The sequence below is a fragment of the Pseudaestuariivita sp. genome (assembly GCF_052825805.1).
The window spans coordinates 394,301-451,351 of the sequence record NZ_JBRBVB010000002.1 but is presented as its reverse complement, the minus strand read 5'-3'; the positions used below and the strand labels follow the sequence as shown (position 1 = coordinate 451,351).

Genomic DNA, 57,051 nt, shown 5'->3' with positions numbered 1-57,051 from the left:
GAGGAGCGCGCGCTCAAGGCGAAGGCGGACGAGGTGCTGGAGTTTCTGACGATCTCGCACTTGGCGGACCACAAGGCGGGCCAGGTTTCGGGCGGGCAGAAAAAGCTTTTGGAGCTGGGGCGGACGATGATGGTCGATGCCAAGATCGTCTTTCTCGATGAAGTGGGCGCGGGCGTAAACCGTACGCTTCTCAATACGATAGCGGACGCAATTCAGAGATTGAATGAAGAGCGCGGCTACACGTTTGTCGTGATCGAGCACGACATGGATTTCATCGGGCGGCTCTGTGATCCGGTCATTTGCATGGCCGAGGGCAAGGTTCTGGCGGAGGGCACGCTGGCGGAGATCAAGGCCAACCCGGAAGTGATCGAGGCGTATCTGGGCACGGGTCTCAAGAACAAGGTGGCGAGCTGACACCTGCCGAGCCGTTGCCATAACCCTGCCGCGATTTTGTGCGAAGCGCTCACCTCGAAGCAATTAGTCGAGGGTACTTTCATGCGTTTTCTGTCACACGGCATCCGCCGCATCACTGGGCTGGCCATCTTTGCAGCTTGTGTTGGCGCGTTGACGGCCACCGCCGCGCCTGTTGCGCTTGAAGCGGAGCAGACGGGCGGCACGTGCATCGAGCTCGATCAGACGTTGTCGATGTGCCAGGGCGGCTTTGCGCTGAAGCTCGATCGGGCGGTGCGCGAGGAGCGGCACAACAAGTTCTTTATCCGCGGGGAGCCGAACGTCTTTGCCAATGCGGTGACACTGGACGCGGGCCGTGCGGACGGGTTTGGCGTGCAGAACGCGCGCAACGTCTTCGAGGCGGATCTGAACGGCAATGGCCGCACCTACGGCGAGCGGCTCTGGCAGGAGATGGACTATGACGGCCTGCCCATTGCGGTCGCCATCCATGACCAGACCGAGGGAGACATTCTGCTCTCCAAAGTGAGCGTCTTGATGTTCGGCGAGCATAGCACGGCATGGATCTCGGTGGGGATGACGGCGGATATTCCGAACGACCGGCTGTTCCAGATCATTGGCTATATGCTCAAGCACTTCGAAGTGCGGATGGACCCGGCGGGCACCTGACGCGCCCTTCATCGCCGTCACGACCCTACGCAGCCTTTTGGGGCTGCGTTTTTCGTTTGGGGCGCTTGGCGATAGCGCGGCGCGCCAAGATGCGCTAGACCGCTGGGTGACACCGGATCCGGGGCGGGAGAACCACGAGGGCATGTCGAACGAGACCGAGACGCGCGTGCGCGCGGCAGCGGCGGAGGCGCGCGCCGAGCCTTTCCTGATCGGGGACACGATGACGGGCGGTTACGGCGCCGGGCCGGACATCCTGCACGACTGCACCGTGGCGGTGGAGCGCGGGGAGATCGCGGTGATCGTCGGTCCCAACGGCGCGGGCAAGTCGACGGCGATGAAGGCGATATTTGGCATGCTGGACGTGCGCCAGGGCGCGGTGCGTCTGGATGGCGAGGACATCACGGCGCTGAGCCCGCAGGACCGGGTGCTCAAGGGCATGGGCTTCGTGCCGCAGACTTCGAACATCTTTACCTCGATGACGGTAGAAGAGAACCTGGAGATGGGCGCCTTTATCCGGCGCGACGATTTTTCGGGCACGATGGAGCAGGTCTATGACCTGTTTCCGATCCTGCGCGAAAAGCGGCACCAGCCGGCGGGTGAGCTTTCGGGGGGTCAGCGTCAACAGGTCGCCGTGGGCCGCGCCTTGATGACGGAGCCGAAGGTGCTGATGCTCGACGAGCCGACGGCGGGGGTCTCGCCCATAGTGATGGACGAGCTTTTCGACAGGATCATCGAGGTCGCGCGCACGGGCATCCCGATCCTCATGGTCGAGCAGAACGCCCGACAAGCGCTTGAAATCGCAGACAAAGGCTATGTTCTGGTGCAGGGGCGCAATGCGCATACCGGGACGGGCAAGGAGCTGCTGGCGGACCCGGAGGTTAGGGCGTCTTTTCTGGGGGGATAGCGGTGGATTTGAGTTTATTTTGGAAGATGAAGGGGCTTTGCGCCGCGCTTGTGCTGGCAAGCGCTGGGACAGCTTTGGCTGAAGAGGTCTGCACCTTTACCGTGGAGTGCTACGAGACCGAGGGCTGCGCGGAGAGCGCGTTCGAGATCACCATTTCCGGCGATACTTTGGTGACGGAGTTCGGGACAATCGAGGTGAACTCGGGTGGCGGCGAGACGGGGGCCTTTGTCGGGCATGGGCTTGGGGCGATGCACATGCTGACGCGCACCAAGGGCGGCGCGGCGCGGTATACGACGCATATCTTTTCGGATGTGCAGATGGTGAGTTATGCGGGGACGTGTGAGTGAGGCTGAGGCGCGCGTTGCATGGTGTGTTTGAGACGGCGCGGGCAGCGCCCGTTTTGTGGATGACGGGTGCGCTGCGGTCGGGCTTTACGCGGCGGCTTTGCCTTGCGGCGGCAGTTCTGTGTCCCTCGGGGCCTGCGCTTGCTGAGACCCGGCAGTACGTCTGCACAGCGGTCGAGCAATGCACCAGCGCCGTGTGGTGCGATGCGCATGACACGTCGGTACCGCTTTACGTCGATACGCGCGCCGGGCAAATGCCGTATCGCGCGAGGGAAGATGCACCGCGCTACGACATGCAGGAGACGACGTCGATCACGCATCTGGTCGGTATCGGTGGCCCGCGCGATCAGGTCGGCGCCGAGAGCCTGGTGGTGTTTCGCGACATGAGTTTCGTGCTCACCTCGACGGTGCAGATCTCGGCGGGCAGCGGGCCTTTGGCCGTGGGGATCATCGTGCGTGGAACGTGTGAAAGGGTGCAATCATGATAGACTTTCTCAACGCCCTTGTCGCGCTTCTGAACTTTGTCGTCGTGCCGGCCACGGCCTATGGCGCGCAGCTGGCGCTGGGGGCGCTTGGTGTGACGTTGATCTATGGGATCCTGCGGTTCTCGAACTTTGCGCATGGGGACACCATGGCGTTTGGCGCGATGTTCGCGATCCTGATCACCTGGTGGTTTCAGTCGATGGGCGTTTCGCTCGGGCCGCTTCCGACGGCGCTGCTGGCGCTTCCCTTTGCGATTGTCATCACGGGGGCGTTCCTCCTTGCGACGGACAGGGTCGTGTACCGCTTTTACCGGGCGCAGAAGGCGAAGCCGGTGATCTTTGTGATCGTCTCGCTTGGTGTGATGTTCATCATGAATGGCCTCGTGCGCTTCATCATCGGGCCAAATGACCAGCGGTTCGCGGATGGGGAGCGCTTCATCATTTCGGCACGCGAGTTCAAGGCGATGACGGGGCTGCGCGAGGGGCTGGCGATCAAGACCACTCAAGGGATCACGCTGGTGACCGCGGTGATCGTGGTGGCGCTGCTCTTTTGGTTTTTGAACCGCACGCGCACGGGCAAGTCGATGCGCGCCTATTCGGACAACGAAGACCTGGCGCTGCTCTCGGGCATCAACCCTGAGAAGGTGGTGATGGTGACCTGGCTGATCGTGGCAGCGCTCGCCACGGTGGCAGGCACGCTTTACGGGCTCGACAAGACGTTTAAGCCGTTTGTCTTCCTTCAGCTGCTGCTGCCGATCTTTGCAGCGGCCATCGTCGGGGGGCTGGGCAACCCGGTGGGCGCCATCGCGGGCGGGTTTGTGGTCGCCTTTTCCGAGGTCACGATCACCTACGCATGGAAGAAGATCGCCAATTACATCCTGCCCGAAGCCATTGCGCCCGACGGGCTCGCGCAGCTTTTGACCACCGACTACAAGTTCGCGGTGAGCTTTGCGATCCTGGTGGTGGTGCTGCTGTTCAAACCCACCGGATTGTTTGCGGGGAAATCGGTATGAGCGACACTCAACGCGTTCCGCTGCTCTTTGGCCTGGTCGCCGTCCTCATCATCGGGACGGGGTTTGTGCAGTCCTGGAACTCGGCGCTGCTGATCCTGAACATGGGGCTGGTGAGCGCGATCATGGCGCTTGGCGTGAACCTGCAATGGGGGTTTGCGGGGCTCTTCAACGTCGGGATCATGGGGTTCGTGGCGCTGGGAGGCTTGGGCGCCGTGCTCGTCGGCATGCCGCCGGTCGAGGATGCCTGGGCCGCTGGTGGCGTGCGCCTCCTGTCGGCGCTTGTGCTGGGTGCGGCGACGGTCACGGCGGCGGTGCTCGCCTATGCGGCAGTGCCTGCGGGGCGCCGGCGGACGCTGGTGGTGCTGGGCATCCTGATCGTCGGATTTGTGCTCTACCGCTTGGTGCTCGACCCGGCCAAGGCGGCCGTTGAGGGCGTGAACCCGGCGACGACGGGCTATCTTGGCGGGATCAACCACTTTGCCAGCGACCGCGATCCAGGCGCCCTGCCCCGCGCGGACCTCTTTGTCCTGCTGGCCTGGCCTGTGGGCGGGCTGCTTGCGGCGGGTGCGGCGTGGCTCATTGGCAAGACGGCGCTGGGACTGCGCTCGGATTACCTCGCAATTGCGACGCTGGGGATTTCCGAGATCGTCATCGCCGTGCTCAAGAACGAGGATTGGCTTGCGCGCGGGGTCAAGAATGTCAGCCCCATTCCGCGCCCGGTGCCTTACGAGATCACGTTGCAGAACGATCCGGCCTTTGTGGATCAGGTCGCGGCGCTTGGCGCGGACCCGGTCACGGCCTCGGCGATCACGGTCAAGCTGTCCTATACGGTGCTGTTCGCGGTGGTGCTGCTGGTGCTCTTGTGGCTCTCGCAGCGTGCGCGCAATTCGCCCTGGGGGCGGATGATGCGCGCGATCCGCGACAACGAGGTCGCGGCAGAGGCGATGGGCAAGGACGTCACCCGCCGGCATCTGCAGGTCTTTGTGCTGGGCTCGGCCATCGTGGGCGTGGGCGGCGCGATGATGACGACGCTCGACGGGCAGCTGACGCCGGGCAGTTACCAGCCGCTGCGGTTCACCTTTCTCATTTGGGTGATGGTGATCGTGGGCGGGTCGGGCAACAACCTTGGCGCGGTTCTGGGCGGGTTCCTGATCTGGTTCCTCTGGGTCCAGGTGGAGCCGATGGGGGCGCAGCTGATGGGTCTGATCACCGCCGGCATGGCCGAGGACAACGCGTTGCGCCTGCACCTATTGGACAGCGTTGCGCATATGCGACTTTTGACGATGGGGATCATCCTGCTGGTGGTGCTGCGGTTCTCCCCGCGCGGGCTCATCCCGGAGCGGTAGGTGAGCTGGCTGGCGCGCAATGCCAAATCTGTGGAGGCGGTGGCGGCCGCGGTAACAGCTTGCGTTGCGGTTGCGGCGTTGGTCGGGGTCAAGCTGCAACTGGACGCGGCTGACGCTTTGGCGCGTGCGCAGGATGCCCGGACTGCCTTTCGCGCGCACCTGTCGCTGGCCGTCGCGCACCCCCAATACGCTGCGCCTGACACTTGCGCCCTGCTCGCGGGGCCCGAGGCCGGTGCATACACGGCCTTTGTCGAGCATTTGCTCTATTCCGCCGAGCAGATGCTGGTGGCCGAGGACGGTTGGGAGGAGACCTTCCTGACGCATCTCGCGCCTCACGCGGGGTATCTCTGCAGCAGTCCCGGGCTTGTCGTGACGCCGGCCACCGCCGCTTTGCTCGACCGGTTCGAGGCGCGTAGGTGTGCGGCGGTCACCCTCTGTTCGGCGGACGGTTAAAACCTTAGCCAAAAGGCGGCCACGCTTTCATCCGGCCTTAAGCACAGCGCGGGTACCTCCCTTGCAAGGAGGCGCGTGATGACCCGATTTCTTGTTTGTTTGGCCGCGTTCTGGAGCCTGCTCGCAGGCCCTGCGCTGGCCGAGCCAAATCCCGTTGCCGCAACGATCAACGCGGCGATTGCCAGCGGGTGCGGAGCGGCGCCGGGCCATTTCATGGACGGGGTCTACAACACCGACCTCGACGGTGATGGGCGCGCGGACCTGATCATCGACCATTCCGGCCTGCGCTGCGCTGGAGCCGCGCCCTACAGCGCGCTCTGCGGGAGATCGGTGTGCCGGACGACGTTGTTCCTGCGCCGGGATGCCGAGCTCGTCCCGCGCATGGTGCAATACGGCGTGGTGCTCGACGTGCCCGGCACGCCGCGTGCGCGAATCACGCTTGAGCGGGCCAGTGGATACCCGAGCTACGTCGAGTGGAACGGTCGGGGCCTTGAGGCGTTTGAGATGCCGTAGAGTAGGGTGTTGGCTGAAGGCCAAACCTAGCGGAAGGTTGGTCAATGTTCAGTTTGCTGTTGTTTTGCCTAAATCAAAGCGCCTGCCTGACGGTCACGTCAGGCCGCGCCGCCCCTCGGGCCGGCGCGTGAACGGACGCATGGCCATTGCTTATGATTGGACGGTAGTCACGATTGGCACTCAATGGGCCAAAGCTGTTTCTTAGCCAGCAAGTTCGCCTTGGCCCGAAGACTTACCGCCCTTTGAACAGCCCACCCAGGATCCCGCGCACAAGGCGCCGTCCGGTGGTGCCGGTCAGCTCCTTCATCACCATCTTGCCGACGGCCTCGCCAAAGCCCTGCCCTTTGCGGCTGCTCCGCGATGACGAGCGCGGCACCCTTGTCCCCGAGTACCGTCGTCCGGCGTTGAACTCGCGTTCGGCAACCTCCATCTCCTCTTCACGCGCTTCTTGCGCCTCGGCTTCGGCGGCGGCCTTGGCGGCGCGGTCCTTGAGCACTTCGTAGGCCGACCGGCGGTCGACCGGGTCATCGTATTTACCCGACATGGGCGAGGCGAGCATGAGCGCCGCCCGCTCGGCGTCTGTGATCGGACCAAGCTGCGAGGATGGCGGGCGGATCAACGTGCGTTCGACGACACCCGGCACGCCCTTTTTCTGCAGCATCGAGGTCACCGCCTCGCCCACGCCGACCTCGCGGATCGCGTCTTCGGTCGAAAAGCGCGGGTTCTCGCGGTAGGTCTCAGCCGCCATGCGTAGGTTCTTGCGATCCCGCGCCGTAAAAGCGCGCAGTGCGTGTTGGATGCGGTTGCCGAGCTGGCCGAGGATGTCCTCGGGAATGTCCGCCGGGTTCTGGGTGATGAAGTACACCCCGACCCCCTTGGACCGGATCAGCCGCGCGACCTGCTCGACCTTGTCCACGAGCGCTTTGGGAGCATCGTCAAACAAGAGATGCGCCTCGTCGAAGAAAAACACCAGCTTGGGCTTGTCCGGGTCACCCACCTCCGGCAGCTCCTCGAAGAGCTCGGAGAGGAGCCACAAAAGGAACGTCGCATAGAGCCGGGGTGAGGACATCAGCGTGTTGGCGGCCAGGATGTTGATCCGCCCCCGCCCGTCTGTGTCCCGCGCCATGATATCGCTCAGCGCCAACGCCGGTTCGCCAAAGAACTCCGCCGCGCCCTGGTTTTCCAGCACCAAGAGCCGCCGCTGGATCGCCCCGATCGAGGCGACCGAGATGTTGCCGTACCGCAGGCTCAGATCGCCGCGGCTCTCCCCGATCCACACCAAACGCGCCTGCAGGTCCTTGAGATCGAGGAGCGGCCAGCCCTCCTCGTCGGCGATGCGAAAGGCGATGTTGACGATCCCCTCCTGCGCCTCGGTCAACTCGAGCAGGCGCGAAACCAGCAAGGGCCCCATCTCGGCCACCGTGGTGCGGACCGGGTGGCCCTTTTGGCCAAAGAGATCCCAAAACGTGACAGGAAACGCAGTGTAATTGTAATCCGTGAACCCGATCTTTGCCGCCCGGGACATGAAGGCGTCGTGCAGCTTGTGCTCGGGCGTGCCGGACTTGGCGAGCCCCGACAGGTCCCCTTTGACATCCGCGAGGAACACCGGAACGCCGTTTTGCGAAAAACTCTCCGCCAGGATCTGCAGCGTGACCGTCTTGCCCGTGCCCGTCGCGCCGGCGATCAGCCCGTGACGGTTGGCGTATTTCAGCGTCATCTCCTGCGGATCGGCATAGTCCTCTCCGCCGCCACCGATAAAGATCTTGTCCGCCATCGCCTCTTCCCTTGCCGTCACCACCGAACGCGCGCGCAACCTACCATTAACCAGCCAAACGTATAGCTCAAACCGCCTGACGGGCGTGCCATTGGCATGTGTCAGGTTGACGTCCTCCCTGTCAGACTGGCCGCACCTTCGGGTGCGGCTTTTTTTGTGATCGCCATGCCCGGGATTAGCTGTTGACCGGTGTGGGTAAGTTGCGTAGCGTCTCGAACATACTAAGTCGGCCAGTCCGACAGGGAGAGAAATACGTTTGAAAGGGGCCGGCTTCGGCCCCTTTTTTCGTGCCGTTTTCGGGGCGTCCGAGCTGGCGTTGTCAGCCCTCCGGCGCCCATCGGCGACCGGTTGCCGCTGACGCCAAATCGGGCCTGACAGTGCGGAACACCCATGCTACGCCGTGGGCAGATTCTGAACGAGCTGACGAGAGCATTTCCATGATTAACCGCACCCTTCCGCTGGCATTGATCGCGGCCCTGACGCTTGGCGGCGCGGCCTTCGCCCAGGAGGCAACAGATGGCGCGGCGACCGAAGGCGCAGCCGAGCCGAGCGTCGGCACCGAATTCAGCACCGGTGAGGAGGTCACCGAAGGCAATCGCATCGGCGAGACCTATGTGACCGAGACCGTCGGTGACTGGACGATCCAGTGCCTGCGCGCGCCCGAGGGGCAGGAAGACCCCTGCCAGCTCTACCAGCTGCTCACCGATTCCACCGGCAACGCGGTGGCCGAGGTCAGCGTCTTCCGCCTGCCCGAAGGGGGCGACGTACGCGCCGGCGCGACCTTTATCGTGCCGCTCGAAACGCTGCTCACCTCGCAGCTGACCGTGTCGGTCGACGGCGGCAAGGCCAAGCGCTACCCCTATTCGTTCTGCAACCAAATCGGCTGCTATGCGCGCGTCGGTCTGCTGGCCGAGGACGTCTCGCAATACCAGCGCGGGGCCAAGGCTGTCGTCACGCTGGTGCCGTTCGCCGCGCCTGACCAGACCGTATCGCTGGAGATGTCGCTCACAGGCTTTACCGCCGGGCTTGAAAAGGCGTCGGTGATCGCGTCGCGATAAAGAAGGCCACCTTTAGCCTGATACGTTCGGAACAGATGTGCACGCGCCGTCCCGCGGGGTGGCGCAATCGCGCCGCCCCATGGGGGCGGGTCGGCGCGGCCTGACGGTGCCCGTCAGGCGGGCGCTTCGAAATACGCCAATGCGTATCTGTTTTAAGGTCGCCTGTTACAAGTGGTGAAACACGTTCCAAGCTCAAAGCCGGGCCGTTGCGCCTGGCTTTTTCCATGCGCCGAACCTTGCCAAAACCGCGTCCGCGGCACGCAAGCCGGGGTCTGCGCCACCCGCGCCAAGGCGCTCCATCGTCAGGCGCATCGCATCCTGCTGCGCGCCGGGGTCAGCCATCACACTTAGCGTCGCTTCGGCCAGCGCCTCAGCCGTGCAGTCCGTGCCGATCCGCTCTGGCACGGTGCGGGTGTCGCTGACGAGGTTCACGAGGTTCACCGTGTCGGTCAGCAAGAGTCGCCCGATCACCTGCCGCGAGAGCCAGCCCATCGTGTAGCCGATAACCATCGGCGTGCCGGCGGCGGCGAGCTCCAGCGCGACCGTGCCGGAGGTGGCGAGCGCGGTATCAGCAGCCTTGAACGCGGCGCGTTTGCGGGCAAGCGCCTCCGCGTTGTCGGTGCCGGGATCGAGGCACACCGGTTCGCCGGGCCAGCTTTGCACCGCAGTGCGTACGGTTTCGGCAACTGGTCCTGCAAGCGGCACCACAAGCCGCAAGTCCGGCCGCGCCTCTGCGACGCGCGTCACCGCTCCTTCGAGGATCGGCAGCATATGCGCCACCTCGCTCCGCCGCGAGCCGGGCAGAACCATCAGGAGGGGCGCGTCGCCGATCCCCGTCTCTGCCCGAAACGCGCCCGCCTCGGCTTCTGTCGCCACGGGTTCGGTCACGACGGGATGCCCGACAAAGTCGCAGGCCATGCCGGCGGCGGTCATGTAGGGCGGCTCGAACGGCAAGAGCGCGAGCACGTGGTCGACGTGCGCCGCCATGCGCGTCGCCCGGCCGGGCCGCCACGCCCAGACCGTCGGCGCCACGTAATGCACGCAGCGCAGATCGGAGCGCGCCTTGATCTCCTTGGCCACGCGCAGCGAGAATTCGGGCAAGTCGATGGTGATCACCACGTCCGGCTGCGCCGCAATGGCCGCGTCGGCGGTCTGCCGGATCCGCGCCTTGAGCGTCCGGTACTGCCGCAGAATCGCACCCAGCCCCATGATCGAGATGTCGTCCATCGGGAAGATCGAGCTGAGGCCGCGCGCGGTCATCAAAGGCCCGCCTACGCCGCTGAACTGCACAGTGTCCCCGAGCCGCGCGCGCATCCCGTCCATCAGCGCCGCGCCCAGCTTGTCGCCCGATGGCTCGCCCGCGACCACAAAGACGTGCCGCGCCGTCACGGGGCAAATCCGGTGACGAAAAGACCCGTCTCCGCCAGCGCCGCTTCGACCTCGACACGGTTCAGAACCAGCACGCCGTCCGCAGCCACGGCAATGCCGGCAAGGCCCGCCTTTGCCGCGCGCCGCACGGTGTCCGGGCCAATCGCCGGCATGTCGACACGCAGGTCCTGACCGGGTTTCGGCGCCTTGATCAGCACCCCCGAGCGCTCGGTGAGCGCGCCGCGATGCGTCGCCACGAACCCGAGCAGCGCATCCGTGCCTTGCGCCGTCTCGACCCCGAGGCACCGCCCGCCGGCAACCACACACGCTTGCCCGATGTCGAGCGGGCCAAGGGTGCCAAGGATATGCCGACCTCGCGTGATGTCGGCGGCCGCCTCAGCCGTCAGCGGACCAACGGTCCCTTCGCGCGCGATCAGCGCCGGCGCCACATCATGCGCACCGACAACCGTAAAACCCTGCCGCTCGAAAAGGTCGATCACCGCGCGCAGCACGGCGTCGTCCCCCGCCTGAAAGGCTGCAAGCAGCTTGGCCGCTTCACCCTGCATCAACGTATCGAGCCGCGTTGGATCAAACCGGGGCGGCGCCACGCCACCCGCCATCACCACGCGCGTCACGCCCCGCGCGCGCAGGTCCTCGAAGAACGCGCCAAGCTGGTGCAGATCGACGTGCGGGAGGTCCACGGCCAGGCCATGATCAGGGTCCACCGCAAAGCACACAGCGTCCGGCGCGGCAGCATGCAGCAAGCCCGGCAGCGCCCCTCGCCCGGCCAGGATCGCTAGCGCACCAGCCACGCTCAACGCTCGGGAGTGAGAAAGGACCGGTCCGACGTCGCCAGCACAAAATCGACGATCTGGCGCACGTAATCGCTCTCCGTCTCGCCGCCGAGACGCCGCGCGCGCTCCTGAAACGCGCCCTCCCCCTGCGCCAGCATCTGGAACGCCGCGCGCAGCGCCGTGATGTCCGACCGCGACACGCCGCGCCGCTTGAGACCGACGAGGTTGAGCCCGTCGAGCCGTCCGCGCGGTCCCTGCACCAGGCCATAGGGGATCACGTCGTTCGTCACCATCGTAACTGCACCGATGATCGCGCCGCGCCCGACGCGCACCCATTGGTGCACACCCGAGAGCCCGCCGACGATCACGTCGTCCTCGATCACGCAATGTCCCGCCAGCGCCGCATTGTTCACCAGGATCACCCGGTCGCCCACCTGCGCATCATGCGCAACGTGGCAGCCGGCCATAAACAGCCCGTCGTCACCCACCCGCGTCAGCCCGCCACCGCCCGTCGTGCCGATGTTCATCGTCACATGCTCGCGGATCCGGTTGCGCGCGCCGATCTCGAGCCGGGCCGCCTCCCCCTTGAACTTGAGGTCCTGCGGGATCTCGCCGATCACCGCAAAGGGGAAGATCACCGTGTCCGCGCCCACTTCCGTGTCGCCGCCTACCACCACATGGCTTTTGAGCGTGACGCCGGCGTGCAGCCGGACCTGCGCGCCCACATGGCAGAACGGACCGACGGTCACGCCCTCGGCCAGCTCCGCGCCGGGCTCGATCACGGCGGAGGGGTGGATGGTGGCGCCCACGGCCTAGGCCTCCAGGTCCATCATCGCGGTGAATTGCGCCTCGGCGGCCATCTCCCCGTCGACGGTGGCCTTGCCCTCGAACTTCCAGATCTTGCCGCCGGGCTTTCCGCGCAGCGTCCTGACGTCCATCTGCAGCACGTCACCCGGCACAACCTTGCGGCGGAATTTGCAGCCGTCGATCGCCATGAAGTAGATGAGCAGGTCCTTGTCCGCGAGGTCCATCGCAACGCCCACCATCACGGCGGCGGTCTGCGCCATCGCCTCGACGATCGTCACACCCGGCATGATCGGCGTGCCGGGGAAATGCCCCTGAAAGTGCGGCTCGTTCATGGTCACGTTCTTGATCCCGAGCGCGCGCGCGGTGCCGTCGATCTCTTCGACGCGGTCGACGAGCAGGAACGGGTACCGGTGCGGCAGGATGCGCTGGATCAGCTGGATGTCCGCGCGTTGCAGGGTGTCAGTCATGCCTGTCCTCAAGTTCGTGGCGTGGTGCGCGGTGGGTAGCAAGCCCATCAGGCCGCCGCAAGTCGGGGCCCGCCACGGTTTGAACTCAGGGCGAGCGCGGCGCGAGCTCCGCGTCGATCCGCTGGATTGCAAGGTCGGTGACCAGCACGCTCTCCTCGACCATCAGCACCGTGCCACGCTCGACGAGGATTTGCGCGCCGGCCTCTGCCAACAGCGCCTGAAGCACCGGCTGCACGGTCTGCAGGAACGCCTGCCGCTGCCGCTCGGCCTCTTGCGTGAGCGCGCGCGCCTTGTTGTCCTGCGCGCTGCGCAGGGCCGAGACCTTGGTGTCGAACGCTTCGGCCAGCGCCCGGAACTCGTCGGGCGGCAGGCTTGCGCGGCGGCTCGTCAGGTCTTGCTCCTCGGCGGTCAGCTCCGCCTCGATCTGCGCGTTTTCCTGCACGAGGTTGCGCCGGGCGGCTTCCAGCTCTGTCTCGATCTGGCGGCCAAGACGGGATTCAGACAAAAGCCGGTCGACCTCGATCACCAGCACCTGCGCGCGGCGCGCGTCGGCCTGCTGCGCGACAAGCGGCGCCGCAAACGTGGCGCTCGCCACGATCAATGCAAAGGACAGTGCCCGCAGCACGGATCAGAAATCTGTGCGGATGGTCAGCTCGAAATTGCGCTCCTTGTCGAAGGATTCCTTGACCAGCGCCTCGGAGAAGTTGAACCGCAGCGGCCCGATCGGCGTGTCCCAAAAGATCGACGCCCCGACCACGTGGCGTAAATCAAACTCGTCGCCGACGACAAAGTCGCCGCCGTTGGTCCCCCAGACCGAACCCACGTCATAAAAGAGACCGCCCGTGATCCCGTATTCCTCTGGCAAACCCAGCGGGAATTCGGCCTCGAAACTCGCGACGGCAAAGTAGTGCCCGCCAAGCGCGTCGTTGGTGCTCTCGCCGGCGCGGTTGCTGGGGTTGATTTCGCGCGGGCCGATGCCGCCGAATTCAAAGCCCCGCATGATGGACGAGCCGAGCAGGTAACGGTCCGTGACGTTGCTCTGGCCCTCGCGGAAATTGATCGCACCGCCCTGGAAGGAGGCGCGCAGGGTGACTTCCTCGTTGAACGCCGTCGTCTGCGCCACGGCCCGCGCCGTGGAGCGCACGAACGAGATGTCGCCGCCGAGCCCGGCAAAGTCCTGACCGAACTCCAAGAGCACGCCCGCGTTTGGGTTCAGGCCCCGGTTGCGCGTGTCGTAAGAGTAGGTGTAGCCGATCGCGCTCGACGTCCGCGCGCCGACCTGCGACTCGTTAAAGATGATGTCGCCGAGATCGTCGCTCACATCCGAAATCTCGGAATATTCCGCAGTGTAGCGCAGTTGCAGCCGGCCGTATTCGCTGACCGGAAATGTCAGGCTGGGACGGAAGACGCCGACGGCGGTGTTGTAAGCTGTCTCCGCGCGCGAGGTCTCGGCATAGCTGAGGCTCAGGCCGAAAGCGACGTCGCGGCCGAGGAACGCCGGCTCGACAAAGTTGAAAGAGTAGTTCTGCGCGCTTGCTCCGGTTGACACACCCAGCGACAGGCGCTGACCGCGGCCAAGGAAGTTGTCCTCCCGGAAGGTCACGTTAAAGCCGAAGCCGCTTTCCGTCGAATAGGTGCCGCCAAACCCGAGGGAGCCTGTCGGCTGCTCCTCCACGTCGACGTCCACGACAACCTGCTCGGGCGAGGAGCCCTCGCGCGCGTTCACCTCGGCGTTGGCAAAGAAGCCAAGCGCGCGGATGCGCTCGGCGCTTTCCCGGATCTCGCGCGGGTTGAACGGATCGCCCTCGACCGTGTCGAACTGGCGGCGCACGACGCGGTCGAGCGTGGTCGTGTTGCCCTCGATGTCGATGCGCTCGACAAAGACGCGCGGCCCGCGCGTGATCACGAACTCCACATCGAGCTCCAACGCACGGTCGTCGCGGCTGATGCGCGGCTCGACCCGGACGAAATCCAGCCCCTCCTTGATCGACAGCCGCTCGAGGCGCGCGATCGAATTCTCCACCACGCTCGGCGAATAGACGACCCCCTGCCGCACGCGCAGCGCATCGAGGAAAAGGTCGGTGTCCACGTCCGGCAGGTCGGACGTCACCGTGATCTCGCCAAACCGGAATTGCTGTCCCTCGACCACGTTAAAGGTCACGAAATAGCCGTCGCGCTCTTCGGAGAGCTCGGCGTTCACGCTGTTCACGCGGAAATCGACATAGCCACGCGAGGCATAAAAATCCGACAGCACTTGCCGGTCGAACTCGATCCGGTCCTCGATCAGCGTGTCGCTGCGCACCAGCGCGCGGAAGATGCCGGCCTGTTTGGTGCCAAGCGCGCGGCGCAGGCGCCCGTCCGAGTATTCGGAGTTGCCGACAAAGCCGATGCGTTCGATCTCGACCACGTCGCCTTCGAAAATCTCGAACACCAGGTCGATGCGGTTGTCGCTGCGGCGGATCAGGCGCGGGGTGACGCGGGCTGCGATCCGGCCCTGTTGGGCGTAGGCTTCGGTGATGCGGGCGGCGTCGAGTTCGGCCTGTGCGGGGTTGAACACCCGGCGCGGCGTGCTTTCGACGATGGGCGACAGGTCCTCGTCGTCGATGCGGCGGTTGCCCTCGAAACTGATGCGGTTGATCGTCGGGCGCTCGACCACCTGGATCACCAGGGTCGACCCGCGCGGCACCACATCCACCGATTCAAAAAGCCCGCTGTCACGGATGCGCCGCGCCGCCGCGTTCAGCTCACCAGCCGTCACCGGCTGGCCGCGCGCGATCCCTGCGTAGGTCAGGATGGTCGCCGTCTCGATCCGGGCGTTGCCCTCGACCTGCACCGACTGAAAGGCAAAGCTTTGCGCCAGGACCGGCGTGGCCATCACGCCCACGCTCGCCGTCGACAACATCAATGCAAAGAGCGCCGCGCCGGCTTTGCGTTTTCTGGTGATCTGCCCTGCCGCGTCAGTCCCTGCTCTGGTCCCGCTCATGCCGCCCCCGCGCAACGTTGTGTGCCTCGTTTGCGATTGTGAGTATCGGGAAATCCGGCCCATGTCAAAAGCGCGTTTGGCCTTTGAAATCAGGTCCAAAGGGCGAATCTCGAGCTGTGGATAGAATTTAGCCGCCGCTGAGCCAGAACGCGCCGGTGAGCGCCGCAACCAGCGTGCCGGTGACCAGCAGCCGGTCCGCATTGAGTCGCGCAATCAGATGCAGCGCGCGCGTGCCGTTTTCGATGTGACGCATGACATGCCTCCGCTCGAAGCCCCGCCCGAGGGGTAGCCGCGAATTGAGGCGCATTTGAGGCGGGAGCCTGCGTCAAATCCCGCGCATTCGATCGAAATCAGCAGTTTTGCCCGAAAGCCCTACGGGCAAAAGATGTCGTTGAACACCGCGAAGAGCATCAGCATCAGGATCAGCGTCATCCCGATCGACATCAGCACGCGCACCGCCTTGTCGTTCGGCGGCCGCTTGGCCACCGCCTCAAAGGCGTAAAATGTCAGGTGCCCGCCATCGAGCATCGGGATGGGAAAGAGGTTGAGCAAGCCGACCGCCGTCGACAGAACCGCGATAAACCAGATGAAGCTTTGCGCCCCCTGGCTCGCCATCGCGCCCGAGGTCTGTGCAATGCCGATGGGGCCCGACAGGTTGCACGACGAGATCGCGCCCGTGATCATGTGGCTGAGGCCCGAGATCGACCCGGTGATGATCCGCCAGGTTTGCTGGACCCCGCCGCTCAGCGCCTCGCCTACACCCGGAAAGGTCGTCGCCGGCTCGAAAAAGAGCCCGCCGGCAATGCCGATCCGCCATTGCGTCACAAACGAATTGTCGCGCTGCGGCTCGTCAATGCGCTTGGCCGTCAGCGTCGTCTGGATCACCTCGCCATCTCGCCAGACATCCAGCGCGAGCGGCGTCCCGTTCGAGGCTTCCACGATCACCTTGAGCTCGGAAAAGGCAACGATCGGCGTGCCGTTCACGGCGACGATCACGTCCCCACGCTCGAGACCCGCGTCGAGCGCCGCCGACTGCGGCGACAGCTGCAGGACGATGGGCGGCAGCGGATGCGGACCCACCGCGCGCCGCGTCTCGCCGTCCCGCAAAACGGTATAGTCAAGCTGCTCAGCGACAGGCAGCGCGTCGTAGAACGGCGCGCCCTGCTCGGACGGCAGCGGCAGTCCGGCAATGGCCCGTATCTCGTCCCCCGGCTGCAACGTGGTCTCGACCGGCGTCGGGCGCAGCTCCCCAATCGTGAGCGGCTCCTTGGCCGTCCCACTAAAGGCAATCACACCCGCAAACACCGCAATCGACAGGATAAAATTGAACACTGGCCCCGCCGCAACCGTGGCCGTGCGCGCCCAGAGCGGCGCGCCGTGCATCGTGTGCCGTGCCTCCTCGGCGCTGAGACCAGCCATGGCCGCCTCATCCTTGCCGCTGGCCGCGTTTGCGTCGCCCGCAAACTTGACATAGCCGCCAAATGGCAGCGCCGCGACTTGCCAGACCGTGCCGTGCTTGTCGGGACGGCTAAAGAGCACCGGACCAAACCCCAGCGAGAACACGTCCGCCTTGATCCCGCACCAGCGGCCCACGATGTAATGGCCGTATTCGTGCACCGCGACGATGACCGACAGCGCCACGATGAACGCCAGGATCGTCCAAAAGAGCGAGCCAAATTGCGACAGCGATGCCAATAGGTCCAAAATGCGCTCCTCAGCTGATCCGGGCGGCGGTCTCCCGCGCGACGTGACGTGCCAGATGGTCCGCCGCCAGCACGTTATCAAGGCTGAATGCGGCATCAATGCAGCCGCCCCGCCGCGAAATCTCTAAAAGTGTCGCTTCCACGACCTCGGCCATCTGCAAAAACCCGATCTGCCGCGAGAGAAAGGCGTCGAGCGCCGTTTCCTTGGCCGCGTTGAACACCGCCCCGCTCAGCCCGCCCGTCTGCATGACCTCGCGCGCGAGCCTGAGCGCCGGGTAGCGCGTCTCGTCGGCGGCGCGAAACGTGAACTGCCCCAGCTTGACCAGGTCGAGCCGCTCGACCGGCAGCGCCTTGCGATGCGGATGGTGCAGCGCAAACCCGATCGCGTGCCGCATGTCAGGCGGTCCCACATGCGCCATGAGCGCCCCGTCGTTGAAGCCCACCAGCGCGTGGATCATGGATTCGGGATGCACGACTGCCTCGATCTTGGCAGGGTCGATGCGGAAGAACTCACGTGTTTCAATGAGTTCCATCGCCTTGTTAAACAAGCTTGCGCTGTCGATGGTGATGCGCTGACCCATGTCCCAATTCGGGTGTGTCGCGGCCTGCTCCGGGGTCGCGCGCGCCATCTCTTCCAGCGACCAGTCCCGAAACGCGCCACCTGAGGCGGTGATGATAACCCGCTCGACGGCACTTAAATCCTCGCCGATTAGCGCTTGAAATACGGCGGAATGTTCGCTGTCCACGGGTAGGATCTTGCCGCCGCCGTCCCTTTCGGCGTCGAACATCAGCTGTCCGGCGCAGACCATGCTTTCCTTGTTGGCGAGTGCCAGCGTGGCGCCTTGACCAAGCGCTTCGAGCCCCGGCACGAGACCGGCCGCTCCGACGATCGCCGACATGACCCAATCCGCCGGCCGGCCCGCGGCCTCCTTGATCGCGGCATCACCTGCGGCTGCCTCAACACCCGATCCTGCAAGCAGAGCGCGTAGCTCGGGCAGCAGGTCTTCTTCAGACGTTACTGCAAGATCGGCCTGCAAACGCTTGGCATCCTTTGCCAATTGCGTCACGTTGGTCGCGCCGGTCAAGGCGACGACATCGTAATCGTCCGGTGCGCGGGCGATCAGGTCGATGGTATTTTGGCCGATGGATCCCGTCGCGCCAAAGATCGAAACACGGCGCATCAAAAGACCGCCGGATATTTGGTCAACAGCATCGACAGCATCACGAACAGCGCCGCACCGATGAGCCCGTCGAACCTATCGAGCACGCCCCCGTGACCAGGGATAAGCGAAGAGCTGTCCTTGACGCCGACCCTGCGTTTGACGGCGCTTTCCGCGATGTCGCCAAGTTGCGAGGCAAAGCTGACAACCACCGAATACACGATGAATTTGCCGTCCAGCGCCGCGATTGGCGTGAAAAGCCATCCGACGCCAGCCGCGCCGATCCAACCTGACACGATGCCGGCCCACGTCTTTTTCGGGCTGAACTTTGGCCAGAACTTCGGCCCGCCGATGGTCTTGCCGCCGAAATATCCAGCGACATCAGTCACAACGACCAGACAAATGATCCAAAGCGCGAACTCGAGGCCAAGCTGGTCTCGCAGGTGCACCATGCCCCCGCCGGCGAGCATGACCGCAAGGGTGCCAACACCAAAGACCCGGCGGTCGCGTTTGATAAAGAAGACGCCAATGACTGCCGGCAGTACGAGCACCGGAACTGACATGAGCTTTGGCAGGTAACCGGCTGCCACGACACAGAAACCGGCGAGAATGCTCACGGGGATGAGGGACGGCATGACGCCTTTGCCGCGCTCGGCCATGCGCGCGAGCTCCCATGTCCCGATCCCGCAGACCGCACCGATGAGAAGCTGGAACCAGATGCCGCCGAGCCAGACTTCGAGTGCACAAAGCGCGATCAGGATGGCGGCGGAAACAACACGCGGCGCCAGGTCCTCCCATCGCGCCTTCCCACTCATGCAGGCACTGCCCCGAAACGGCGATCGCGTTTGCCGTAAGACTTCACGAGACGCGCCAACTCTTCGGCAGAGAAGTCGGGCCAGAGCGTGTCGATGAATTCGTATTCCGAATAGGCCGATTGCCAGAGAAGAAAGTTCGAGATTCGCGCCTCGCCGCTTGTGCGGATGACAAGGTCCGGGTCTGGCAAAACCCTTGTGTCCAAGTACCTTGGCAGCGTTTCTTCATCCACCGTCTCAGGTTTCAGGATGCCTTTCGCAACATCTTCGGCCAGCCGTTTCGTCGCGCGGGCCACCTCGTCGCGTCCGCCGTAGTTGAGCGCGATGGTGAGGTTCACCTTGGTGCAATCCTTGGTCAGCTCCTCGAGCTCGTCCATGAGGTCGATCAGCTTTTTGTCGAGCCGCACGCGGTCGCCGATGAAACGGACGCGCACATTTTCGTCGTGCAGCGCCTTGGCTTCCTTGGTGATGTAGCGGCGGAAGAGGCTCATCAGGCCGGCCACTTCGACCTGCGTGCGCTTCCAGTTTTCCGTCGAGAAGGCAAAGATCGTGATGTATTTGACGCCGAGGTCGGGACAGGCGCGGACCACTTCGCGCACGCGGCGTGCGCCGGCGTGGTGGCCGAAAAGGCGGGGCCTTCCGCGCTGCGTCGCCCAACGGCCATTGCCGTCCATGATGATCGCCACGTGGCGCGGGCCTTTGGAGGTATCCTTTGCCACGTATGTGATCCTTTTCAAGGTGTTGGAGGTAGAAGGTGAAGTGATAGGTGCGGCTTCAGAAGGCGGCGGGTCTTAAGACGGGGCTCCGCCCTTTGACGCCCCAAACACTCCACTGGAGCGTTTGCCTGCGCCGTTGCCGCAGGTCCGGGCGTCAAACCTGCATGATCTCACCTTGTTTGGTCTCGAGCTGGCTGTCGACCTGCTTGATGAACTTGTTGGTCAGGTCCTGGACTTCCGTTTCCCAGAACTTTTGATCGTCCTCGGACATGCCGTCGGCCTTGGCCTTCTTGATCTGGTCCATCCCGTCGCGGCGCACATTGCGGACGGCGACGCGGGCGTTTTCGGCGTATTGCGCGGCCACGCGGGTCAGCTCGCGCCGGCGTTCCTCGTTAAGCTCGGGGATCGGCAGCATGATGATCGTGCCGTTGAGTTGAGGATTGATCCCCAAGCCACTCTCGCGAATGGCTTTTTCGGCCGGACCTACCAAGGACTTGTCCCACACGTTGAGCGTGACCATACGCGGCTCGGGCACGTTCACGGTGCCGATCTGGTTGACGGGCGTGCGGGCGCCATACGCCTCTACCATGATCGGCTCGAGCATGGAGGCCGAGGCGCGTCCCGTGCGCAGCGAGGCAAATTCCGTGCGGAGGCTGGCCATGGCGCCGTCCATGCGGCGCTCGAGGTCATCGGTGTCGATCATAAAGTCGTCAGACATACTCTTGTCCTGCTCTTGTCCTGCTCGTTTCGGCGTTGGCGCAAACTGTAACGTCACGCGTGCACGGTTGTATAGGTGCCTTCCCCGGCGAGGATCCCGCGAAACCCGCCCGGCTCGTCGAGGGAGAAGACCACAAGCGGCATCTTGTTGTCCCGGGCAAGCGCGATGGCGGAGGCGTCCATCACCTTGAGGTTCTTGCGCAGGACCTCGTCGTAGCTGATCCGGTCGAACCGCTTGGCGTCGGGGTTCGTCTTGGGGTCGCTGTCGTAGATGCCGTCGACCTGCTTGCCCATGAAGATCGCCTCGCATGCCATCTCGGAGGCGCGCAGGGCGGAGGCGGTGTCGGTGGTGAAATACGGGTTGCCGGTGCCGGCGGCAAAGATGCAGACGCGGCGTTTCTCGAGGTGGCGCACGGCGCGGCGACGGATGTAGGGCTCGCAGACCTGGTCCATGGGGATGGCCGAGATGACGCGGGTGTAGACGCCCATCGCCTCTAGCGCGGCCTGCATGCCGAGCGCGTTCATCACGGTGGCGAGCATGCCCATGTAGTCGGCGGTTGTGCGCTCCATCCCCTGCGCGGAGCCTTGCAGGCCGCGAAAGATGTTGCCGCCGCCGATCACCATGCAAATCTCAACGCCGAGATCGTGCACCGATTTGACCTCGCGCGCGACGCGCTCGACGGTGGGCGGATGCAGGCCGAACCCCTGGTCTCCCATCAACGCCTCCCCGGAAATCTTGAGCATGACGCGTTTGAATTTCGGGGCGGGGGCGGTGTCGTCCATAGGGCCTCGCTGCGGGGAGTGATCCCGGGGTGGGGTTGAATCGTCGGCAAAATGTCGCAAAAGCGGAGGTGTTTCAATCGCCCAATCGGACGCCAGCAAGATGACGCCCCTGCCCTTTGACATTCCGTCCGATGTGCCGGTGCTGATCGCGGGGGCCACGGCGTCGGGCAAGTCCGAGCTGGCGCTGCGGATCGCCGAGGCGGGCGGCGGGCGGATCGTCAATGCCGACGCGCTGCAGGTGTTCGGCAACTGGCGGGTGCTGACGGCGCGGCCGGGGCCAGAAGACGAGGCGCGGGCCGAGCACCATCTTTACGGACATGTCGATGGGGATCAGGCGTATTCGGTGGGGCATTGGTTGCGCGATCTGGCGCCTCTGCTGGAGGGTCCGCGTCCGATCATCGTTGGCGGGACGGGGCTTTACTTTCGGGCGCTCAACGAGGGGCTGGCGGACATCCCGCCCACCCCGCCGGAGGTGCGGGCGGAGGCGGATGCGCGGGTGGCCGAGGGCACCGATAGCCTGCTGGCCGAGCTCGACGCGGAGACGCGTGCACGGATCGACACGCGCAACCCGGTGCGGGTGCAGCGCGCCTGGGAGGTGCAGCGTGCGACGGGGCGCGGGCTGGCGGCGTGGCAGGACGAGACGGGACCGCCGCTTTTGCCGCTGGACCGGACGGTGCCGATCCTGCTGACTTCGGACAAAGACTGGCTCAATGCGCGCATCGCGCGACGGTTCACCATGATGCTCGATCAGGGTGCGCTGGAGGAGGCGCGCGCCAACCTGCCGGACTGGGATCCGCGCAGCCCCAGCGCCAAGGCGATCGGCGCACCGGAGCTGATCGCGCATCTGCAGGGACACATCGACCTCGAGACGGCGCAGGCGCAGGCCACCCAGGCCACACGGCAGTACGCCAAGCGCCAGCGCACGTGGTTTCGGGCGCGGATGGGGGCGTGGCGGCACGTGGACCCGGCGGATCTTTGACCCCGCCCAGCCAAAGCGATTTGGAGTCAAGGCCGAATACGACACCGGGATGTCGCTTTTTTTACCGTAAATGACGGGACTCTCTGTTGACGCGGGGGATCTTTTTGGGTCGGAATGGGTGCGACCAAGGCGGAGTGTGTTCACTTCTGTCCAGAAGAAGGACCTCACCGCCCGTCACTGATCATGTGTCACAGGGAGAGTAACATGACGCATCAAACGACGGAGACACTGCATCCGGCAGCCGTAATGTTCGCGGAGGAGCACAAGCAGGGCCTGATGGACCGCCGCGAGTTTCTCGTGCGCGCTACGGCGCTGGGTCTGACTTCGGCTGCGGCCTACGGTCTGATCGGTGTGAACCAGCCCGCCAAGGCGGCCGGTCACGCGCAACAGGGCGGCACGCTGCGCATGCAGATGGAAGTGCGCGCGCTCAAGGATCCGCGCACCTATGACTGGACGCAGATCGCGACCTACACCGCCGGCTGGCTGGAATACCTAGTGGAGTACAACAGCGATGGCTCGTTCGAGCCGATGCTGCTGGAAAGCTGGGAAGCCAACGCGGACGCCACCGAGTACACGCTGAACGTCCGCAAGGGCGTCAAGTGGAACAACGGCGACGACTTCACCGCCGAAGACGTGGCGCGCAACATCGGTCTGTGGTGCGAGAAGAACGTCGAGGGCAACTCGATGGCCGGCCGCATGGCGTCGCTCATCGACGACGAGACCGGCATGGCGCGCGACGGCGCGATCACCGTGGTGGACAGCCACACGGTCAAGCTGGTGTGCTCGAGCTCGGACATCACGATCGTGCCCGGCATGGCGGACTACCCGGCGGCGATCGTGCACAGCTCGCACAACCCTGACGACATGCTCGGCACCGCGGTTGGCACCGGCTACATGAAGCCCGAATCGCTCGAAGTGGGCGTCAAAGGCGTGATCGTGCGCAACGAGGACCACGAGTGGTGGGGCAACGCGGCCGGCAAGGGCGGCTTCCTCGACCGGATCGAGTTCATCGACTACGGCACGGACCCGGCTGCCACGGTTGCGGGCTTTGAGGCCGAAGAGATCGACATGAACTGGGAATCGGTTGGCGATTTCTCGGACATCATGGACGGCATCGGCCTGACCAAGTCAGTCGTGACTTCGGGCACCACCGTCGTCGTGCGTCCAAACCAGGGCAACGAGGTTTACCAGGACGTCCGTGTGCGCAAGGCGCTTGCGATGGCGGTCGACAACAACGTGCTCCTGCAGCTCGGCATCGCCGGCGCGGGTGTCGTGGCGGACAACTGCCACGTCGGCCCGGTCCACCCCGAGCACGACCCGTCGGTCGGCCGCATCCCGTTCGATCCCGAAGGTGCACGCGCGCTGATGGAAGAGGCCGGCATGCTCGACTTCGAGCACGAGCTGATCTCGATCGACGACGACTACCGCAAGAACACCTGTGACGCGGTCGCCGCCCAGCTGCGCGACGCCGGCATCAAGGTGAAGCGGACGGTACTGCCCGGCTCGACCTTCTGGAACGACTGGGCCAAGTACCCCTACTCGTGCACCAACTGGAACCACCGCCCGCTGGGCACGCAGGTTCTGGGTCTGGCGTACCGCTCGGGTGAAGCCTGGAACGAGTTCGCCTGGTCCAACGCCGAGTTCGACGCGCTTCTGGCCGAAGCCAACGCCATTGCGGACGCAGATGCGCGCCGCGAGGTGATGGCCAAGATCCAGAAGCTCGTCATCGACGAAGGTGTGACGGTGCAGCCCTACTGGCGCCAGCTGGCGCGCCACCACACCGACCGTGTGACGGGCGTGGACATGCACATCGCGTACCTTCCGCAAATCTACAAGTGGGCCATCGCCGCTTGATATGACATCGAAAGGGCCGCAGGCGATCCTGCGGCCCTTTTGCCATCCAGCAGCGCCGCGGCAGACGGCGCGCCAGACAAAGCCGGCCCAATCATCGCCGGCAGACAGGGAAACCCATGGGGATGTTCATTCTCCGCCGCGCAGGTGTCATGCTGCTAACGGCGTTGTGTCTGACCTTCATCGTCTTCTTTATGACGAACCTCTATCCGAACCTCGAAAAGCTCGCCAAGACGCAGGGCAACTTTCGGATGACGGAAGAGGAGGTCATCTCGTACCTCGAGCCGCGTGGCTACACGCAGCCGGTGCTGATCAAATACGCCGAATGGCTGGGCGTGAAGCCAGCCTTTCAGGGGGAGGCCGCAGACGGCCGTCCACTCGGCCGCTGCGTGCGTCCGGGCATGGAGCCGGAGGACATCCCGAGCTTTTGCGGCGTGTTGCAGGGCGACTGGGGCTATTCCACGCAGTTCAAGGAGCCGGTCACCGACATCGTCTGGAAGCGACTTGGCCTGACGGGCTACCTGATGCTGTGGGTCATGCTGATCATGGTGCCGGGGGCGCTGATCATCGGCGTGCTGGCGGGGATGCGCGAGGGCTCGGTCACGGACCGGACGCTGTCCTCGGGCGCGATCGTGACGACGGCAACGCCGGAATACGTCTCGGGCGTGATCTTTATCGCGCTCTTTGCCTCGTCTGCGGGGTTCGGGCGCATCTTCAAGGGCTCGGCGACCTCGGCGATGGAGAACCCGAATTTCGAGAACTTCTTTCTGCCGGTCATCACCATCGCGCTTTACGGGCTGGGATATATCGCGCGGATGACGCGCGCCTCGATGGCCGAGGTCATGACGGCGCAGTACATCCGCACCGCCCGCCTCAAGGGCGTGGCCTTCAAGAACATCGTGATGAAGCACGCGCTGAGGAACGCGCTGATCGCGCCCTTCACGGTGATCATGTTGCAGTTCCCTTGGCTCCTGAACGGCGTGGTGATCGTCGAGACGCTCTTTAACTACAAGGGCTTTGGCTGGCTGCTGGTGCAGGCGGCGGGCAACAACGACATCGACATGCTGCTTGCCTGTTCGGTGGTGGCGGTCTTTGTGGTGCTGATCACGCAGCTCATCTCCGACATCGGGTACGTGTTCCTCAACCCGCGCATCCGCGTCAGCTAAGGGAGGATTGGACTATGGAACCTCTCAGCTGGGGTGAAATCTTTGTGCGCATGGCCGGGCAGTTCACGCCCGTCTGGATTGCGCTTGTTGTGCTCTTTGCCGTGTCGATCACGTTCAAGCGGCGGCTCGGGCTTTACGGGAAGCTCTTTGACTCGACGATCGGCATGATCGGCTTTGCGCTGGTGATGTTCTGGGTCTTTGCCGCGCTCTTTGCGCCGCTGATCATGACCCACGATCCGCTCGCGCAGCTCCCGGTGATGAAGAACAAGGTGCCAGGCACGCCCGTCTCGGGCGCCGACGAGGGCATCTACGAGTTCTACCTGCTTGGCGGCGATGCGCTGGCGCGTGACGTCTTTAGCCGGATGATCGCGGGCAGCCGGATCGTCATCACCATCGCGCCTGCGGCGACGCTCTTCGCGTTCATGGTCGGCATCGTGCTCGGCCTGCCGGCGGGGTATTTCGGAGGGACCTTCGACACGGTGCTGTCGTTCCTGTCGAACCTCATCCTCGCCTTCCCGGTGATCCTGCTGTTCTACCTGCTGGTGACGCCGGAGATCGTGCAGACGGGTCTGCCGACGTTCATGGCGATGGTGCTGTTCCTCTTTCCGATCATCTTCCTCGTGATCCTGTTCAACTCGCGGTACTTTACGCAGACCGGCAAGCGGAACATGCTGATCGGGGGCACGGTGGTCGTGGGCGGTATCCTGTACCTGTCGCTGATCTCGGACGTGACGCGGCCGGTGCCGCTGTGGGTGGACATCATCCCCAGCTCGCTCGACCTCTTCAACGTGCCGGGCGGCATCCTGATCGTGTTCGTGTCGGTGGTCTTCGTGAACTCGCCGACGGTGTTCAGGATCGTGCGGGGCCTGACGCTGGACATCCAGACGCGCGACTACGTGGCGGCAGCGCAGACCCGCGGTGAAGGGCCGTGGTACATCATGCTGTGGGAGATCCTGCCAAACGCGCGGGGTCCGCTGATCGTCGATTTCTGCCTGCGCATCGGCTACGCCACAATCCTGCTCGGCACGCTTGGCTTCTTTGGTCTGGGTCTGCCGCCGGAGAGCCCGGACTGGGGGACGACGATCAACGCCGGACGGCGGCTGCTCTCGGCCTTCCCGCACCCCGCGATCGTGCCGGCTGTGGCGCTGATCTCGCTGGTGCTGGGGCTGAACCTTCTGGCCGATGGTCTGCGCGAGGAATCGCTGCGCGATTGATTGACGGCGGGACCGGGGGCCAGCCCCCGGACCCCCGGGATATTTCCAGCCAGAAGAAGATGACTTTTGGCACTGGTCCACTGGGAGGACTGATGAATGGCAAAGCAAGAGTATGACGGGCCAATCCTTGAGATTGAGAACCTGTCGATTTCGTTCTTTACGCGGCTGCGGGAAATCCCGGCGGTCATGGACTTTACCTGCATCGTGCAGCCCGGCGAGGCGATGGGCCTGGTGGGCGAATCCGGGTGCGGCAAGTCCACCGTGGCGCTGGGGGTCATGCAGGACCTTGGTGTGAACGGGCGGATCGTGGGTGGCTCGATCAAGTTCAAGGGCCGTGATCTGGGGGCGATGTCGCCCGAGGAGCTGCGCGACATCCGCGGGTCCGAGATCGCGATGATCTATCAGGAGCCGATGGCCTCCCTCAACCCGGCGATGCGGATCGGCAAGCAGCTGATGGAAGTGCCGATGATCCACGAGGGGGTGTCCGAGAAGGAAGCCTATGCGCGGGCGCTGGAGGTGGTGACAGACGTGCGTCTGCCGGACCCCGAGCGGATGCTGAACTCCTTCCCGCACCAGCTGTCAGGCGGTCAGCAGCAGCGGATCGTGATCGCGATGGCGCTGATGTCCAAACCGTCGCTCCTGATCCTCGACGAGCCGACAACGGCGCTCGACGTAACTGTCGAGGCAGCGGTTGTGGAGCTGGTGAAGGACCTGGGCAAGAAGTACGGCACCTCGATGCTGTTCATTTCGCACAACCTCGGTCTGGTGCTCGAGACCTGTGACCGGCTCTGCGTGATGTATTCGGGCGAGACGGTCGAGACGGGCTCGATCGCGGACGTCTTCGACAAGATGCAGCACCCTTACACGCAGGCGCTCTTCCGCTCGATCCCGCTGCCGGGGGCGGACAAGAACTCGCGTCCCTTGAAGGCAATCCCGGGCAACTTTCCCCTGCCCCACGAGCGCCCGCCGGGCTGTAACTTTGGCCCGCGCTGCGACTATTTCGAGGACGGACGTTGCAACGGTCAGGACATCCCGATGTTCGACGTGGCTGGCGACGACCGGCACGCGACGCGCTGTTTGCGGTTCCAGGAGATCGACTGGAACGCGCCGATGGAGATCACCGACGCCAAGGAAAAGGCGGAGGTGGGCGATGTCGTGCTCAAGATGGACAACCTCAAGAAGTACTACGAGGTCGCGGCCTCGGCGCTGTTCGGGGGCGGCAACAAGAAGGTCGTGAAGGCCAACGAGACGCTCAGTTTCGAGGCGCGCGAGAGCGAGACGCTGGCCATCGTGGGCGAATCGGGTTGTGGCAAGTCGACCTTTGCCAAGGTGCTGATGGGGCTCGAGACGGCCACCGAAGGGCAGATCATCCTCGACAACCGTAACATCGAATCGACGCCGATCCAGGGCCGCGATACCAAGACGGTCTCGGACGTGCAGATGGTGTTCCAGAACCCCTTCGACACGCTCAACCCCTCGATGACGGTGGGCCGTCAGATCATGCGGGCGCTCGAGATTTTCGGGATCGGCAACAACGAGGCCGAGCGCCGCGAGCGGATGCTCAAGCTGCTGGACCTGGTAAAGCTGCCGCGCGCCTTTGCCGACCGGATGCCGCGGCAGCTCTCGGGCGGTCAAAAGCAGCGGGTGGGCATCGCCCGGGCCTTTGCCGGCGGTGCGCGCATCGTGGTGGCGGATGAGCCTGTCTCGGCGCTCGACGTGTCGGTGCAGGCAGCGGTGACGGACCTTTTGATGGAGATCCAGCGGGAGGAGAAGACGACGCTGCTCTTTATCTCCCACGACTTGAGCATCGTCCGCTATCTGTCTGATCGCGTTATGGTTATGTACCTCGGCCACGTGGTCGAACTGGGGACGACGGAGCAGGTTTTCGCGCCGCCGTACCACCCCTACACCGAGGCTTTGCTGAGCGCCGTGCCGATCGCGGATACGTCGGTTGAGAAAAAGCACATCGTGCTGGAGGGCGACATCCCATCGGCGATGAACCCGCCGCCGGGCTGTCCGTTCCAGACGCGCTGCCGCTGGAAGTCCGAAGTCGGCGGTGGCCTTTGCGAGAAAGAAGTGCCGCCGGTGCGCACGCTTCCGAACGGCCATCAGCTCAAGTGCCACCTGTCGGACGACGTGTTGGCGCAGATGGAACCCGTGATCAAAGTGGCGGCAGAGTGATCCAATTCAACAGCTTAAAGGCCGCGCTTCTTGTGATACATGAAGCGCGGTTTTTTTCTTTGGCTCGTTGGGATCACCGGGTGCCATGTCTTAAGGTTATGAGTGAGGACCGCCGCGTAACTGGTTGATCTGGCTTAGCTTCCCCAGATGACCTTCACGTAGTTTCGGGTCTCTTTGAACGGGGGCACGCCGCCGTATTTCTTCACTGCGCCGGGGCCGGCGTTGTAGGCGGCCAGCGCGAGGCGCCAGGAACCGAAAGTGCGATACTGCTCTTTGAGGTAGCGCGCGCCGCCGTCGAGGTTCTGGGCCGGGTCCTTGGGATCGACGCGCAGGTATCGCGCGGTGCCGGGCATCAGCTGCGCCAGGCCAAAGGCGCCGACGCGGCTGACGGCAGTCGGGTTCCAGCCCGATTCCTGCTGCACGAGGCGGAGGAACAGGTCCTCCGGCACGCCATGCCGGCGCGCGGCGGCCTTCGCCATCGGCAAGTACATGCCGCGATACTTGCCGCGCCACTTCTTGGACGTGCCTTCGAGCGAATCCCACTTGGTTGGCGTGACGACCTTTGGCGGCTGAAGCCTGACCGAATTGGAGTATTGTTGCTTGGCCCGATTATCGAGCAGCTTGGTCTGCGATTTGAAGATATGCACCCGCGATTTGCTCGACAGGCTTTCGGCCATCCCCGGCCCTGCCAACAGGCTTAGCGCGAGGCACGCTCCCACAACGTGTCTTTGCATCTGAAATCCCACACCGCTCAAATTTTTCCCGACTATAGGAACATTTGTCTCGAAAGACAGCGGTTTTTAAGCGTTGCAAAATTGCGGTTCGCGCTCGGCGGTTCATTGCCCATTCACACCTTGGCTGGTAGCTGTGAGGTCACGGCTGGGGCAAGGGTGCCTCTGCAGAAATTACGGGGGAAGACCGCATGGCAGGGTCCGTCAACAAGGTCATTTTGATCGGCAATCTCGGGCGTGACCCGGAGGTGCGTACGTTCCAGAACGGCGGCAAGGTGTGCAACCTGCGCATCGCCACGTCCGAGAACTGGAAGGACCGCAACACCGGCGAGCGGCGCGAGCGGACCGAATGGCATTCAGTGGCGATTTTTTCCGAGCCTCTGGCGCGGGTTGCGGAGCAATACCTGCGCAAAGGCTCGAAAGTGTACATCGAGGGCCAGCTTGAAACCCGGAAGTGGCAGGATCAGAGCGGTCAGGACCGCTATTCGACAGAGGTCGTGCTGCGCCCCTATCGGTCGGAACTGACGATGCTGGACGGTCGCGATGGCGGCGGCGGCGGAGGTGGCGGCGGCTACATCGGCGGTGGCGGCGGCGGAGGCTACGATCAGGACCCGTACGGCGGCGGTGGCGGTGGCGGCGGTCAGGACCGCGGCAGTCCTGCGCCCTCGCGCGACATGGATGACGAGATTCCGTTCTAAGAACGCAAATGGGCTGCGCAGAGGGCTGTCTTGGTCCTCTGCGCTTGAGCTGAAAGCAGGTGCTAGCGGGCTGCGAGAGCGTCCGTGAGCGCTGCCTTGACCGTTTCCGCAGGCACGTCATCGGCGACAAAGGCGTCCCCGATGTCGCGCGCGAGGATGTAGCGCATCTGGCCGTCGACGACCTTCTTGTCCTGCGCCATGAGGGCGACCAGCGCGTCGGCGTCGGGCAGGTCGCCCGGGATGTCGGCAAGCGTTGCCCGCATTCCCATCTGTGCCAGATGTGCCGCGACGCGGCTTGGCGCCTCTTGCGGGCAAAGGCCGAGCCGGGCCGAGAGGTCGAACGCCAGAACGCAGCCAATGGCCACGCCCTCGCCGTGCAGCAGGCGGTCGGAGTACCCTGTCGCCGCCTCGAGCGCGTGGCAAAAGGTGTGGCCGAGGTTCAAGAGCGCGCGGTCGCCTTGTTCTGTCTCGTCGCGGGTGACGATCTCGGCCTTCATCTCGCAGGAGCGGCGGACGGCGTGGGCGCGCGCATCGGTGTCGCCTGCGGCCATGGCCGGTGCGTTCGCTTCGAGCCAGTCAAAGAAGTCCGCGTCGCCGAGAAGGCCGTATTTGGCGACTTCGCCGTAGCCGGCGAGAAAGTCCCGCCGCGTCAGCGTGTCGAGCACCGAAAGGTCGGCCAAAACGCGCGCGGGCTGGTGAAAAGCGCCGATCAGGTTCTTGCCGTGGGGCGAATTGATCGCCGTCTTGCCGCCCACCGAACTGTCGACCTGCGCGAGCAGCGAGGTCGGGATCTGTATGCAGGCCACGCCGCGCCGCAGGATCGCGCAGGCAAAGCCGACAAGGTCGCCGATCACCCCGCCGCCGAGCGCGATGACACTGTCGTTCCGCTCGATCTTGTGCTCGAGCAGCCATTCGACGGTCTGCGACAGGTACGGCCAGGACTTGGTTGCCTCTCCTGCTGGCAGGGTCAGCGCCACGTGGCTGACGCTGGCGGTGTCGAGCGCGCCAGTCAGGGTCGCTAGGTGCAGCGCGCTAACGGTTTCATCGGTCACGATGGCCACGCGCTTGCGTTTGAGGACCGGCGTCAGGTGGGTGGCCGCGTCCGCGATCAGGTCGCGCGCGATCAGGATGTCATAGGCGCGCCCGGGCAGCGGCACATGCACAGACTCCACAGGTGCGGGCTCCATCAGAGGACCTCCAAAACGTCGGGACGGGTTTCGAGCGCGGCAAGCACGTGGTCCACCATGTCCTCGATGGCGTAGCCCGCGTCCCCTTTGACCGAGAGGTCGGCCAGCGCGTAGACCGGCGTGCGCGCCTCATAGAGTGCCGTCAGCGTGCCCTTGGGATCAGCCGTCTGCAGCAGCGGGCGGGTGTCGCGGTGGCGCACGCGCGACCAGAGGAGCTCGAGGTCGGCGTCGAGCCAAAGGGCAACGCCTTTTTGCGCGATCGTCTCACGGGTTGCTGGCGCAAGGAAGGCCCCGCCCCCGGTCGAGAGGATCCCCCGCTCGGTCTCGAGCAGGCGAGAGATGACCTCGAGCTCGCGCTCCCGAAAGAAGGGCTCGCCGTCGCGGTCAAAGATCTCCTTGATCGTCATGTTGGCGGCGCGCTCGATCTCGGTGTCGGAATCGAGGAACGGCACGTCCAGACGCGCGGCCAGCGCACGCCCCACGGCGGTCTTGCCCGCGCCCATCATGCCAACCAGCGCCACCGTCTTGTGCAGGCGGCGGTGCGGCGGGAGTGCTGCCTCGGTGTCGGCCATGCCTTGCCCAATCTTTCCCTCGGGGTCTTGAATGACGTGAACTTGCGACAAAGGCCATATATAAAAGCCGCAACAGGCAACAAGACAGCAGGCAGCAGGGCATGTTCCGCATCGTGAAGTGGCTGATTTACCTATGTATTCTCGCCTTTCTCGGGCTGGTGGCCTACGCCTATGTCGGCCCGTTCCTGGGCGTCGACTTTTCCGCGGACGTGCGCGAGATTCGGGAGCCCGTGACCCTTGCGATCGATTAGGTCCAGCGCGCTGGCGCTTTGCCTCGGCTGGGGCGGCGCAGTGGCGGCCGAAAGCGCGGCGCCGCTTGCGGTGATCGACTGGCTTGTCGCGCCCCCCGACGTACGCGCGGCTGTGCCGGCGCTTCCGCGGACGCCGGACGAGCCGCCGGTGACGCGCTCTGCCGCGCGGCCTCGGGTGGCGACGACGCCGCTTGGCGCGCCGACCGTGGACGGGGCGGGGCTTTTGCCGGCGCAGCTGACGGGGTTTCCGCCGGGCGTCTGGCGCGGCAGCGATGCGCGCACGGTGCAGGACCTCTTGATGGCGACGGACACGCGCGGCTCCGCGGTGATGCAGCGCCTCTTTCTGCAGCTGGTCCTGTCGGAGGCCGAGGCGCCGTTGGGCGTTGCCACGCCGGGCGCATTCCTGACCGCGCGGGCGGACGCGATGCGCAAGATGGGGGCCGTCGATCAGGCGATTGCGCTGCTCGAGCATGCGGGGCTGAGGGATCGGGCGGTCTTCGAGCCCTATTTCGAGCTGGCGCTCTTGTCGGACCGCGCGAACCCGGCGTGCGAGGCGATGAGCGCGGCGCCGCATCTGTCGCGCGACGTGGCCGCGCGTGTCTTTTGTCTGGCGCGCACGGGCGAGTGGATGGCGGCGGCGACGACGCTCGACACCTCCGCGGCGCTCGGTCTGATCCCAGAGTTTGACGCGGCGCTCTTGGCGCAGTTCCTCGACCCCGAGTTTGCCGAAGACGTCGCGCCGCCGGCGCTAGAAGGGGTGCCGACGCCGCTGCAGGTGCGCCTGCTCGAGGCGCTTGGCGCCCTGCCCCCGAACACGGATCTGCCGGTGGCCTACGCCGTGCGCGATCTGTCGGGGGACGCGGGTTGGAAGGCGCAGATCACCGCTGCCGAACGGCTCGCCGCGCGCGGTGCGCTCGATCCGGCGCGGCTCTTTGCGATCTATCGCGATGGGCGGGCGTCGGCCTCCGGCGGCGTGTGGGAGCGGGTCTCTGCGGTGCAGAAACTCGACACGGCGCTTGCGGGAGCAGACGCCACGCGCACGGCGTGGGCGCTGGAAATCGCGGTACGCAAGCTGCGCGAGGCCGGGCTCTTGGCGGCCCTTGCCGATCAATACGCACCTGCCATTCGAGATGCCGATTTGCCGATGTCTGCTGCACCAACGCAGGTAGAAATCGCTTCGCTTTCAACGGATTACGGCGCGACCTTCACAGCCTTCGGCGATGCCGTGCCGGCCTTTGCCGCCGCCGTGGCAACCGGAGAAGACGCGGCTTTGGCCAATGCAGGCACACCGTTGGAACGTACCATCGCAAATGGGCTCACAGGCGGCACCTTGCGCCCTGCCCTTGCTGCGCTGCGGCAGAGCGGCAAGACGGGTGAGCTGATCCTGCGCAGCATGGCGCTCTACCTCAGTGGGCGCGAGGGGGACCCGCGCGACGTGGCAGCGGCGCTCGCGGGCTTCCGTGCCGCCGGGCTCGAGGATGTGGCGCGCCGCGCCGCGCTCGAGCTGCTCAGTCAGTCCGGTACGCTGCGATGACGGCGCCTGACAACGGTCACATCTGGATCGCGTCCTTTGTCGAGGCGCAGGCCGCCGAGCTGGGTGCCGCGACCAACACGCAGCTGGCCTATGCGCGCGATCTCAAGGATTTCGGCAGCTGGCTGACCGGAAAGGGCAGCAGCTTTGCGGGCGCCACGCGTGACCAGATCGAGGCGTATCTGGTGCATTGCGACGCGCAGGGGCTGGCCCGGGCGACGCGTGCGCGGCGCCTTTCGGCGATCAAGCAGCTCTACCGCTTTGCCTTCGAGGAAGGCTGGCGGAGCGAGAACCCGGCGATCCAGATCACCGGCCCGGGCCGCGACAAGCGCCTGCCCAAGACGCTGAGCGTCGAGGAGGTGGACCGGCTGATGGAGGCCGCGACGACGCACGGGCGCAGCCCGGCGGACCGCGTGCGCAACACCTGCCTGATGCAGGTGCTCTACGCGACGGGGATGCGCGTGTCCGAGCTCGTCTCTTTGCCGGTGAGCGCGGCGCGCGGCGATCCGCAGCTGCTGCTGATCCGCGGGAAGGGCGACAAGGAGCGGATGGTGCCCCTCTCGCCCGATGCGCGGGAGGCGCTGGCCACCTGGCTCGCGCTCCGCGACGAGGCCGAGGAGGCGGGACGGCAAAAGAGCAAGGCGTCGTCGCTCTTTCTCTTTCCCTCGCGCGGTAAGGCCGGCCACCTGACGCGTCACAGGTTTTACCTGCTGGTCAAGGACTTGGCGGTCGAGGCGGGCATTTCACCAGACAAAGTCACACCGCACACGCTGCGCCACGCCTTTGCCACGCACTTGCTTGCCGGCGGGGCCGACCTGCGCGCGATCCAGACGCTGCTCGGTCACGCGGATGTGGCCACGACGGAAATCTACACCCACGTGTTGGAGGATCGCCTGCGCGATCTGGTGCTGGACCATCACCCGCTGGCCGGCAAAGCCTGAGCGCGGCGCAGCTCGGGAGGCAAGACGTCCTCAGACGGCCAAAACTCGGTAGTGAGCGCGGCGTGATAACCCTGCGTCAGGCCCGCCGCCTCCATCGCTTGAACTTCAGGTGCAGGATCGTAGGTCAGCCGGTGCAGCGTGGGCGTCCCGTCGAGGATCGCGTAGCTGGTGTACGGCGTGCCGTCGTTCGGCGGCATCCCAAGCGCGCCTGTATTGACCCAGAGCGTCTCGCCAATCTGCCGCGCGAAGGGCAGTCCCGAATGGCCTGCGATCACCATGTCCACCGGGCCGATGATTTGACGCAACGCGCTCAACTCTTCGGCAAAGACCGCCTCTGGCGATGTCCGCCAGACAAACCGGGCAATGTCCGTCACACCTCCATGCAGGGCCGCGCAGCGCAACGCTTGGTGGGTAAAGGTCAGAACGTCCGGCAGGCCGGCCATCCACGCGCGGCTTTCGTGCGACACGTCGCGCAACGCATGGGCGTACCACTGCGCCGAGAGCCGGTCACAGGTCGTCCCGGCCTCAAAGCCGCACCCGCAATCCGCCGCGCCCGCTGCCAACTGGCGCTCGCAATTTCCCGCAAGCACGGTGCCGCCTTTGCCTCGCACGAGCTGCACCGTCGCCTCGGCGCGCGCGCAATAGGCCACCAAGTCCCCGGTGCAAACCCGGTGATCGACGGCGATCCCCGTGTCCTCCGCCAATGCAAACAGCGCCTCCGTCGCCGCGAGGTTGGAATAGGCGCCGCCGTACAGCAGCACCTTCCCGTCGAGCTCCGCTAGCTCCTTTACCCGCATGGCCGCCTGCCCCTTGATTGCGCGACACCCGATCCCCATAAGACAGCCACCGCGGCACAAAAGCAAAGGCATCAGGCATGGGCGAGACGGGCGTCACACTCGACAGTGCATTCTGGATCACCTCCGGGTCGATCCTCTTGCTGCTGGTGATGTCGGGGTTCTTTTCAGGGTCCGAGACCGCGCTGACGGCGGCCTCGCGCGGCAAGCTGCGCGCCAAGGCCGACAAGGGCGACGCGGGCGCCGTGCGGGCGCTCAAGATCACCGAGGACAACGAGCGGCTGATCGGCTCGGTCCTCTTGGGCAACAACCTCGTGAACATCCTGGCGACATCGCTCGCCACGGCACTCTTTACGCGGATGCTGGGCGAGTCCGGCGTGGCGCTGGCGACGCTGGTGATGACGCTGCTCGTGCTGATCTTTGCCGAGGTCCTGCCCAAGACCTATGCGATCACCAATGCCGAGACCGCCGCGGGGCTCGTGTCGCGCCCGATCGCCTTTGTCGTGACGATCTTTGCCCCCGTGGTGAGCGCCGTGCGGCTGCTCGTGCGCGGCGTGCTGCGCGTCTTTGGCGTCAAGACCGATCCCGACAGCCACATCCTCGCGGTGCGCGAAGAGATCGAGGGCGCGCTCAATCTCGGCCATTCCGAGGGTGTGGTGGAAAAGGAGGACCGCGACCGGATCCTCGGCGCGCTCGATCTGGCCGAACGCGCGGTCGAGGAGATCATGCTGCACCGCTCCAAGATCGAGATGATCGACGCCTCGAACCCGCCTCTCGAGATCCTGACGCAGTGCCTCGAATCGCGCCACACGCGGCTGCCGGTCTATCAGGACGACCCCGAAAACATCGTCGGCCTCGTGCACGCCAAGGACCTGTTGCGGGGCATGTACCGCCTGATGGAAGGCGACCTACCGTCGGCGGAGGCGCTCAAGGGCTTTGACCTCAAAGAGGTGATGATGGCGCCCTACTTTGTGCCCGAGACGACGACGCTCGACGACCAGATGCGGCAGTTCCTGCGCCGGCACACGCACTTTGCCCTGGTGGTCGACGAGTACGGCGCGCTGCAGGGGCTGATCACGCTCGAGGACATTCTTGAAGAGATCGTCGGCGAGATCACCGACGAGTTCGACGCCAGCGGCGAGGAGGAGGTCGCCCGCGCCGAAGACGGCGACTACCTCGTCGAGGGCGCCATGACGATCCGCGACCTCAACCGCGCCTGCGACTGGTCGCTTCCCGACGAGGAAGCGAACACGGTCGCCGGCCTCGTCATCCACGAGGCGCAAGCCATCCCCGCCGCAGGCCAGGTCTTCTCCTTTCACGGCTTCCGCTTCGAGGTGCTCGCCAAACAGGCCAACCGCCTCACCCGCCTCAAGATCCGCCCGCTTTGACTTTGATTGGGTGCGTGCCGCACGCTCTTTCTTGTGGGGGTTTGACCCCCACACCCCCACATTGGGGCTTTGCCGCCGTCCATTGGGCTCGGACCAATGGCGCCAAATGTACGGCCCCCAAGGTATTTTGAAACCGAAGAAGATATTGACGTAGCGCGCGGTAACCTGATGTTCATCTCTTTGAACGAAGGTTGGGGTGCGGCACAGGGAGAGGTCCCGATGGCCGTAACCGGAGAAGCCCTGCGAGCCTCGGCGGATGCTGCCTCGCAGGGTGGACCCCGGTCCGGGATGGGGCGCTGCGGTCCTGCTTCTCTGGTTCAGAAATACCTAAATCCCCGACAGTCGTTACGCGCGCAGGCGTGTGCCTTTGGGGTCGAACGGTGGCTCAGGCAGGATCGTGGCGCGGTGAGGCTGGCCAAGGATCATGACCTCGACCGCGTCGCCGGGTGCCGCGTCCTTGACGTAGCCAAGTGCGAGCGACATGCCGACAGAATACCCGTAACCGCCCGACGTGACGCGCCCGATGCCGGCGCCGTCCTTGAAGATCGGCTCGCCGCCGGTGGCGTCGGCGTTCGACTGGGCGGTGTCCTCGCCGCTGATGTGCAGCACGACCAAGCGTTCGCGGGCCGGTTTGGAGAGGACTTCGGCGCAGGCGGATTTGTTGAGGAAGTCCTTGTCCATCTTGCAGAGCCGGTCGAGGCCGACTTCCTGTGGCCAGTATTCGGGCGAATATTCGCGCGACCAGGAGCCGTAGCCTTTTTCGACGCGCAGGCTCATCAGGGCGCGCGCGCCGACAGGACCGGCGCCGACCTCTTTCCCGGCCTCGAGGAGGGCGGAGAGGAGCGCGGTTTGGTCCTCGGTCTTGCAGTGCAGCTCCCAGCCGAGGTCGCCGGTGAAGGAGACGCGGAGGGCGAGCACGTCGAGGCCAGCGATGGTGATCCAAGCGGAGCGCATAAAGGGGAAATCGTTTGTTTCGAGCGAGGTGTTCGTGAGGCGTTGGAGGAGCGCGCGGCTCTGCGGGCCGGCGACGTTGAAGCCGCACATGGCCTCGGTCATGGAGGTGAACGTGGTTCCTTCGGGCAGTGGCACAGCGTCGTAGAACCGGCGCTGGTAGCGTTCGGCCATGCCGGACGAGATCACCCAGAACTCGTCTTCGGCAGTGCGGGTGACGGTGGCGTCGCCGGCGATGCCGCCGCGCACGCCGATGAGCGGTGTCAGGCAGGAGCGCCCGATCTCGCGCGGCATGTGGTTGGCAAAGACCGCGTTCAGCCAGTCCTCAGCGCCGGGGCCTTGCACGCGGTATTTGGCGAAGTTGGAGATGTCGATGATCCCCGCCTTCTCCCGCAACATCCGGCACTCGTCACCGACGGGTCCCCACCAGTTCTGGCGGGTGAAGCCGTTGGTGTCTTGCGCGCCGGGCTCAGCGGCGTACCATTGCGGGTGCTCCCAGCCGTAGTTGATCCCGAAGACCGCGCCCATCTCGCGCTGCATCTTGTAGGCGGGGCGCGTGCGGCAGGGGCGGCCGGCGGCGCGCTCCTCGTTCGGGTAGTGGATGGCGAAGCGGTGCGCGTATTGGTCGGCCACGCGCGCCTTGGTAAACGCCGTATCCGCCCAGTCGCCAAAGCGGGCGACGTCCCAGGCGAACATGTCGTACTGCATCTCACCTTCGATGATCCATTGCGCCGCCATCAGGCCCATACCGCCCGATTGCGAGAAGCCGGGGATGATCCCGTTGCAGCAGAAGTACCCTTTGAGCTCCGGCACCGGTCCCATCAGCACGTTGGAATCCGGCGACCAGATCATCGGGCCGTTGATGACGCGCTTGATGCCGGCCGCACCCACGACGGGCACCCGGTCGATGGCGCGCATCATGTTGTCCTCGATCCGGTCCAGGTCGTCCGGGAAGAGGTCGTGTGCGAAGTCGAGCGGCGTGCCGTCTTCTGCCCAGAACCGCACGTCGCGCTCGTAGGCGCCGATCAAAAGGCCCTTGCCTTCCTGCCGCAGGTAGTACTCGCCATCGCGGTCCGCGACCGACGGGAGACGCGCTGGCATGCCTGCGATCTCGGCTATGGTCTCGGTCACGAAATACTGGTGCTCGGTGGGCTGCAGCGGCAACGTCAGCCCCGCCAGCGCGGCGACCTCCCGGCCCCAGAGACCGGCCGCATTGATCACCCAGGGCGTAGCGATGTCACCCTTGGGCGTGCGCACGATCCAGGTGCCATCGGGCTGCTGTTCCGTCGCCGTGACGGGCGTGAAGCGGTGGATCTCCGCCCCCCGCTGCCGCGCGCCCACGGCGTAGGCGTTGGTGACCCCCGAGGGGTCCACATTGCCGCCGTCGGGCTCGTACATGATGCAGCGGATGCCGTCGAAGTTGACCAGCGGATGCAGGCGCTCGGCCTCCTCGCGACTCACCTCGTGAAAGTTCATGCCGTAGAGCTTGGCCTTCGCCGCCTGCAGGCGCAGCTGGTGCTCGCGCGCCTCGGTCTGGGCGAGGTAAAGCGAGCCGGGTTGGAAGACGCCGCAGGACTGACCCGTCTCCGCCTCGAGCTCCTTGTAGAGGCTCATCGTGTAGTGCTGGATGCGGGAGATGTTGGTGCTGTCGTGCAGCCCGTGGATGTTGGCGGCGGCGTGCCAGGTGGAGCCCGACGTCAGCTCGTTCCGTTCCAGCAGCACCACATCGGTCCAGCCCAGCTTGGTCAGGTGATAGAGGATCGAGCATCCGATCACCCCGCCCCCGATCACCACCGCTTGTGCATGTGTCCTCATACCGCCCTCGGCCATCTCGCTTGCCTCCCTGCCTGCGGGCTAACTTGCGGTGAAGGGCGCAGCGCCTCCGTCCTGTTCCCGACATTTCCCGGCCAACGCCCGCCCAATGCCTGCCCAACGCCAGGATGGAACAGGTTAAGCGCGAAACGGGAGAGGTGCTCAGGCAGCGATATGCTTTTCGAGGCGGGCGCGGTCGTGGTCGAACTCGAGCTGGTCGAGCGCGCGACGTCCGGCGCGGGCGCGCGCCTCGGCTGCGGCCTCCGCCAGACCTGTGTCCGGGTGGCGCGAAAGCGAGGCGAGCACCCTTTGCACCTGGATTTGCACGTCGAGATCGCCTGCCCCGTGGCGGGCTATAGGGTCGATCAGGTCCTCGATCAGGTCCTGCGGATCCATCGGGCGCACGCGCAACTGCGGGTAGATCACCTCGTCGCCGCGCGTTTCGTCGGAATAAAGCGACAGGATCCGCTCGCCCCGCGTGATCACATCGATTGCGGTGCCCGGATCGTTGATCCCCGGCGACAGCGCGCGCGTGCCGATCTCGGAGAGCACCAGCAGGCCAAAGCGCGGATCCTGCTCGTGCACCCGCACATCGCCCAGCACGATCAGCTCTGCCAAACGGTCCTGCGCCCCGTCGGGCAGATCGCCCTCGACAGCCACCAAAGGTACATGCAGCGATACAAAATCGCCGGGCATCACAAGCAGCCACAGCGTCAGGTCATGGTCCTCGCACCAGGCGTTCAACGCCTCCTCGTAAATGCGCTGCACGTACCCCGTGCTGCGCGAGGTCATCCGCCGGGCGCGCTCGGGCGCGTCCCCGGTAAACGGCTCGGCGCCCAGGCACGGCGTTTCGAACCGCTGACGCAGACCCTGACAAGTGATCTCCTCGACCTGCCGGGTCGAGGCGAGCAGGCTCCCGAACGTCTGCAGATGCAGGACCCAGCGGATCAGCGACCAGCCGACGTAGCTCAGCACCAGCACCGTCATCGCAAAGAGCACCGTCGCCCCGTCGTCGGGAAAGACGCCGAGCTCGCGCAGCACGATCCCCATCAGGGCATAGACCCAGGCGCCGATGAACGTCGCCAGCGTGTGCAGCGTGACCTCGTCCTGCATCGCCAGGCGGTGAATGCGCGGCGTCCACTGGCTCGAGACGTTGTTGAACACTGCCACCATGACCGTCAGACTGAACGTGGTGACCGCGAGCATCGCATTGGCAATGATGTCGAGCAGCCGGTCCGCCGCCTCCCCCGCCAGCCGCGTCTGCAGCTCCTCGGGTAAAAGCCAGCCCACCGGCTGTGTTAGCGCCATGGCAAGCACGGCCAGCGCGCCCATAAGGGCCACGCGCACCTTGAGCTTGCGCCAGTACTCCAGCGCCTTGCGCCACAGCGTGCGCGGAATTTCGAGCAGTCGTACCATGCGCCTCCGCCTCCACAAGGCGCCGTGCGGCGGTTTTGTTCCCACGGTGCCGTCCACCTCAGAGACACGGACCCTCTGAGACAAGAACCGGGAAAGACACATGTCACGCACCGCAAAGTGCGCCCAGCGACACAACGTGTCGCATTTGCGAAACCATGCCCGCCCCTCAAAACGGTAGCACCCCCTCAGGACAAAGCGCAAAGAGGCAGGAGCCGACATGACGGAAACCACGCGCGTAGCGGTGATCGGGGGCGGCGTGATCGGCTGCTCGGTGCTCTATCACCTGACCAAACTCGGCTGGTCCGACGTGATGCTGCTCGAACGCTCCGAGCTGACGTCCGGCAGCACATGGCACGCGGCGGGCGGCTTTCACACGCTCAACGGCGACACCAACATGGCCGCCTTGCAGGGCTACACCATCCGCCTCTACCGCGAGCTCGAAGAGCTGACCGGCATGTCCTGCGGCCTGCACCACGTGGGCGGCGTGACGCTCGCCGACAACCGCGACCGGTTCGACATGCTCCTCGCCGAGCGGGCCAAGCACCGCTACATGGGGCTCGAAACCGAAATCGTCGGCCCCGAAGAGATCGCCAAGATCGCGCCCATCACCAACACGGACGGCATCCTCGGCGCGCTTTACGATCCGCTCGACGGCCACCTCGACCCGTCCGGCACGACCCACGCCTATGCCAAGGCCGCGCGCATGGGCGGCGCCACGATCAAGACGCATTGCAAGGTCACCGCCACCACCCAGCGCCCCGATGGCACCTGGGACGTGGTGACCGATCAGGGCACGATCCACGCCGAACACATCGTCAACGCCGGCGGCCTCTGGGCGCGCGAAGTCGCCGCCATGGCCGGGCTCTACCTGCCCCTGCACGCGATGGAGCACCAGTATATCGTCACCGACGAAGTGCCTGAAATCTATGAACGATCCGAAGAGCACCCGCATGTCATGGACCCGGCAGGCGAATCGTACCTGCGGCAAGAGGGGCGCGGCCTCTGCATCGGCTTCTATGAACAACCCTGCAAACCCTGGGCGGTCGACGGCACGTCCTGGGACTTCGGCCACGAGCTTTTGCCCGATGACCTCGACAAGATCGAGGACAGCATCGCCTTCGCCTACGATCGCTTCCCCGTTCTGGAACGCGCGGGCGTGAAATCCGTGATCCACGGCCCCTTCACCTTTGCCCCCGACGGCAACCCGCTCGTCGGCCCCGTCACGGGCATGCGCAACTACTGGTCCGCCTGCGCCGTCATGGCAGGCTTCTCGCAAGGCGGCGGCGTCGGCCTGACGCTCGCGCAATGGATGATCGAGGGAGAGCCCGAACGCGACGTGACCGCCATGGACGTCGCCCGCTTCCCGGCGCACCTCCGCCAGGAATTCACCCGTCCCAAGGTGATCGAGAACTACCAAAAGCGCTTCTCCGTCGCCTACCCGAATGAAGAGCTCCCCGCCGCCCGCGGCCTGCGCCGCACGCCCATGTACGACCTCTTCGACAGCATGGGCGCGGTCTGGGGCGCGCAATATGGCCTCGAGGTCGTCAACTACTTCGCCGAAGACGGCGAAGAGCGGTACGAGACCCCCTCCTTCCGCCGCTCCAACGCCTTCGACGCCACCGCGCGCGAAGTTCGATCCGTCCGCGAGGCCGTTGGACTCAATGAAACTCACAACTTCGGAAAGTACGAGGTTACGGGCACAGACGCCCGCGCCTGGCTCGACCGCATCATGGCCGGCCGCATCCCCAAACCCGGCCGCATCTCGTTGACTCCGATGCTGTCACCCAAGGGCAAGCTCATCGGCGATTTCACCGTCTCCTGCCTTGCCGAAGAGCGCTTTCTCTTGACCGCCTCCTACGGCAGCCAGTCCTACCATATGCGCTGGTTTCTCAAACACTTGTCTGGCGACGTTCACCTGGAAAACATGTCCGACCGGCGCACCGGTTTCCAGATCGCAGGTCCTCGCGCAACCGACGTCCTACGCGCCGCCTCCCGCGTGGCGCCGGACATGCGTTTTCTCGACATTGCCGAGGTCGAAATCGGCATGACCCCCTGTATCATCCAGCGCGTCAGCTACACCGGCGATCTCGGCTACGAGATCTACTGCGACCCCATGGCCCAACGCCAACTCTGGGATGCGCTTTGGGAGGCAGGCCAGCCCTTCGGCATCAAACCCTTCGGCATGCGCGCAATGATGTCGCTCCGCCTCGACCGCTTCTTCGGCTCCTGGCTCGCCGAATTTTCACCCGACTACACGCCCGGCGAAACCGGCATGGATCGCTTCATCTCATGGAAGAAAGAGGTTGATTTCATTGGACGTTCCGCCGCCGAAGCCGAAAAGGCAAAGGGCGCGGATCGCCAGCTGATCGCCTTCGCCGTCGAGGCCAACGACGCCGACACCCACGGCTACGAGCCCGTCTGGATCGACGGCATCGTGCAGGGCTTCGTCACCTCAGGCGGCTACGCCCACCACACCTGCACGTCCACCGCGCTCGCGCTGGTCCCGGCGGCATGGGACGGCGATGACGCCGAAATCGAAATCCTCGGCGAGATGTGCAAGGCCAAGCGTCTGCGCACCACGATCTTCGACCCCGACGGCACCCGGATGCGCGGCTGACATGATCCCCGTCGCGATCCTTCTCCTCGCAGCGGGAGCCTCGTCCCGCATGAAGGGTCGCGACAAACTCCTTGAAGAGATTGACGGAACACCCCTTCAAGCCCGCCAATGCGCGCGCGCCGTCGCCACCGGCTTTCCCGTCTACGTCACACTTCCCGCACGCGATCATCCCCGCGCCGCATATGCCACTGGCACAAGCATTGTGGAAGTCCCAGAAGCCGCAGAAGGCATGGGCGCCTCTCTCCGCACAGGTGTCTCCGCTATCCCCGAGGACCACGCAATCCTCGTCCTACCGGCGGACATGCCAGATATCTCCGATGTGGATATATCTCAAGTTATCAGTGCCTTCCAATTCGACCCTGAAGTATCCCTTCAACAAGCCACCAGCGCCAATGGCACCCCAGGTCACCCCGTCCTCTTCCCCCCCGACTGCCGCGCAGGGCTGCTCGCCTCCCAAGGCGACACCGGCGCAAGACACGTGCTCAAAGCCAACGCACACCGCGTGAAACACGTGGCCCTGCCCGGCAACGCCGCCCTCACCGACCTCGACACGCCCGAAGCCTGGGCAGACTACCTTGCCAAGCGCACCCCCGGCGGGTAACGCGGGCGACATGACCGATCTTCGCTTTTACGACACGATGCGCCGGGCCGCCGAGCCCTTTCAGCCTTTGGGTGAGACGGTGGCCATGTACTCGTGTGGACCTACGGTCTACCACGACGCCCACCTCGGCAACCTGCGCACCTATGTCTTTGTAGACATGGCGAAAAAAGTGCTCCGCCACACCGGTCACAACGTCAAACACGTGATGAACATCACCGACGTCGGCCACCTCGTCAGCGACGGCGACGAGGGCGAGGACAAGATGGAGGTCGGCGCCCGCCGCGAGGGCCTGACCGCCTGGGACATCGCCAAGCGCTACGAGGGCGGCTTCATCCGTCAGTGCCTCGCGCTCAACATCGCTGCCCCCGACGTGCTGAGCCGCGCCACAGCCCACATCCCCCAGCAGATCGACATGATCGCGTCACTTGAAGAAAAGGGCCTAACCTACCGGACAGGCGACGGAATTTACTTCGACACCTCCAAGCTGGAGGACTACGGCAAGCTCACCGGCGCCTCCCGCGAGGGGTTCGAGGCGGGCGCCCGCATCGATGCCGGTGACAAGCGCAACGCCACCGACTTCGCCCTCTGGAAGTTCTCTCCCGCCACCGAACAGCGCCAGATGGAATGGGACAGCCCCTGGGGAACCGGTTTCCCCGGCTGGCACATCGAATGCTCCGCGATGGCGCGCGCCTATCTTGGCGACCAGATCGACGTCCACACCGGCGGCATCGACCACATCGCGATCCACCACAGCAACGAGATCGCCCAGACCGAGTGCTGCACGGGTAAGCCCTTCGCGCATACCTGGATGCACGGCGCCTTCCTCGAGGCGACGGACGGCGTCAAGATGGCCAAGTCGTCAGGCGAGTTCCTCACCGTCTTCACCCTGCAAGAGCGCGGCATCGACCCGCTCGCCTTCCGCCTCCTCTGCTTCCGCACGCATTACCGCAAACGCATGCTCTTCTCGTGGAAACACGTCGAGGACGCCGCCACGGCCCTCCGCCGCCTGCGCCTGCGGGTGAAGACACTCTCCGAAGAGTCAGACGCGACCCCGCCGACCAGCGAGGCAGCACAGCGACACATCGCCAAGATCGAAGCCGCGCTCCGTGACGACCTTGCCATGCCGCAGGTCATGGTCGAGCTGCAGACGATCCTGAAATCCAAAGCCCTCGATCCCGGCGAGAAACTCGGCCTCATCGCCGAATACGATCCCCTGCTCGGCCTCGAACTGCGCCGCGAGATCGACGGCCTCACCTCCGACACCCTCGCCCGCGCCGCCTGGGAAGAAGCGACCCGCGCCGGCGGCTCTGACCCCGTGACCCTCTAAAATCCAGTCTTCTTCTGGCCAGAAATATCCCGGGGTCTGGGGCAGAGCCCCAGTCGCGGTTTACCAAGCGGCACACACGCCAATTCGACGCGGACCCCCAAGCGAGGCCGCCCGCAAGGGCGGACGAGCGCCTCAGACAAACGCGTCCGGCATCTCTTCCTTACGGCGCGCGACAAAGGCGTCGATGGCCTCGCGCTTGGCCGGGTCAATCGCCGGCTGCTGGTACTGCGACAGCAAGGTCGCCACGCGCTCGGAGGCCAGCTGGTTCGTGTCGCGCGCACCCTCGTCGGCCCAGGTCTCGAACGGTTTGTAATCGAGCAGGTTCGACCGCCAGAACGCCTCCTTGAAGTTCGCCTGGGTGTGTGCGCAGCCAAGGTAGTGTCCCCCCGGCCCAACCTCGTGGATGGCGTCCAGCGCCTGCGCGTTCGCATCCGCCGCCACGCCCTCGGCCAGCTTGTGCAAGACCCCCAACTGATCGGCGTCCATCACGAACTTCTCGAAAGAGCTGACAAGCCCCCCCTCGAGCCAGCCGCAGGCGTGCAGCATAAAGTTCACCCCGCCCATCAGCGCGGCGTTGTGCGTGTGCGCGGTCTCGTAGGCGGCCTGCGCGTCCGGCAGTTTCGACCCGCAAAGCCCTCCGCCCGAGCGGAACGGCAGCCCAAGGCGGCGGAAGAGTTGGCCGGCCCCGTAAAGGATTTGCGATGCCTCGGGCGTGCCGAACGTGGGCGCGCCGGAGTTCATGTCGATCGACGTCACAAAGGCGCCCGCAATCACCGGCGCACCGGGGCGCACCAGCTGCGAATAGGCAACGCCAGCCAGCACTTCGGCCAGCACTTGTGTCAGTGTGCCTGCCACCGACACCGGCGCCATCGCGCCGCCCACGATGAAGGGAGAGACGATGCAGGCCTGGTTGTTGGCAGCATAAACCTCCAGCGCGCCCATCATCACGTCGTCGAATGTCATTGGCGAGTTGATGTTGATGAGCGAGGTCATCACTGTGTTGTCCTGCACGAACTGCTCGCCAAAAAGCAGCCCGCACATGTCGACGCTGTCCTGCGCCCGGCTCGGCTCGGTGACAGAGCCCATGAAGGGCTTGTCCGAGTAGATCATATGCGCGCGCAGCATATCGAGGTGGCGCTTGTTCACCGGCACGTCCGTCGGCTCGCACACGGTTCCGCCAGAGTGGTGCAGCCACTTGGACATGTACCCCAGCTTCACGAACTTTTCGAAGTCGGCCATGGTCGCGTAGCGGCGGCCTCCTTCGGTGTCGCGCACGAAGGGCGGGCCATAGACGGGCGCGCAGACCAGAGTCTTCCCGCCGATCTCGACGTTGCGCTCGGGGTTGCGGGCGTGCTGGGTGATCCGCGCGGGCGCAGTGGCACAGAGCTTGCGCGCGAGCCCTCGGGGAATGCGCACGCGCTCACCATCGACGGAGGCGCCCGCCTCCTTCCACCGCGCCAAAGCGGCGGGGTTGCTGACGAAGTTGACGCCGACCTCTTCGAGCACCGCCTCCGCATTGGCCTCGATGATCTCGATGGCCTCGGAGGTCAGGATCTCGAAGTTTGGGATGTTGCGCTCGATATACCGCGCCGCTTCGATCTTGACCGACGTGCGCTCTGCCCTGCGTGCCGCGCCGCCGCCGCCACGTGCCCGCCGCCGTGTGCCTGCCTCTGCCATCGTCCCGCTCCCCTCGCGCTGATCCTGCCCCCCGTGACTAGCGCTGCGCAAAGCGGCCCGGCGCGCCCAAAGCGGCAGTTGCGACGGAAAACCGACATGGCGCGCGGGGCGCGGGCCGCAAGTCCGCCTAAGGCGCGACTGCCACGGCGCGGGGAAAGCGCAGCTCGAACCGCGCGACGGCACCCGGCGCGGCGCCAAAGGTGCCGCCCAGCATCGCCGCGCTCGACCGGCAGACCTGCAGGCCCAGCCCCGAGGCCCGCGCCATGTCGAAAGCCTCGGGTAGGCGCCCGCCCGTGTCGGTCACGGCAAACACGATCTGCGCAGGGTCATCATCACCCGCGCAGGTCACCGCAATCGGCCCGTCACCGTTGCCGTGCTTGGCCGCGTTCTGAATCAACTCGACGCAGATGAGGCCCAGGTGCACGCTCTGTGCCGGGCTCAGCTCCAGCGCGGGGGCGGCCTCCAGCACGATCCGGCGCCCCTCGCCAAGTGCCTCACGCATGTCGGTCAGCAGCGCCTCGAGGAACGTGTCCGCATAGATCGTCCGGTCATCCACCTGTGCCTGCAGCCCTTCGTGCACCCGCGCCACGGCCAGCACCCGCGCAGAGGCCGAGCGCAGCGCATCCGCGACCTCTTCGCTCGAGGCGCGCCGCTCCTGCAGGCGCAGCGTGGTCGAGACCAGCGCCAGCGAATTCTTGACCCGGTGGTCCATCTCGCGCAGCAAGTGCGTGCGCTCGGCGAGCAGCGCCTCCTTGGCCGCCAGCTCGGTGTTGAGGTCATTGGCGCGCATCTGGAGCGCGCGTTCAAGGCCCACCCGCTCTGTCACATCGCGCGAGGTGGCCACGATCCGCTCCACCTGCCCCTCGCCGGAGAGCACAGGGATGACCGTGACCGCCCAGACCCTGTGCGTGCCCTTGGCGGTCGGGCAGATCGCTTCGAATTCGGCAGTCTGGCCCTTTTGCGCCTGGCTGACGGCGCGCGCCACCAGCTCCTTTTGCGCCTCGGGCCAGAGCGCTGGCCACGGCGCGCCGCGCACGTCTTCGAAATCGTCGATTTCCATCGCCGCAAGGCCGTTGCACGACATGAACGTCAGTCGCCCGTCCATATCCAGCACCTTGATGCAATCGTCGGTGCTGCTCAGCAGCGAGATCGCGAAACCCTGCGGATTCTCCTCGAGCCCCTCCAGCGCATCCGCATCGCCCGTGTTGATGCTACGTTCAAGCATGCCGCCTCCCTCTTCGACCGCTGCACACAAATTTCGGCGCGGACTGTACCCGAGCGGGAAAATAAATCCAGCATTTCGACGCGCCTTGGCGTCAGGAACGCAATCACAAATTGCCCCCATGATGCAGCGGGTGCTATAGTCGAAAACAACGAGATGTAGCGGGCGACACGAGGGACTGACGTGAGCGACACACCTGATCTGCCGGGCGAAGACGAGGACCAGCCACAGCGTCCGTCCTACGACGGACCGACCGTCTCGATCGAGGCGGAGATGAAGACCTCCTACCTCGATTACGCCATGTCGGTGATCGTCTCCCGCGCGATCCCGGACCTGCGCGATGGCCTCAAACCCGTGCACCGGCGCATCCTCTACGCGATGCACGAGACCGGCAATACCGCCGACAAATCCTACCGCAAATCCGCGCGCCCGGTGGGCGACGTGATGGGCAAGTACCACCCGCATGGCGACAGCGCGATCTACGACGCGCTCGTGCGGATGGCGCAGGATTTCTCGATGTCGCTGCCGCTCCTCGACGGTCAGGGCAACTTTGGCTCGATGGACGGCGATAACCCCGCCGCCATGCGCTACACCGAAGTGCGCATGGACAAGCCCGCGGGCGCGCTGCTGGCGGATATCGAGAAAGACACGGTCGATTTTCAGGACAATTACGATGGCAAGGACCGCGAGCCGACGGTGCTCCCTGCCCGCTTCCCCAACATGCTGGTCAATGGCGCGGGCGGGATCGCCGTGGGCATGGCGACCAACATCCCGCCGCACAACCTGGGCGAGGTCGTCGACGCCACGCTGGCGCTGATCGAGGACCCGGACCTCAGCTCCGAGGACCTGATCGGGTACGTGCCCGGGCCCGACTTTCCCACGGGCGGCGTGATGCTCGGACGGTCCGGCGCGCGCAAAGCCTACCTCGAGGGGCGCGGCAGCGTCATCATCCGCGCCAAGACGCGCGTCGAGGAGCTGCGAAAGGACCGCTTCGCCATCGTCGTCGACGAGATCCCCTATCAGGTGAACAAGGCCACCATGATCGAGCGGATCGCCGAGGCCGCGCGCGACAAAAAGATCGAAGGCATCGCCCATGTGCAGGACGAGAGCGACCGGCAGGGCGTGCGCGTCGTCGTCGAACTCAAGCGCGACGCGACCGCCGAGGTAGTGCTGAACCAGCTTTACCGCTTTACCCCGATGCAGACCTCGTTCGGCTGCAACATGCTGGCCTTGAATGGCGGCCGCCCCGAGCAGCTGACGCTGCGGCGGTTCCTGACGTCCTTCATCGACTTCCGCGAGGACGTGGTGGCGCGGCGCACCGCCTTTGATCTGCGTAAGGCGCGCGAACGCTCGCACATCCTTTGCGGTCTCGCCGTCGCTGTGAGCAACGTCGACGAAGTCGTCGCCACCATCCGTGCCTCCGCCGACGCTGCCGAGGCGCGCGAAAAGCTGATGACCCGCCGCTGGCCCGCCGCCGAGATCGAGGGCTACCTGCGCCTCATCGACGATCCCTTGAGCAAGATGAACGACGACGGGACTTACAACCTGACCGAAGTACAGGCCCGCGCGATCCTCGACCTGCGCCTGCAGCGCCTCACCCAGATCGGCGTCAAGGAGGTCACCGACGAGCTCGAAGAGTTGGCCGGAAAGATCAAGGAATACCTCGACATCCTGTCGTCCCGCGAGCGGATCATGGCGATCATCGCGTCGGAGCTGCGCGAGGTCCGCGACGCCTTTGCCGTGCCGCGCCGCACAGAGATCGTCGAATGGTCCGGCGACATGGAGGACGAGGACCTCATCGAGCGCGAGGACATGGTCGTCACCATCACCCAAGGCGGCTACATCAAACGCACCGCGCTTGCCGACTTCCGCGCGCAAAAGCGCGGCGGCAAGGGGCTGTCGGGCGGCACGCTCAAAGACGACGACGTGGTCACGACGCTCTTCGTCGCGAACACGCACACGCCGCTGTTGTTCTTCACCACCGACGGGATGGTCTACAAGCTCAAGACCTGGCGTCTGCCCGCGGGCGGGCGCACCGCCAAGGGCAAGGCGATCGTGAACATCCTGCCGATCCCAACGGGCGTGTCGATCGCCGCCATCATGCCGGTGGACCGCGACGAGGAGGATTGGGACGACCTGCAGGCTGTCTTTGCGACCTCCGCCGGTACCGTGCGGCGCAACAAGCTGAGCGATTTTGCCAACGTCATGCGCAACGGCAAGATCGCGATGAAGTTCGAGGACGAGAACGCCGGCACCCGCCTCATCAACGTGCGCATCGCGTCGAACGAGGATGATGTGATGCTGTTCACCCGCTCGGGCCGGGCGATACGCTTCCCGGCGACGGACGTGCGCGTCTTCAATTCGCGCGCCTCCGTCGGTGTACGCGGGATAAAGCTGGGTGCGGACGACGAGGTGGTCTCTATGTCGGTGATCCGCCACTTCGAGGCGACCCCCGACGAGCGCGCGGCCTACCTCAAGATGCGCCGCGCCATGGCCGGGATCGCGGATGACGCAGAGGTGGAGGACGAGGAAGGCAACGCCAACGCCCAGCTCCCGCAAGAGCGCTATGCCGAGATGTCGGCAGCCGAGAACCTGATGCTGACGATCACGTCGGGCGGGGCCGGCAAGCTCAGCTCGTCCCACGACTACCCCGTGCGCGGACGCGGCGGGATGGGCGTGACGGCGATGGACAAGGCGATGCGCGGCGGCGCGCTGGTGGCGTCCTTCCCGGTGGAGATGGACGACCAGATCATGCTCGCGACCTCGACCGGCCAGTCGATCCGTGTGCCGGTGGACGGCATCTCCTTCCGGTCACGGTCCGCGGGCGGTGTGCGGGTGTTCAACACCGGCGCGGGCGAGGAAGTGGTGTCGGTCGCCTGGATCGCAGACCAGGGCGAGGAAGAGGAAGCCCAGGATGGGTGAAACCACCCATCCTACGTTCGGCGCAAAACGATCGCGCGCGCCCTGTAAGACGCCAGCACACCGTAGGATGGGTGCTCGCACCCATCTCCCCCATTTGAGAATTCAACCAGTTTCGGCAGTGCCCACCTTACTGGTAAGGTGGGCACTGCCGAAGAGCGCTCGGATCCCTAAGCGCAAAGCCCCGTGAACTTTTCACGCAGATAGCCCAACAAAGGCTCGGCGCTCGGCGCCCGCCCACAGGCATGCGTGATCGTCTCAACCGGCGAGCGAAGCCCGCCAAACTGCTGCAGGTTCTCCCGGAGCCACGCCAACGCCAGCCCCGTTTCGCCCCGTGCCAAATCGTCCTCGAGACCCGGCACCGCCGCCCGCAAAGCCTCGTAAAGACACCCGGCATAGACATTGCCCAAAGCGTAGGTCGGAAAGTACCCGATCAGCCCCACGGACCAATGCACATCCTGCAAACACCCGTTCGAAGCCTTATCGACTGGATAGCCAAAGTCCGCCTCAAACCGATCATTCCAAGCCGTTTCAAGGTCACGCACCGAAAGATCACCCGTCAGCATCGCTCGTTCCAGGTCGAACCGCAGCATGACGTGCAGGTTGTACTGCAACTCATCCGCCTCGGTGCGGATGTACCCCTTCCGCACTGCATTTACCGTCCGGTAAAAGGCATCCGCGTTCTTGCTAGGCGCCCGGCTAAATGTCTCCGACATCAATCCAAAAAGATGCCCGCAAAAGGCGCGCGACCGCCCGAGCTGGTTTTCATAAATCCGGCTCTGGCTCTCGTGCACGCCCATCGACACGCCCCGCCCAAGCGGCGTCAGCGCGTAAGCGGCGTCGATGTTCTGCTCGTAGCCCGCATGGCCGACCTCGTGGATGGTCGAGTAGAAACAGTTGAAGGGATCTTCCAAAGCCGTCCGCGTCGTAATCCGCACATCATGGCCCGAGCCCGACGAGAAAGGGTGCACCGCCTTGTCGATCCGTCCCCGGCCCATGTCATAGCCAAAGGTCAGCGCCAGCTGCTCAGAGACTTTGAGTTGCCCCGCCTCGTCCCACACGCCGTCCAGCGGCGCCGGCGCGGGTCCGTCCAAAGCCATCGCGCGCAGTTCCACAAGTTCCGGGCGCATCGCGGCAAACATCTCTTCGAGCTGCGCGGCGGTCATGTCCGGCTCGAAATCATCGAGCAGCGCGTCGTACACAGGCCGCCCTTCGGCCAGCGCCTCCGCCTCCTGCCGCTTGAGCGACACCACGGTCTCGAGCACCGGCGCAAAGGCAGCAAAGTCATCCGCCGCCCGCGCCTCGGCCCACTGGCCCTGCGCGATCGAGGTGACCTTGGCGATTTCAGAGGCCAAGGCAGCCGGCACCTTGCGCGCCCGGTGAAAACCCTTGCGGATCTGCGCGACTTGCGCCGCCTCGACCGCACCAAGCTCCGCACCGTCCAAAGCAGCCAGCGCTTCACCAACCTCCAAAGACGACCGGCGGGCATGCAACACGCCCTCGATCGCAGCCATCTCCTCGGACCGCTGCGCCGCCGCGCCGCGCGGCATCATCGTCTCCTGGTCCCAGCCAAGCCGTCCGGCGATCTGGCCCAACGCCTCGGTCTCACGCTGGTAGGCCATCAGGCCGTCATAGGTCTCGCGTTGCGCCATGGCTCACGCCTCCCGAATGGATGTTGCCAGCGGATAGCGCGCCAGGAACCGCGCGCGCAGCACCAGCACCCAGAGCACAACCGCACCGAACTGGTGCACGATCGCGATGTGCAAAGGCGCGGCGTAAAGCACAGTCACAACGCCCAGCACCATCTGCACCAGCAGCATCGCCAGCACCGCGTTGAAGGCGAAACGCGTGTGCCGGTTCGGCGACTTGCGCGCCCGGAACCAGACGCCGATGCCAAAGAGCATCAGCAGATACCCCGTCACCCGGTGCATGAACTGCACGAGCCCCTCGTCCTCGAAAAAGTTGCGCCAGATCGGCTCCAGCTCGAATGCGTAGGGTGGAAAGACCTGCCCGGCCATCAAAGGCCAATCGGTATAGGTGCGCCCCGCATCGATCCCCGCCACCAGCGCGCCCAGCAGGATTTGCAGGAACGACAGGTGCAAAAGCCCCGTCCCCATTCCGAACAGCGCCCGGTCGCTCGACCGCCGCGCCTGCAGGATGTCGCGCTCCGTCCGGCCCAGCTTGAACACGTACCAGGCGATGAGGCCGAGGATGACAAAGGCCAGTCCCAGATGCGTCGCGAGCCGGTAGGAGGCGACGTCGAGCATCGTGCCCGTCAGACCCGAGGCAACCATCCACCAGCCGATCGCCCCCTGCAGCCCGCCAAGCGCGCCAAGAAGCAGCAACCGCCCCGTCCAGCCCGGCGGGATCTTCCGCGCGATGAGAAAGCCGAAAAAGCCAAGCGCCCACACTACTCCGATAAAGCGGCCGAGCTGGCGGTGACCCCATTCCCACCAGTAGATTACCTTGAACTCCGCGAGGCTCATCCCCTTGTTTTGCAATTGGTATTCGGGAATAGCGCGGTACTTTTCGAACTCAGACTCCCAAGTCGCCGCATCCATCGGCGGCAGCGCGCCTGACACCGGCGCCCATTCGGTGATCGAAAGCCCCGAGTCCGTCAGCCGCGTCAGCCCGCCCACGGCGATCATCACCACGACCAGCGCGAAAAGAGACATGAGCCACAGCCGGATGCCACGCCGCGCGTAGCTGCGCCCCCGGTCGATGACGCCCTTGGCGCTTGTCGTGTCCGCGGGTTTTTGGGCGGTGCCGACGTCTTCGAAAATACTGCGTTTTTGCGCCATGTTACCTCCGCTCGGGCCTTGCCGCGCAACCTATGTGGGGCGCGTGCCGGGGGCAAGGTGGGGCGGGTGTTCGAAGGTGGTGACATTGCGGCGCATGGTTTGATCCACGTGCCTGCGCGGAATCAAGGCGCAGCCTCCGCGCATCGGCGGGCCCTCCGTCGCACCAAAGGTGCGCCACGCATAAATGACATGCCTGTGGCATGACGGCCCGGCGATTTGTTAGGGCTATGTGCATCGCTTGAATGACGCCCGGACTTGGCAGGCATAAAGGCGCATAGAATGCGTGTTGTTCGCCGGTCCAGGGCCCGACGATGCGCTTAACGCCCTACCCCCGCTCCTTCCAGCGCACCATCTGCCGCAGCATGCCGTGCAACATCTGCACGTCGGCGCGGGTCAGAGGCATGCGCGACCACATGTTGCGCAGGTTCTGCTTCATCCCCTCCGCCTTGGCCTCGGGGAAGAAGAACCCCGCCTCACCCAGACGATCCTCGAAATGCTGCGTCAGGTGTGTGCGCTCATCGCCCGTCGCCCAGTCGGTGCCGGCAAGCTCGGCACGCACGGGCGCCGTCTCGTCAGAGGTCAGCCGCCACTCGTACCCCGTCAGCAGCACACACTGCGCGAGGTTCAAGGACGGAAAGGCCGGGTTCACCGGCACCGTGATGATCGCATTGGCCCGCGACACATCATCGTTTTCAAGTCCCGCCCGCTCGGGACCAAAAAGCACGGCCACCTTTTGACCCGCCGCAATCCGAGCCTGCGCGTCCTGCATCGCCGCCTTGGGGGTAAAGACGTCCTTCGTCAGTCCCCGAGGCCGGGCCGTCGTCGCATAGACATAGGCGCAATCGGCCAGCGCCGCGTCGAGATCGCCATAGAGCTGCGCGTCGTCCAAAAGACGCCCCGCCCCGCTCGCCATCGCCACCGACGCCGGGTTCGGCCAGCCATCGCGTGGCGCCACCAGCCGCATGTGATCGAGGCCAAAGTTCCACATCGCGCGCGCGGCGGCGCCGATGTTCTCGCCCATCTGCGGGCGCACAAGCACAAAGGCCGGTTGATCCATCGTCTGAGACATGCGCGCCTGTTAAGGCCGCTCCGCGTTCCGCGCAACCCGTGCGATAGGACTTGGCGCGGGCCTGCCTTTGGGTCTATGTGCAGCGCACAGCAACAAAAAAGACCGATCCCATGGCCGAGCCGGACACAGCGCAAGTCTACCTGTCGACCCCGTCCGAGCTGGACCTCGGCAGCTTTTCCAAGACATTTGCCGCAGCGCTCGACACGCACCCGGTCGCCTGCGTGCGCCTTTCGCTAGCGACCCGGGACGAGGACCGGATCATGCGCGCCGCCGATGCGCTGCGCGAAATCACCCACGCCCGCGACGTGGCGCTGGTGATCGACACGCACGTGGCGCTCGTCGACCGGCTAGGGCTCGACGGGGTGCATCTGGGTGACGGCGCCCGCTCGGTGCGGCGCGCGCGCAAGGACCTCGGCGCCGACGCCATCGTCGGCAGCTTCTGCGCGGCGAGCCGGCACGAGGGCATGACCGCCGGCGAGGCGGGCGCCGACTATGTCGCGTTTGGCCCCTTGCGTCCCGGTCTGCTCGATGCGGGAGACGCGGTCGACGAAGAGGTCTTCGCCTGGTGGTCCGAGATGATCGAGCTGCCTGTGGTGGCCTCGGGCGGACTCGATCTCGAGGCTGTGCGCCGGCTCGCCGGCATGGTCGATTTCTTCAGCCTCGGCGATGAGATTTGGAGCGCCGACGATCCTGTCGCAACGCTCGGCAGCTACCTCGACGTGATGCGCTGAGCCGTCTGGGACGGGCCATGCCCTGACCGCACTTGCGCTTCGAGCGCCGTGGCCAGCGTCTTGCGCGAGGCGTGGTCCGACACTCGTTGCGGCGGATGAAACGTCAGATGCACCGCGCCGCGCCCTCTATGCGCCAGTGTTGCGAGCAGATGCGCGCCGAACGCCATGTCCCCCCACCAGCCGTAAAGCCGCGGATCGCGCCCCTTCGGCGGCATGTAGGTCACCGACACGGCCTGTAGCTGCATGTCATCGCGCAGCGCATCCGCAAAGAACGCCTGAAAGAGCGTCGGCTTGAACGCCAGCACCTGCATCCCGTCGGTCGAGGTGCCTTCGGGAAAAAACAGCAAGCGGTGCCCGGCTGCGAGGCGGTCCTCGAAGACCTGCGTCTGCGCCTGCGCCTCTTTCCGGTCGCGCTTGATGAAGACCGTGCCGGTGGCGCGCGCGAGCCAGCCGATGCCCGGCCAGCCGGCCACCTCCGACTTGGACACGAAGTAAAGACGCCCCGGCGCGTTCAGCACAAAGATATCGAGCCAGCTGGTGTGGTTTGCCACCAACGCGCCCGGCCCCGTCAGCGGCTTGCCAGAGATGGTGAGCTTAAGTCCCAAAAGCCGCAGCGCCGCACGGCAGACCCCCACCGTGATGCTCGGCGTCCAGGGCCGGTGAACCCCGTAGAGCGGGCGCTCGATCAGCCGCACCAGCAGCAGCACCGCGAGCCCGCCAAAGGTGATCAAAGCCACCGGAAGACCGCGCAGAACCACCCGCAGCCAGCCGCCGAAGCCTTCGGGGCGCCAATCGGGCGGTGGCACGGGACTGTCCCAGGAGGTCGTCATCCCGGCGCGCCGGTGTAAATCCGGCTTTGCGCGGTGTTCATCCGCGCGGTGTCGAGCACGAGGCATACATCGGTCGTATTGAACGCGTGATCGACGAAAGCTCCCTCGCCGACCACGCCGCCCAGCTTGAGATACGCCTTGATCAGCGCCGGCACGTCCCGCATCGCGGCGAGCCTGTCGATGTCTTCCAGCGGCATCAGCTCCAGCGGCCGGCGCCCCGAGCCGCATGCCGTCACGCGCAAAGACGCAGGCGCGAGATAGCGCGCGCCAAGCAGGGTCAGGGACGGCGCGAGCCGTGCCAGGTCGGTCCCGGCAAAGCT

General features: G+C 65.3%; 52 protein-coding genes (2 of these 52 only partly in view). 25 read left to right on the top strand and 27 right to left on the bottom strand.

What is annotated here, in order from left to right:
• The 9 genes from ACU0B3_RS03200 to ACU0B3_RS03160 form a co-directional block, all read left to right on the top strand.
• On the top strand, positions 1-414 hold the 3' portion of the coding sequence (locus ACU0B3_RS03200) for an ABC transporter ATP-binding protein (protein WP_446259361.1). It extends 363 nt beyond the left edge of the window; the window shows 414 of its 777 coding nt (coding positions 364-777); the start codon falls outside the window, past its left edge; its stop codon occupies positions 412-414.
• 81 nt (positions 415-495) lie between these two features.
• On the top strand, positions 496-1,077 hold the full coding sequence (locus ACU0B3_RS03195) for a hypothetical protein (RefSeq protein ID WP_446259360.1): 582 nt from the start codon (positions 496-498) through the stop codon (positions 1,075-1,077).
• A 142-nt stretch (positions 1,078-1,219) separates the two neighbouring features.
• On the top strand, positions 1,220-1,981 hold the full coding sequence (locus ACU0B3_RS03190; protein ID WP_446259572.1) for an ABC transporter ATP-binding protein: 762 nt from the start codon (positions 1,220-1,222) through the stop codon (positions 1,979-1,981).
• A 26-nt stretch (positions 1,982-2,007) separates the two neighbouring features.
• Positions 2,008-2,328, top strand: coding sequence for a hypothetical protein (locus tag ACU0B3_RS03185; RefSeq protein WP_446259359.1), 321 nt, complete (start codon positions 2,008-2,010; stop codon positions 2,326-2,328).
• A gap of 59 nt (positions 2,329-2,387) precedes the next feature.
• Complete coding sequence (locus tag ACU0B3_RS03180) at positions 2,388-2,810, top strand: hypothetical protein (protein WP_446259358.1); 423 nt, start codon at positions 2,388-2,390, stop codon at positions 2,808-2,810.
• Positions 2,810-3,820: a branched-chain amino acid ABC transporter permease gene (locus ACU0B3_RS03175; RefSeq protein ID WP_446259571.1), complete on the top strand. Its 1,011-nt coding sequence runs from the start codon at positions 2,810-2,812 to the stop codon at positions 3,818-3,820. The genes ACU0B3_RS03180 and ACU0B3_RS03175 overlap by 1 nt, the downstream gene beginning before the upstream one ends.
• Complete coding sequence (locus ACU0B3_RS03170) at positions 3,817-5,166, top strand: branched-chain amino acid ABC transporter permease (protein ID WP_446259357.1); 1,350 nt, start codon at positions 3,817-3,819, stop codon at positions 5,164-5,166. Before ACU0B3_RS03175 ends, ACU0B3_RS03170 begins: the two co-directional genes overlap by 4 nt.
• On the top strand, positions 5,167-5,619 hold the full coding sequence (locus tag ACU0B3_RS03165) for a hypothetical protein (RefSeq protein WP_446259356.1): 453 nt from the start codon (positions 5,167-5,169) through the stop codon (positions 5,617-5,619).
• Between the two features lie 78 nt (positions 5,620-5,697).
• Positions 5,698-6,132 carry a hypothetical protein gene (locus ACU0B3_RS03160; protein ID WP_446259355.1) on the top strand — a complete coding sequence of 145 codons (435 nt, stop codon included), beginning with the start codon at positions 5,698-5,700 and terminating at the stop codon, positions 6,130-6,132.
• A gap of 232 nt (positions 6,133-6,364) precedes the next feature.
• On the opposite strand, the gene ACU0B3_RS03155 is transcribed toward ACU0B3_RS03160, so the two are convergent.
• On the bottom strand, positions 6,365-7,906 hold the full coding sequence (locus ACU0B3_RS03155; RefSeq protein WP_446259354.1) for a helicase HerA-like domain-containing protein: 1,542 nt from the start codon (positions 7,904-7,906) through the stop codon (positions 6,365-6,367).
• A 437-nt stretch (positions 7,907-8,343) separates the two neighbouring features.
• Here ACU0B3_RS03155 and ACU0B3_RS03150 point away from each other — a divergent pair, with 437 nt between their 5' ends.
• On the top strand, positions 8,344-8,964 hold the full coding sequence (locus ACU0B3_RS03150; RefSeq protein ID WP_446259353.1) for an invasion associated locus B family protein: 621 nt from the start codon (positions 8,344-8,346) through the stop codon (positions 8,962-8,964).
• Between the two features lie 192 nt (positions 8,965-9,156).
• Here the strand turns inward: ACU0B3_RS03150 and lpxB are convergent, their stop codons facing one another.
• The 13 genes from lpxB to pyrH form a co-directional block, all read right to left on the bottom strand.
• The gene (gene lpxB, locus ACU0B3_RS03145) at positions 9,157-10,353 is read right to left on the bottom strand and encodes a lipid-A-disaccharide synthase (protein ID WP_446259352.1); all 1,197 of its coding nucleotides are present in this window, start codon (positions 10,351-10,353) and stop codon (positions 9,157-9,159) included.
• Positions 10,350-11,144, bottom strand: coding sequence for an LpxI family protein (locus tag ACU0B3_RS03140; protein ID WP_446259351.1), 795 nt, complete (start codon positions 11,142-11,144; stop codon positions 10,350-10,352). Before ACU0B3_RS03140 ends, lpxB begins: the two co-directional genes overlap by 4 nt.
• A 2-nt stretch (positions 11,145-11,146) precedes the next feature.
• The gene (gene lpxA / locus ACU0B3_RS03135; RefSeq protein WP_446259350.1) at positions 11,147-11,935 is read right to left on the bottom strand and encodes an acyl-ACP--UDP-N-acetylglucosamine O-acyltransferase; all 789 of its coding nucleotides are present in this window, start codon (positions 11,933-11,935) and stop codon (positions 11,147-11,149) included.
• Between the two features lie 3 nt (positions 11,936-11,938).
• Entirely contained in the window at positions 11,939-12,400 is a 462-nt protein-coding gene (gene fabZ / locus ACU0B3_RS03130) for a 3-hydroxyacyl-ACP dehydratase FabZ (RefSeq protein WP_446259349.1), read from the bottom strand.
• 85 nt (positions 12,401-12,485) lie between these two features.
• Complete coding sequence (locus ACU0B3_RS03125) at positions 12,486-13,025, bottom strand: OmpH family outer membrane protein (protein ID WP_446259348.1); 540 nt, start codon at positions 13,023-13,025, stop codon at positions 12,486-12,488.
• A gap of 3 nt (positions 13,026-13,028) precedes the next feature.
• Positions 13,029-15,383, bottom strand: a complete 2,355-nt coding sequence (bamA, locus tag ACU0B3_RS03120) for an outer membrane protein assembly factor BamA (RefSeq protein ID WP_446259347.1) — start codon at positions 15,381-15,383, stop codon at positions 13,029-13,031.
• A 127-nt stretch (positions 15,384-15,510) separates the two neighbouring features.
• A complete protein-coding gene (locus ACU0B3_RS03115; protein WP_446259346.1) occupies positions 15,511-15,636 on the bottom strand; it encodes a hypothetical protein in 126 nt (41 codons plus the stop codon).
• Between the two features lie 119 nt (positions 15,637-15,755).
• Positions 15,756-17,087: an RIP metalloprotease RseP gene (rseP, locus tag ACU0B3_RS03110; RefSeq protein ID WP_446259345.1), complete on the bottom strand. Its 1,332-nt coding sequence runs from the start codon at positions 17,085-17,087 to the stop codon at positions 15,756-15,758.
• Positions 17,088-17,097: 10 nt separating this feature from the next.
• The gene (gene dxr, locus ACU0B3_RS03105) at positions 17,098-18,267 is read right to left on the bottom strand and encodes a 1-deoxy-D-xylulose-5-phosphate reductoisomerase (protein WP_446259344.1); all 1,170 of its coding nucleotides are present in this window, start codon (positions 18,265-18,267) and stop codon (positions 17,098-17,100) included.
• Complete coding sequence (locus ACU0B3_RS03100) at positions 18,267-19,061, bottom strand: phosphatidate cytidylyltransferase (protein WP_446259343.1); 795 nt, start codon at positions 19,059-19,061, stop codon at positions 18,267-18,269. Before ACU0B3_RS03100 ends, dxr begins: the two co-directional genes overlap by 1 nt.
• Positions 19,058-19,777 (bottom strand): isoprenyl transferase, encoded by a 720-nt coding sequence (locus ACU0B3_RS03095; RefSeq protein WP_446259342.1) that lies wholly within the window; start codon positions 19,775-19,777, stop codon positions 19,058-19,060. Before ACU0B3_RS03095 ends, ACU0B3_RS03100 begins: the two co-directional genes overlap by 4 nt.
• Positions 19,778-19,928: 151 nt before the next feature.
• Complete coding sequence (gene frr / locus ACU0B3_RS03090; protein ID WP_446259341.1) at positions 19,929-20,492, bottom strand: ribosome recycling factor; 564 nt, start codon at positions 20,490-20,492, stop codon at positions 19,929-19,931.
• Between the two features lie 53 nt (positions 20,493-20,545).
• Positions 20,546-21,274, bottom strand: a complete 729-nt coding sequence (gene pyrH, locus ACU0B3_RS03085) for a UMP kinase (RefSeq protein WP_446259340.1) — start codon at positions 21,272-21,274, stop codon at positions 20,546-20,548.
• A 100-nt stretch (positions 21,275-21,374) separates the two neighbouring features.
• Between pyrH and miaA the strand changes: the two genes are divergently transcribed.
• From miaA to ACU0B3_RS03060, 5 genes are all read left to right on the top strand, one after another.
• Entirely contained in the window at positions 21,375-22,253 is an 879-nt protein-coding gene (miaA, locus tag ACU0B3_RS03080) for a tRNA (adenosine(37)-N6)-dimethylallyltransferase MiaA (RefSeq protein ID WP_446259339.1), read from the top strand.
• Positions 22,254-22,457: 204 nt separating this feature from the next.
• Entirely contained in the window at positions 22,458-24,107 is a 1,650-nt protein-coding gene (locus tag ACU0B3_RS03075) for an ABC transporter substrate-binding protein (protein ID WP_446259338.1), read from the top strand.
• A 116-nt stretch (positions 24,108-24,223) separates the two neighbouring features.
• The gene (locus ACU0B3_RS03070; RefSeq protein ID WP_446259337.1) at positions 24,224-25,270 is read left to right on the top strand and encodes an ABC transporter permease; all 1,047 of its coding nucleotides are present in this window, start codon (positions 24,224-24,226) and stop codon (positions 25,268-25,270) included.
• A gap of 14 nt (positions 25,271-25,284) precedes the next feature.
• Positions 25,285-26,484 (top strand): ABC transporter permease, encoded by a 1,200-nt coding sequence (locus ACU0B3_RS03065; protein WP_446259336.1) that lies wholly within the window; start codon positions 25,285-25,287, stop codon positions 26,482-26,484.
• A 96-nt stretch (positions 26,485-26,580) separates the two neighbouring features.
• Entirely contained in the window at positions 26,581-28,665 is a 2,085-nt protein-coding gene (locus tag ACU0B3_RS03060) for a dipeptide ABC transporter ATP-binding protein (RefSeq protein ID WP_446259335.1), read from the top strand.
• Between the two features lie 134 nt (positions 28,666-28,799).
• Here ACU0B3_RS03060 and ACU0B3_RS03055 read toward each other — a convergent pair whose 3' ends face one another.
• Positions 28,800-29,342: a lytic transglycosylase domain-containing protein gene (locus ACU0B3_RS03055; protein WP_446259334.1), complete on the bottom strand. Its 543-nt coding sequence runs from the start codon at positions 29,340-29,342 to the stop codon at positions 28,800-28,802.
• Between the two features lie 245 nt (positions 29,343-29,587).
• Here ACU0B3_RS03055 and ssb point away from each other — a divergent pair, with 245 nt between their 5' ends.
• Positions 29,588-30,094, top strand: a complete 507-nt coding sequence (gene ssb, locus ACU0B3_RS03050; RefSeq protein ID WP_446259333.1) for a single-stranded DNA-binding protein — start codon at positions 29,588-29,590, stop codon at positions 30,092-30,094.
• A gap of 62 nt (positions 30,095-30,156) precedes the next feature.
• Here ssb and aroB read toward each other — a convergent pair whose 3' ends face one another.
• On the bottom strand, positions 30,157-31,281 hold the full coding sequence (gene aroB, locus ACU0B3_RS03045) for a 3-dehydroquinate synthase (RefSeq protein ID WP_446259332.1): 1,125 nt from the start codon (positions 31,279-31,281) through the stop codon (positions 30,157-30,159).
• On the bottom strand, positions 31,281-31,853 hold the full coding sequence (locus ACU0B3_RS03040) for a shikimate kinase (protein ID WP_446259331.1): 573 nt from the start codon (positions 31,851-31,853) through the stop codon (positions 31,281-31,283). Before ACU0B3_RS03040 ends, aroB begins: the two co-directional genes overlap by 1 nt.
• 101 nt (positions 31,854-31,954) lie before the next feature.
• On the opposite strand from ACU0B3_RS03040, the gene ACU0B3_RS03035 reads away from it, so the two are divergent.
• Genes ACU0B3_RS03035 through ACU0B3_RS03025 form a run of 3 tightly spaced genes read left to right on the top strand, consistent with a single transcriptional unit; the run spans position 31,955 to position 34,576 of the window.
• Positions 31,955-32,104, top strand: coding sequence for a hypothetical protein (locus tag ACU0B3_RS03035; protein WP_446259330.1), 150 nt, complete (start codon positions 31,955-31,957; stop codon positions 32,102-32,104).
• Positions 32,091-33,638: a hypothetical protein gene (locus ACU0B3_RS03030; protein WP_446259329.1), complete on the top strand. Its 1,548-nt coding sequence runs from the start codon at positions 32,091-32,093 to the stop codon at positions 33,636-33,638. The genes ACU0B3_RS03035 and ACU0B3_RS03030 overlap by 14 nt, the downstream gene beginning before the upstream one ends.
• Positions 33,635-34,576, top strand: coding sequence for a site-specific tyrosine recombinase XerD (locus ACU0B3_RS03025; protein ID WP_446259328.1), 942 nt, complete (start codon positions 33,635-33,637; stop codon positions 34,574-34,576). The genes ACU0B3_RS03030 and ACU0B3_RS03025 overlap by 4 nt, the downstream gene beginning before the upstream one ends.
• Here ACU0B3_RS03025 and ACU0B3_RS03020 read toward each other — a convergent pair.
• Positions 34,552-35,373 (bottom strand): metallophosphoesterase family protein, encoded by an 822-nt coding sequence (locus tag ACU0B3_RS03020; protein ID WP_446259327.1) that lies wholly within the window; start codon positions 35,371-35,373, stop codon positions 34,552-34,554. The two genes, ACU0B3_RS03025 and ACU0B3_RS03020, sit on opposite strands and share 25 nt — an antisense overlap.
• Before the next feature lie 77 nt (positions 35,374-35,450).
• On the opposite strand from ACU0B3_RS03020, the gene ACU0B3_RS03015 reads away from it, so the two are divergent.
• Entirely contained in the window at positions 35,451-36,758 is a 1,308-nt protein-coding gene (locus ACU0B3_RS03015; RefSeq protein ID WP_446259326.1) for an HlyC/CorC family transporter, read from the top strand.
• Between the two features lie 345 nt (positions 36,759-37,103).
• Here the strand turns inward: ACU0B3_RS03015 and ACU0B3_RS03010 are convergent, their stop codons facing one another.
• Positions 37,104-39,524: a GcvT family protein gene (locus ACU0B3_RS03010; RefSeq protein WP_446259325.1), complete on the bottom strand. Its 2,421-nt coding sequence runs from the start codon at positions 39,522-39,524 to the stop codon at positions 37,104-37,106.
• A gap of 159 nt (positions 39,525-39,683) precedes the next feature.
• Positions 39,684-40,937 carry a DUF2254 domain-containing protein gene (locus ACU0B3_RS03005; protein ID WP_446259324.1) on the bottom strand — a complete coding sequence of 418 codons (1,254 nt, stop codon included), beginning with the start codon at positions 40,935-40,937 and terminating at the stop codon, positions 39,684-39,686.
• A 217-nt stretch (positions 40,938-41,154) separates the two neighbouring features.
• Here ACU0B3_RS03005 and ACU0B3_RS03000 point away from each other — a divergent pair, with 217 nt between their 5' ends.
• The 3 genes from ACU0B3_RS03000 to cysS are packed head-to-tail and all read left to right on the top strand — an operon-like array spanning position 41,155 to position 45,482.
• On the top strand, positions 41,155-43,554 hold the full coding sequence (locus ACU0B3_RS03000) for a GcvT family protein (protein ID WP_446259323.1): 2,400 nt from the start codon (positions 41,155-41,157) through the stop codon (positions 43,552-43,554).
• Positions 43,460-44,155 carry a nucleotidyltransferase family protein gene (locus ACU0B3_RS02995; RefSeq protein ID WP_446259322.1) on the top strand — a complete coding sequence of 232 codons (696 nt, stop codon included), beginning with the start codon at positions 43,460-43,462 and terminating at the stop codon, positions 44,153-44,155. The genes ACU0B3_RS03000 and ACU0B3_RS02995 overlap by 95 nt, the downstream gene beginning before the upstream one ends.
• A gap of 10 nt (positions 44,156-44,165) precedes the next feature.
• Positions 44,166-45,482, top strand: a complete 1,317-nt coding sequence (gene cysS / locus ACU0B3_RS02990; protein WP_446259321.1) for a cysteine--tRNA ligase — start codon at positions 44,166-44,168, stop codon at positions 45,480-45,482.
• A 132-nt stretch (positions 45,483-45,614) separates the two neighbouring features.
• On the opposite strand, the gene ACU0B3_RS02985 is transcribed toward cysS, so the two are convergent.
• Both ACU0B3_RS02985 and ACU0B3_RS02980 read right to left on the bottom strand, forming a co-directional pair.
• On the bottom strand, positions 45,615-47,159 hold the full coding sequence (locus ACU0B3_RS02985) for a trimethylamine methyltransferase family protein (protein ID WP_446259320.1): 1,545 nt from the start codon (positions 47,157-47,159) through the stop codon (positions 45,615-45,617).
• 127 nt (positions 47,160-47,286) lie between these two features.
• Positions 47,287-48,384 (bottom strand): sensor histidine kinase, encoded by a 1,098-nt coding sequence (locus tag ACU0B3_RS02980; RefSeq protein ID WP_446259319.1) that lies wholly within the window; start codon positions 48,382-48,384, stop codon positions 47,287-47,289.
• 180 nt (positions 48,385-48,564) lie between these two features.
• Between ACU0B3_RS02980 and gyrA the strand changes: the two genes are divergently transcribed.
• Positions 48,565-51,303: a DNA gyrase subunit A gene (gene gyrA / locus ACU0B3_RS02975; RefSeq protein ID WP_446259318.1), complete on the top strand. Its 2,739-nt coding sequence runs from the start codon at positions 48,565-48,567 to the stop codon at positions 51,301-51,303.
• Between the two features lie 167 nt (positions 51,304-51,470).
• Here gyrA and ACU0B3_RS02970 read toward each other — a convergent pair whose 3' ends face one another.
• From ACU0B3_RS02970 to ACU0B3_RS02960, 3 genes are all read right to left on the bottom strand, one after another.
• The gene (locus tag ACU0B3_RS02970) at positions 51,471-52,952 is read right to left on the bottom strand and encodes a carboxypeptidase M32 (protein ID WP_446259317.1); all 1,482 of its coding nucleotides are present in this window, start codon (positions 52,950-52,952) and stop codon (positions 51,471-51,473) included.
• A gap of 3 nt (positions 52,953-52,955) precedes the next feature.
• A complete protein-coding gene (ctaA, locus tag ACU0B3_RS02965; RefSeq protein WP_446259316.1) occupies positions 52,956-54,101 on the bottom strand; it encodes a heme A synthase in 1,146 nt (381 codons plus the stop codon).
• A gap of 325 nt (positions 54,102-54,426) precedes the next feature.
• The gene (locus ACU0B3_RS02960) at positions 54,427-55,170 is read right to left on the bottom strand and encodes an RNA methyltransferase (RefSeq protein WP_446259315.1); all 744 of its coding nucleotides are present in this window, start codon (positions 55,168-55,170) and stop codon (positions 54,427-54,429) included.
• 110 nt (positions 55,171-55,280) lie between these two features.
• On the opposite strand from ACU0B3_RS02960, the gene ACU0B3_RS02955 reads away from it, so the two are divergent.
• Entirely contained in the window at positions 55,281-55,901 is a 621-nt protein-coding gene (locus ACU0B3_RS02955; RefSeq protein WP_446259314.1) for a thiamine phosphate synthase, read from the top strand.
• On the opposite strand, the gene ACU0B3_RS02950 is transcribed toward ACU0B3_RS02955, so the two are convergent.
• Together ACU0B3_RS02950 and ACU0B3_RS02945 are read right to left on the bottom strand one after the other, a co-directional pair.
• Entirely contained in the window at positions 55,880-56,731 is an 852-nt protein-coding gene (locus ACU0B3_RS02950) for a lysophospholipid acyltransferase family protein (RefSeq protein ID WP_446259313.1), read from the bottom strand. The two genes, ACU0B3_RS02955 and ACU0B3_RS02950, sit on opposite strands and share 22 nt — an antisense overlap.
• Positions 56,728-57,051: the final stretch of a GNAT family N-acetyltransferase gene (locus tag ACU0B3_RS02945; RefSeq protein WP_446259312.1), read on the bottom strand. 495 nt of this gene lie beyond the right edge of the window; only the last 324 of its 819 coding nucleotides appear in the window; its start codon lies off the right edge, out of view; its stop codon occupies positions 56,728-56,730. The genes ACU0B3_RS02950 and ACU0B3_RS02945 overlap by 4 nt, the downstream gene beginning before the upstream one ends.

Coding starts and splice junctions, on each gene's coding strand:
- ACU0B3_RS03025 (WP_446259328.1), top strand. CDS start 33,635: ATGACGGCGCCTGACAACGGTCACATCTGGATCGCGTCCTTTGTCGAG.
- ACU0B3_RS03035 (WP_446259330.1), top strand. CDS start 31,955: ATGTTCCGCATCGTGAAGTGGCTGATTTACCTATGTATTCTCGCCTTT.
- ACU0B3_RS03195 (WP_446259360.1), top strand. CDS start 496: ATGCGTTTTCTGTCACACGGCATCCGCCGCATCACTGGGCTGGCCATC.
- ACU0B3_RS02960 (WP_446259315.1), bottom strand. CDS start 55,170: ATGTCTCAGACGATGGATCAACCGGCCTTTGTGCTTGTGCGCCCGCAG.
- ACU0B3_RS02950 (WP_446259313.1), bottom strand. CDS start 56,731: ATGACGACCTCCTGGGACAGTCCCGTGCCACCGCCCGATTGGCGCCCC.
- cysS (WP_446259321.1), top strand. CDS start 44,166: ATGACCGATCTTCGCTTTTACGACACGATGCGCCGGGCCGCCGAGCCC.
- ACU0B3_RS03010 (WP_446259325.1), bottom strand. CDS start 39,524: ATGAGGACACATGCACAAGCGGTGGTGATCGGGGGCGGGGTGATCGGA.
- ACU0B3_RS02980 (WP_446259319.1), bottom strand. CDS start 48,384: ATGCTTGAACGTAGCATCAACACGGGCGATGCGGATGCGCTGGAGGGG.
- pyrH (WP_446259340.1), bottom strand. CDS start 21,274: ATGGACGACACCGCCCCCGCCCCGAAATTCAAACGCGTCATGCTCAAG.
- ACU0B3_RS03065 (WP_446259336.1), top strand. CDS start 25,285: ATGGAACCTCTCAGCTGGGGTGAAATCTTTGTGCGCATGGCCGGGCAG.
- ACU0B3_RS03155 (WP_446259354.1), bottom strand. CDS start 7,906: ATGGCGGACAAGATCTTTATCGGTGGCGGCGGAGAGGACTATGCCGAT.
- ACU0B3_RS03020 (WP_446259327.1), bottom strand. CDS start 35,373: ATGCGGGTAAAGGAGCTAGCGGAGCTCGACGGGAAGGTGCTGCTGTAC.
- ACU0B3_RS03075 (WP_446259338.1), top strand. CDS start 22,458: ATGACGCATCAAACGACGGAGACACTGCATCCGGCAGCCGTAATGTTC.
- bamA (WP_446259347.1), bottom strand. CDS start 15,383: ATGAGCGGGACCAGAGCAGGGACTGACGCGGCAGGGCAGATCACCAGA.
- ssb (WP_446259333.1), top strand. CDS start 29,588: ATGGCAGGGTCCGTCAACAAGGTCATTTTGATCGGCAATCTCGGGCGT.
- ACU0B3_RS02955 (WP_446259314.1), top strand. CDS start 55,281: ATGGCCGAGCCGGACACAGCGCAAGTCTACCTGTCGACCCCGTCCGAG.
- miaA (WP_446259339.1), top strand. CDS start 21,375: ATGACGCCCCTGCCCTTTGACATTCCGTCCGATGTGCCGGTGCTGATC.
- ACU0B3_RS03040 (WP_446259331.1), bottom strand. CDS start 31,853: ATGGCCGACACCGAGGCAGCACTCCCGCCGCACCGCCGCCTGCACAAG.
- ctaA (WP_446259316.1), bottom strand. CDS start 54,101: ATGGCGCAAAAACGCAGTATTTTCGAAGACGTCGGCACCGCCCAAAAA.
- ACU0B3_RS03160 (WP_446259355.1), top strand. CDS start 5,698: ATGACCCGATTTCTTGTTTGTTTGGCCGCGTTCTGGAGCCTGCTCGCA.
- ACU0B3_RS03015 (WP_446259326.1), top strand. CDS start 35,451: ATGGGCGAGACGGGCGTCACACTCGACAGTGCATTCTGGATCACCTCC.
- ACU0B3_RS03000 (WP_446259323.1), top strand. CDS start 41,155: ATGACGGAAACCACGCGCGTAGCGGTGATCGGGGGCGGCGTGATCGGC.
- fabZ (WP_446259349.1), bottom strand. CDS start 12,400: ATGACTGACACCCTGCAACGCGCGGACATCCAGCTGATCCAGCGCATC.
- ACU0B3_RS02995 (WP_446259322.1), top strand. CDS start 43,460: ATGACGCCGAAATCGAAATCCTCGGCGAGATGTGCAAGGCCAAGCGTC.
- ACU0B3_RS03180 (WP_446259358.1), top strand. CDS start 2,388: ATGACGGGTGCGCTGCGGTCGGGCTTTACGCGGCGGCTTTGCCTTGCG.
- ACU0B3_RS03100 (WP_446259343.1), bottom strand. CDS start 19,061: ATGAGTGGGAAGGCGCGATGGGAGGACCTGGCGCCGCGTGTTGTTTCC.
- ACU0B3_RS03190 (WP_446259572.1), top strand. CDS start 1,220: ATGTCGAACGAGACCGAGACGCGCGTGCGCGCGGCAGCGGCGGAGGCG.
- ACU0B3_RS03060 (WP_446259335.1), top strand. CDS start 26,581: ATGGCAAAGCAAGAGTATGACGGGCCAATCCTTGAGATTGAGAACCTG.
- ACU0B3_RS03150 (WP_446259353.1), top strand. CDS start 8,344: ATGATTAACCGCACCCTTCCGCTGGCATTGATCGCGGCCCTGACGCTT.
- ACU0B3_RS03070 (WP_446259337.1), top strand. CDS start 24,224: ATGGGGATGTTCATTCTCCGCCGCGCAGGTGTCATGCTGCTAACGGCG.
- ACU0B3_RS03055 (WP_446259334.1), bottom strand. CDS start 29,342: ATGGCCGAAAGCCTGTCGAGCAAATCGCGGGTGCATATCTTCAAATCG.
- aroB (WP_446259332.1), bottom strand. CDS start 31,281: ATGGAGCCCGCACCTGTGGAGTCTGTGCATGTGCCGCTGCCCGGGCGC.
- frr (WP_446259341.1), bottom strand. CDS start 20,492: ATGTCTGACGACTTTATGATCGACACCGATGACCTCGAGCGCCGCATG.
- dxr (WP_446259344.1), bottom strand. CDS start 18,267: ATGCGCCGTGTTTCGATCTTTGGCGCGACGGGATCCATCGGCCAAAAT.
- ACU0B3_RS03185 (WP_446259359.1), top strand. CDS start 2,008: ATGAAGGGGCTTTGCGCCGCGCTTGTGCTGGCAAGCGCTGGGACAGCT.
- ACU0B3_RS03115 (WP_446259346.1), bottom strand. CDS start 15,636: ATGCGTCACATCGAAAACGGCACGCGCGCGCTGCATCTGATTGCGCGA.
- ACU0B3_RS02970 (WP_446259317.1), bottom strand. CDS start 52,952: ATGGCGCAACGCGAGACCTATGACGGCCTGATGGCCTACCAGCGTGAG.
- ACU0B3_RS02985 (WP_446259320.1), bottom strand. CDS start 47,159: ATGGCAGAGGCAGGCACACGGCGGCGGGCACGTGGCGGCGGCGGCGCG.
- ACU0B3_RS03170 (WP_446259357.1), top strand. CDS start 3,817: ATGAGCGACACTCAACGCGTTCCGCTGCTCTTTGGCCTGGTCGCCGTC.
- ACU0B3_RS03005 (WP_446259324.1), bottom strand. CDS start 40,937: ATGGTACGACTGCTCGAAATTCCGCGCACGCTGTGGCGCAAGGCGCTG.